This is a genomic window from Nocardia camponoti (genome assembly GCF_014646135.1).
GTDB classification, from domain to species: Bacteria; Actinomycetota; Actinomycetes; order Mycobacteriales; family Mycobacteriaceae; genus Nocardia; species Nocardia camponoti.
In genome coordinates, this window is the sequence record NZ_BMMW01000004.1 from 228,144 (window position 1) to 285,814 (window position 57,671).

At 62.2% G+C, this 57,671-nt stretch carries 49 protein-coding genes and 4 pseudogenes (2 of these 53 cut by a window edge); 21 read left to right on the plus strand and 32 right to left on the minus strand.

What is annotated here, in order from left to right; translation table 11 throughout:
- The 4 genes from IEX78_RS19625 to IEX78_RS19640 all read right to left on the minus strand — a co-directional run.
- Window positions 1-228: the 5' portion of a hypothetical protein gene (locus tag IEX78_RS19625; protein WP_188830493.1), read on the minus strand. It extends 24 nt beyond the left edge of the window; only the first 228 of its 252 coding nucleotides appear in the window; it begins with the start codon at window positions 226-228; its stop codon lies off the left edge, out of view.
- A 365-nt stretch (window positions 229-593) separates the two neighbouring features.
- A complete protein-coding gene (locus IEX78_RS19630) occupies window positions 594-1,025 on the minus strand; it encodes a hypothetical protein (protein WP_188830494.1) in 432 nt (143 codons plus the stop codon).
- Window positions 1,026-1,075: 50 nt separating this feature from the next.
- Window positions 1,076-1,876 (minus strand): UbiA family prenyltransferase, encoded by an 801-nt coding sequence (locus tag IEX78_RS19635; protein WP_188830495.1) that lies wholly within the window; start codon window positions 1,874-1,876, stop codon window positions 1,076-1,078.
- Complete coding sequence (locus tag IEX78_RS19640) at window positions 1,815-3,311, minus strand: cytochrome P450 (RefSeq protein WP_188830496.1); 1,497 nt, start codon at window positions 3,309-3,311, stop codon at window positions 1,815-1,817. The genes IEX78_RS19635 and IEX78_RS19640 overlap by 62 nt, the downstream gene beginning before the upstream one ends.
- A gap of 405 nt (window positions 3,312-3,716) precedes the next feature.
- On the opposite strand from IEX78_RS19640, the gene IEX78_RS19645 reads away from it, so the two are divergent.
- Window positions 3,717-4,820 carry a TetR/AcrR family transcriptional regulator gene (locus IEX78_RS19645; RefSeq protein WP_188830497.1) on the plus strand — a complete coding sequence of 368 codons (1,104 nt, stop codon included), beginning with the start codon at window positions 3,717-3,719 and terminating at the stop codon, window positions 4,818-4,820.
- A 620-nt stretch (window positions 4,821-5,440) separates the two neighbouring features.
- A pseudogene (locus IEX78_RS19650) lies at window positions 5,441-5,869 on the plus strand (ATP-binding protein); the annotation flags it as partial.
- 111 nt (window positions 5,870-5,980) lie between these two features.
- Here IEX78_RS19650 and IEX78_RS19655 read toward each other — a convergent pair.
- The 3 genes from IEX78_RS19655 to IEX78_RS19665 form a co-directional block, all read right to left on the minus strand.
- A complete protein-coding gene (locus IEX78_RS19655; protein WP_308426569.1) occupies window positions 5,981-7,495 on the minus strand; it encodes a tyrosine-type recombinase/integrase in 1,515 nt (504 codons plus the stop codon).
- A gap of 70 nt (window positions 7,496-7,565) precedes the next feature.
- Window positions 7,566-7,880, minus strand: a complete 315-nt coding sequence (locus IEX78_RS19660) for a helix-turn-helix domain-containing protein (protein WP_188830498.1) — start codon at window positions 7,878-7,880, stop codon at window positions 7,566-7,568.
- Window positions 7,877-8,938 carry a tyrosine-type recombinase/integrase gene (locus IEX78_RS19665; protein ID WP_188830499.1) on the minus strand — a complete coding sequence of 354 codons (1,062 nt, stop codon included), beginning with the start codon at window positions 8,936-8,938 and terminating at the stop codon, window positions 7,877-7,879. Before IEX78_RS19665 ends, IEX78_RS19660 begins: the two co-directional genes overlap by 4 nt.
- 148 nt (window positions 8,939-9,086) lie before the next feature.
- Here IEX78_RS19665 and IEX78_RS24380 point away from each other — a divergent pair.
- Window positions 9,087-9,284 (plus strand): annotated as a pseudogene (locus IEX78_RS24380) (ATP-binding protein); the annotation flags it as partial.
- On the opposite strand, the gene IEX78_RS19670 reads toward IEX78_RS24380, so the two are convergent.
- The 17 genes from IEX78_RS19670 to IEX78_RS19750 all read right to left on the minus strand — a co-directional run bounded on the left by IEX78_RS19670 (window position 9,236) and on the right by IEX78_RS19750 (window position 28,862).
- Window positions 9,236-9,580, minus strand: coding sequence for an IS110 family transposase (locus tag IEX78_RS19670; RefSeq protein ID WP_229684187.1), 345 nt, complete (start codon window positions 9,578-9,580; stop codon window positions 9,236-9,238). The pseudogene IEX78_RS24380 and the gene IEX78_RS19670 sit on opposite strands and share 49 nt — an antisense overlap.
- Window positions 9,581-10,021: 441 nt before the next feature.
- Entirely contained in the window at window positions 10,022-11,623 is a 1,602-nt protein-coding gene (locus tag IEX78_RS19675; RefSeq protein WP_188830500.1) for a GMC family oxidoreductase, read from the minus strand.
- Between the two features lie 5 nt (window positions 11,624-11,628).
- On the minus strand, window positions 11,629-11,991 hold the full coding sequence (locus IEX78_RS19680; protein ID WP_188830501.1) for a hypothetical protein: 363 nt from the start codon (window positions 11,989-11,991) through the stop codon (window positions 11,629-11,631).
- 65 nt (window positions 11,992-12,056) lie between these two features.
- A complete protein-coding gene (locus IEX78_RS19685; protein WP_188830502.1) occupies window positions 12,057-12,554 on the minus strand; it encodes a hypothetical protein in 498 nt (165 codons plus the stop codon).
- A gap of 440 nt (window positions 12,555-12,994) precedes the next feature.
- A complete protein-coding gene (locus IEX78_RS19690; protein WP_188830503.1) occupies window positions 12,995-13,876 on the minus strand; it encodes an alpha/beta fold hydrolase in 882 nt (293 codons plus the stop codon).
- A 5-nt stretch (window positions 13,877-13,881) separates the two neighbouring features.
- Entirely contained in the window at window positions 13,882-15,006 is a 1,125-nt protein-coding gene (locus tag IEX78_RS19695; protein ID WP_188830504.1) for an SDR family oxidoreductase, read from the minus strand.
- Window positions 15,003-15,575, minus strand: a complete 573-nt coding sequence (locus IEX78_RS19700; protein ID WP_188830505.1) for an acyl carrier protein — start codon at window positions 15,573-15,575, stop codon at window positions 15,003-15,005. Before IEX78_RS19700 ends, IEX78_RS19695 begins: the two co-directional genes overlap by 4 nt.
- Window positions 15,568-17,076, minus strand: coding sequence for an AMP-binding protein (locus tag IEX78_RS19705; protein WP_188830506.1), 1,509 nt, complete (start codon window positions 17,074-17,076; stop codon window positions 15,568-15,570). Before IEX78_RS19705 ends, IEX78_RS19700 begins: the two co-directional genes overlap by 8 nt.
- Window positions 17,076-18,782: an aldehyde dehydrogenase family protein gene (locus IEX78_RS19710; protein WP_188830507.1), complete on the minus strand. Its 1,707-nt coding sequence runs from the start codon at window positions 18,780-18,782 to the stop codon at window positions 17,076-17,078. Before IEX78_RS19710 ends, IEX78_RS19705 begins: the two co-directional genes overlap by 1 nt.
- Before the next feature lie 380 nt (window positions 18,783-19,162).
- Window positions 19,163-20,293, minus strand: coding sequence for a thioesterase domain-containing protein (locus IEX78_RS19715; protein WP_188830508.1), 1,131 nt, complete (start codon window positions 20,291-20,293; stop codon window positions 19,163-19,165).
- Window positions 20,286-21,266 (minus strand): aldo/keto reductase, encoded by a 981-nt coding sequence (locus tag IEX78_RS19720; protein ID WP_188830753.1) that lies wholly within the window; start codon window positions 21,264-21,266, stop codon window positions 20,286-20,288. The genes IEX78_RS19715 and IEX78_RS19720 overlap by 8 nt, the downstream gene beginning before the upstream one ends.
- 49 nt (window positions 21,267-21,315) lie before the next feature.
- Window positions 21,316-22,695 (minus strand): aspartate aminotransferase family protein, encoded by a 1,380-nt coding sequence (locus IEX78_RS19725; RefSeq protein WP_188830509.1) that lies wholly within the window; start codon window positions 22,693-22,695, stop codon window positions 21,316-21,318.
- A gap of 266 nt (window positions 22,696-22,961) precedes the next feature.
- Window positions 22,962-24,470, minus strand: a complete 1,509-nt coding sequence (locus tag IEX78_RS19730) for a fatty acyl-AMP ligase (RefSeq protein ID WP_229684178.1) — start codon at window positions 24,468-24,470, stop codon at window positions 22,962-22,964.
- A 1-nt stretch (window position 24,471) separates the two neighbouring features.
- Window positions 24,472-25,605, minus strand: coding sequence for a DUF2817 domain-containing protein (locus IEX78_RS19735; RefSeq protein ID WP_188830511.1), 1,134 nt, complete (start codon window positions 25,603-25,605; stop codon window positions 24,472-24,474).
- A 26-nt stretch (window positions 25,606-25,631) separates the two neighbouring features.
- Complete coding sequence (locus IEX78_RS19740) at window positions 25,632-26,423, minus strand: SDR family NAD(P)-dependent oxidoreductase (protein WP_188830754.1); 792 nt, start codon at window positions 26,421-26,423, stop codon at window positions 25,632-25,634.
- 37 nt (window positions 26,424-26,460) lie between these two features.
- A complete protein-coding gene (locus IEX78_RS19745; protein WP_188830512.1) occupies window positions 26,461-27,558 on the minus strand; it encodes a CgnE/CgnB domain-containing protein in 1,098 nt (365 codons plus the stop codon).
- A 224-nt stretch (window positions 27,559-27,782) separates the two neighbouring features.
- Complete coding sequence (locus tag IEX78_RS19750) at window positions 27,783-28,862, minus strand: hypothetical protein (protein ID WP_188830513.1); 1,080 nt, start codon at window positions 28,860-28,862, stop codon at window positions 27,783-27,785.
- A 536-nt stretch (window positions 28,863-29,398) separates the two neighbouring features.
- Here IEX78_RS19750 and IEX78_RS19755 point away from each other — a divergent pair.
- The 5 genes and pseudogenes from IEX78_RS19755 to IEX78_RS19775 all read left to right on the plus strand — a co-directional run.
- Window positions 29,399-30,208: a hypothetical protein gene (locus tag IEX78_RS19755; RefSeq protein WP_188830514.1), complete on the plus strand. Its 810-nt coding sequence runs from the start codon at window positions 29,399-29,401 to the stop codon at window positions 30,206-30,208.
- A gap of 53 nt (window positions 30,209-30,261) precedes the next feature.
- Window positions 30,262-30,951 carry a hypothetical protein gene (locus tag IEX78_RS19760; RefSeq protein WP_188830515.1) on the plus strand — a complete coding sequence of 230 codons (690 nt, stop codon included), beginning with the start codon at window positions 30,262-30,264 and terminating at the stop codon, window positions 30,949-30,951.
- Complete coding sequence (locus tag IEX78_RS19765) at window positions 30,948-31,826, plus strand: alpha/beta hydrolase family protein (protein ID WP_188830516.1); 879 nt, start codon at window positions 30,948-30,950, stop codon at window positions 31,824-31,826. The genes IEX78_RS19760 and IEX78_RS19765 overlap by 4 nt, the downstream gene beginning before the upstream one ends.
- Window positions 31,827-31,882: 56 nt before the next feature.
- Window positions 31,883-32,671, plus strand: a complete 789-nt coding sequence (locus IEX78_RS19770; protein ID WP_188830517.1) for a sigma 54 modulation/S30EA ribosomal C-terminal domain-containing protein — start codon at window positions 31,883-31,885, stop codon at window positions 32,669-32,671.
- Window positions 32,672-32,928: 257 nt separating this feature from the next.
- Window positions 32,929-33,324 (plus strand): annotated as a pseudogene (locus IEX78_RS19775) (VOC family protein); the annotation flags it as partial.
- A 109-nt stretch (window positions 33,325-33,433) separates the two neighbouring features.
- Here the strand turns inward: IEX78_RS19775 and IEX78_RS19780 are convergent.
- A complete protein-coding gene (locus tag IEX78_RS19780; RefSeq protein ID WP_188830519.1) occupies window positions 33,434-33,613 on the minus strand; it encodes a hypothetical protein in 180 nt (59 codons plus the stop codon).
- A 25-nt stretch (window positions 33,614-33,638) separates the two neighbouring features.
- Here IEX78_RS19780 and IEX78_RS24805 point away from each other — a divergent pair.
- The 3 genes and pseudogenes from IEX78_RS24805 to IEX78_RS19795 form a co-directional block, all read left to right on the plus strand.
- Window positions 33,639-33,926 (plus strand): annotated as a pseudogene (locus tag IEX78_RS24805) (hypothetical protein); the annotation flags it as partial.
- 77 nt (window positions 33,927-34,003) lie between these two features.
- The gene (locus tag IEX78_RS19790; RefSeq protein ID WP_188830520.1) at window positions 34,004-34,369 is read left to right on the plus strand and encodes a group II intron maturase-specific domain-containing protein; all 366 of its coding nucleotides are present in this window, start codon (window positions 34,004-34,006) and stop codon (window positions 34,367-34,369) included.
- Between the two features lie 49 nt (window positions 34,370-34,418).
- Complete coding sequence (locus IEX78_RS19795; RefSeq protein WP_188830521.1) at window positions 34,419-34,901, plus strand: transposase; 483 nt, start codon at window positions 34,419-34,421, stop codon at window positions 34,899-34,901.
- Here the strand turns inward: IEX78_RS19795 and IEX78_RS19800 are convergent.
- From IEX78_RS19800 to IEX78_RS19815, 4 genes are read right to left on the minus strand one after another with little or no spacing between them, the layout of a single operon-like run.
- Entirely contained in the window at window positions 34,879-37,674 is a 2,796-nt protein-coding gene (locus tag IEX78_RS19800; RefSeq protein WP_188830522.1) for an AAA domain-containing protein, read from the minus strand. The two genes, IEX78_RS19795 and IEX78_RS19800, sit on opposite strands and share 23 nt — an antisense overlap.
- Complete coding sequence (locus IEX78_RS19805) at window positions 37,675-39,654, minus strand: protein kinase family protein (RefSeq protein ID WP_188830523.1); 1,980 nt, start codon at window positions 39,652-39,654, stop codon at window positions 37,675-37,677.
- Between the two features lie 32 nt (window positions 39,655-39,686).
- Window positions 39,687-40,391, minus strand: a complete 705-nt coding sequence (locus IEX78_RS19810) for a hypothetical protein (protein WP_188830524.1) — start codon at window positions 40,389-40,391, stop codon at window positions 39,687-39,689.
- A 36-nt stretch (window positions 40,392-40,427) separates the two neighbouring features.
- On the minus strand, window positions 40,428-41,393 hold the full coding sequence (locus tag IEX78_RS19815) for a vWA domain-containing protein (RefSeq protein WP_229684119.1): 966 nt from the start codon (window positions 41,391-41,393) through the stop codon (window positions 40,428-40,430).
- A gap of 194 nt (window positions 41,394-41,587) precedes the next feature.
- Between IEX78_RS19815 and IEX78_RS19820 the strand changes: the two genes are divergently transcribed.
- The 3 genes from IEX78_RS19820 to IEX78_RS19830 all read left to right on the plus strand — a co-directional run bounded on the left by IEX78_RS19820 (window position 41,588) and on the right by IEX78_RS19830 (window position 44,956).
- Window positions 41,588-42,955 carry an SNIPE associated domain-containing protein gene (locus IEX78_RS19820; protein WP_188830525.1) on the plus strand — a complete coding sequence of 456 codons (1,368 nt, stop codon included), beginning with the start codon at window positions 41,588-41,590 and terminating at the stop codon, window positions 42,953-42,955.
- Window positions 42,956-43,037: 82 nt separating this feature from the next.
- The gene (locus IEX78_RS19825) at window positions 43,038-43,403 is read left to right on the plus strand and encodes an effector-associated constant component EACC1 (RefSeq protein WP_188830526.1); all 366 of its coding nucleotides are present in this window, start codon (window positions 43,038-43,040) and stop codon (window positions 43,401-43,403) included.
- On the plus strand, window positions 43,400-44,956 hold the full coding sequence (locus IEX78_RS19830; protein ID WP_188830527.1) for a caspase, EACC1-associated type: 1,557 nt from the start codon (window positions 43,400-43,402) through the stop codon (window positions 44,954-44,956). Before IEX78_RS19825 ends, IEX78_RS19830 begins: the two co-directional genes overlap by 4 nt.
- A gap of 188 nt (window positions 44,957-45,144) precedes the next feature.
- Here IEX78_RS19830 and IEX78_RS19835 read toward each other — a convergent pair whose 3' ends face one another.
- A complete protein-coding gene (locus tag IEX78_RS19835) occupies window positions 45,145-45,438 on the minus strand; it encodes a hypothetical protein (protein WP_229684188.1) in 294 nt (97 codons plus the stop codon).
- 25 nt (window positions 45,439-45,463) lie between these two features.
- Here IEX78_RS19835 and IEX78_RS19840 point away from each other — a divergent pair, with 25 nt between their 5' ends.
- Window positions 45,464-45,802 (plus strand): hypothetical protein, encoded by a 339-nt coding sequence (locus IEX78_RS19840; protein ID WP_188830786.1) that lies wholly within the window; start codon window positions 45,464-45,466, stop codon window positions 45,800-45,802.
- 164 nt (window positions 45,803-45,966) lie between these two features.
- Here the strand turns inward: IEX78_RS19840 and IEX78_RS19845 are convergent, their stop codons facing one another.
- Entirely contained in the window at window positions 45,967-50,841 is a 4,875-nt protein-coding gene (locus IEX78_RS19845) for a helicase-like domain-containing protein (protein ID WP_188830528.1), read from the minus strand.
- Window positions 50,842-51,579: 738 nt separating this feature from the next.
- Here IEX78_RS19845 and IEX78_RS19850 point away from each other — a divergent pair.
- Together IEX78_RS19850 and IEX78_RS19855 are read left to right on the plus strand one after the other, a co-directional pair.
- The gene (locus IEX78_RS19850) at window positions 51,580-51,831 is read left to right on the plus strand and encodes a hypothetical protein (protein ID WP_188830529.1); all 252 of its coding nucleotides are present in this window, start codon (window positions 51,580-51,582) and stop codon (window positions 51,829-51,831) included.
- Between the two features lie 75 nt (window positions 51,832-51,906).
- Entirely contained in the window at window positions 51,907-52,620 is a 714-nt protein-coding gene (locus IEX78_RS19855) for a hypothetical protein (protein WP_188830530.1), read from the plus strand.
- Here the strand turns inward: IEX78_RS19855 and IEX78_RS19860 are convergent.
- Window positions 52,554-53,066, minus strand: coding sequence for a hypothetical protein (locus IEX78_RS19860; protein WP_188830531.1), 513 nt, complete (start codon window positions 53,064-53,066; stop codon window positions 52,554-52,556). The genes IEX78_RS19855 and IEX78_RS19860 overlap by 67 nt on opposite strands.
- 412 nt (window positions 53,067-53,478) lie before the next feature.
- Here IEX78_RS19860 and IEX78_RS19865 point away from each other — a divergent pair, with 412 nt between their 5' ends.
- The 4 genes from IEX78_RS19865 to IEX78_RS19880 form a co-directional block, all read left to right on the plus strand.
- Window positions 53,479-53,928, plus strand: coding sequence for a hypothetical protein (locus tag IEX78_RS19865; protein ID WP_188830532.1), 450 nt, complete (start codon window positions 53,479-53,481; stop codon window positions 53,926-53,928).
- Between the two features lie 390 nt (window positions 53,929-54,318).
- The gene (locus tag IEX78_RS19870) at window positions 54,319-54,846 is read left to right on the plus strand and encodes a hypothetical protein (RefSeq protein ID WP_188830533.1); all 528 of its coding nucleotides are present in this window, start codon (window positions 54,319-54,321) and stop codon (window positions 54,844-54,846) included.
- Between the two features lie 1,322 nt (window positions 54,847-56,168).
- Entirely contained in the window at window positions 56,169-57,536 is a 1,368-nt protein-coding gene (locus IEX78_RS24665; RefSeq protein ID WP_308426570.1) for a glutaredoxin family protein, read from the plus strand.
- 17 nt (window positions 57,537-57,553) lie between these two features.
- Window positions 57,554-57,671, plus strand: partial view of a DUF8176 domain-containing protein gene (locus IEX78_RS19880; protein WP_188830534.1) — the 5' portion only. 659 nt of this gene lie beyond the right edge of the window; 118 of the gene's 777 nt are visible here — the first part of the coding sequence; it begins with the start codon at window positions 57,554-57,556; its stop codon lies beyond the right edge, outside the window.

Below are 57,671 nucleotides of genomic sequence, written 5' to 3' on the forward strand. Positions count from 1 at the left end.
GTCCTCGGTCTCCTCGGCGCCGAGCTCGCGACGGACACACTCGATGTGCTGCCGTACCGCTGCGCGCCATGCCGGGGCGAACTCAACGCCGAGAGTGCCCAAACCCAGATCTTCGGGCAACGTGTCGAGCAGGTTCTGCAAATGCGCGATTTCGGATTTCTGGTCAGCCAGAGGTCTGGCCCGGGAGTCGTCGCCGGATGGTGGCAGGGGTGCAGTGAGGTCAGACATCGAGTGTCCCTTCGGTTGTCGACGCGTAGCGGCCACGCATCCGATGATGCCATCATCAGCGATATTGGCTCATCGGCAGTGTAGCCACGGTGCGGCGCCATCGCATGGCTGGGATCGGTGCGAGTTAGCCTGCAGCGGAAGCTAGTTCGGTTTCATCGGCCTCGCCCACGCTGGCTCGCACTCGAGCGTGGAACGCTAGATGGTGCCTTCGGCGGGTGGCGCGGTGCGTGGAGCTCTCCCCGTCCCCGCGGCGTTTACATCTGCCGACTGACGGCGATGTCGGGCAACACATCGTGGAGCCGGACCGGCGTGCGGCAAGTTCAGTCGGTCCACTTCGTCAACGCCCGAGCAGGGTCGCGGCGCAGTCAAGACTGTCGTGGCCGTCGAGGCGCAGTCAGGATGCGGATGCGCATCAGCGCCTCCAGCGAATCCGCCAGCGAGCGAACAGAAGCCGAGAGGGCGCCGACCGACTGATACTCGGTTAGCTCGGGAACTGCGGCGGTGTGGGTCAGCCGATGATGCATCCAGCGCGCTTCGGTGAGGATCTGTGCCAATTGATCGCCGGAGCCGACACCGGTCAGAGCGGCTCGCCATCGGTCGGTGAGATGGTCAGCTGCGACATCGACTCCGATCGCTTGAGTCAACATCTTGCCAGTAGCGTGATGCAGCAATCCGGCCAACGCGGCCGGGTCGTGCCACGAATCGGTGGCAGCAGTATTGAGATCGATGAGCGCGGCTTCCGCGACGAATCCCAACGTAATGAGAGCGGATCGGATCGCGCCCGGTTCGATGTACATGGTCGGTGAGCTTCCAGTCGGTGGGGCGGTGTTTGAAGCGGCAGGCTTGCTCAGCCGCCGTGCCAGAGGGCAGGAATCGCGCTGGCGAGGATGACGCAGTAGCAAAGGGTGTACAGCACGTAGGTCCGGTTGTCGGCCCGACGGCCCGACAACCGCAGAATCCGGACAGCAATCGCCTCGGACAAAATAGCGACGACGATCGCACACAGTGTCGTGGCGAGATCAGCGTGGCGGTAGAGCACGACGTACAGCAGCGCGGGATACACAGCGAAACACGCGCACATCAACGCGCGCGAGGCCGGCTCGCCGAGGATCATGACCAGGGTGCGGCGTCGGTTGGCGTGATCGCCGTGCAAGTCGCGGAAGTCCTGCAGCGACACAAGAAGTGTCAAGGGCACGGCGATCACCAGGATCCACCGCCATGCCGTGCTGTCGAGTGGAGTGACAAGTTGCCAGGCCGCGGAGAGTTGAGCGATGGTCCCCGCGGTCATCGCAAGGTTCTTGCCCCATAGTCGGCGTGCACCGCCCATATGATTGTGGAAGTACCACGCGGCGGTCCACAACAGCGCCCACTCCAACACTCCGGTCGCGGCTCCGGTCACCAGGAACGCGACGGTGGCGACGATCAGCCGGGTTCGGGCGCCGGCGGGGGTGACCAGCCCGGTCACCAACGGGCGATGGGGCTTGTTGAGCCGGTCCTCTTCGATTCCGGTGAGCTGATTCGACAGGTCAAAGGTGTAGATGTAGAGGGCGAAGTAGACGACCGCAGCAGCGAGCAGAACCGGCAGCCTACTGACGTCTGCACCGTCGTATCCCCAGGCAGCGGTGGTGAACAGGGTTGCCGGTACCACGGTCGCAGTGAGATCTCCCCACGTGAAGGCCCACCACAGACGCAACTCGCGTGCCGGAGTAGCCGTCCAGTGCCGACCGGCGGCGAGTCTGGGCGAACGATGGCGATTTCGGGTCATCGACGGCGCGTAACCACAGCACGCACCCTGTGGGGGTGGGCAACTGCGAGATGGGCACATCGACGGGAATGATTCCGTGCATCTGCAGGTCGAAGCCGACGGTGATGGTCGCGACGATGAGCGCGGCTTCTGTCAGGCCGAGCAGATCGCCGATGCAGCGGCGAGCGCCCGCGCCGAACGGGATGTAGTGTCGCCGATCAGCGGTGGCCCCGACCCAACGATCGGGGTCGAAGTCATCCGCTCGCTCGAAATAGTCGTTGTTGCGATGGATCGTGTGCGGGCTGACCGCCACCGCGGTCCCGGCCGGCAAATGAACACCGCCCAGCATCGTGTCGACGGTGGTCAACCGGGTCAGCAGCCACCCTGCCGGATAGAGCCGCAAAGTTTCGGCGATCACACGTCGCAACAGAGGCAGATCGTCGAGGTCAGCGGCGCGAGGGGATCGCACGCCCAGGGTGGCGTCGAGTTCGGCCTGCACCGCTGCACGGATGTGGGGATGCTCGCCGAGCAACGCCAGCGCCCAGATCGCAGTACTGGCGGTCGTTTCGGTCCCTGCGAGGAAGAACGTGAAAACCTGATCGACGATCTCGGCGTCGTCGATGTCGCCACCGCCTGGTCCTTCACGAAATATCGCCGCGAGCAAATCGCCGTGATCGTGGTCGGCTGCACGTCTGTCGGTGATGACCGCGGCCGCCAGTTCTCGCACCTGACGATGCGCTCGCCGAAATCGCCGGTTGGCCGGTGTCGGCAAGGCGTTGATGATCGGCGGCAGGATCGTCCGACGGAACAGGCCTGCGGCCACAGTGTGCAGGTCGGTAGCGAGTGCAACGATCGCGTTCGGCGGCAGAGACGTCGAGAACATCGATTGCACCGCAGACGCGGCTGTGACCCGGGTGATCTCCGAGCTGAGGTCGACTGTGGACCCGGTGGACCATTGTTCGGTCATCGCCGCCAGGTGATCGGCGAGGGTATCGCTGTAGACGGCAATCCGGTCGGATCGAAAAGCTGGTTGGCATTGGCGGCGTTGGCGACGGTGGTCGGCGTGAGAGCAACTGCCGAGGCCGTTTCCTGCGATCTCGCGGGAGCGGTCGTAGAACGGCCCGCCCTTGTCGAAGACGCGGTCATCGAGTAGGACCTGTCGTGCCAGCTCCGGGTCGGCCACGACGATCAGTGCCGCGGAGCCGAGCATGACCCGACACATCTGCCCGTGGTGGGCCAACTGTCCGACAAACCGCAACGGGTGTCTAAACAACCGGGTGGTGTGGCCCAGAAACGGCTGTGCGCCCTCGGCAAGAGGGATCGAGTCGATGCTACTCATAACACGATCGCGGGAACTGCAGATGATGTAACGACGCGATCCGCGCGCGGATCTGGGTACGTCGGGCATTTCAGATCCTGGTGTGCCGCAGGGTTGCCCACGCATCCGGCCAGACCCCTCGTCCGGGCCGGATGCAGCTTCGTCGTCGTGGTGGTTCTGCTTGTCACTTCATTCCTTCGCTGACACAACGCCACTGCCGCTTCCGTTCCGGAGCGCCAACCAGGCGAGTCAGATGGTAGCAACATCGGGATGGTTACCGCATCTCAAGCGAATGTTTTTGCAGGTCAGTGGATTTCGTGCACGCGACGCATCCTGAGGTGTGCTGCCAGGGTGAAGCAATCAATTAGCGTCGATGACATAGCGACGTTCGCCACATCCGAGGCTCGTGGAAAGAGATAGGGACACATGGCTCGCCTAACCCGTGCAAAGCAGCAGGAGATCACCCGTACCAAGGTTCTCGACGCGGCCAAGGCCGAGTTCGCTGAGCACGGATTCCGGGGCACGGCCATCGACCGGATCGCCCATCGCGCCGACCTCACCCGCGGTGCGGTCTACAGCAACTTCCCCGGAAAGCTGGCCCTGTATTTGTCGGTTCTCGCCCGCGAAGCGGAATTCGCCCCTGCCCCACCTGCCGCCGCACCCGGCGCCAGCCCAGGCGAGGCGATGCGATTGATGGCAACAACATGGGCCGAACGCTTTCCCCGGCGACATGACTACGACCGCACCGGTGTCGACACACTGTCCTCACCCATGCTCAGTGTCGACTTCATGCCCGAAGTCCGCGCCAGCGCCCATCTGCGTCGTCCGTTCGCCCAATTGATCGAACTCGACGCGATACTGCTGGCCGCGTCGATGGGCAATCTCGCCGACGGATCCTCGTTCAGCCACTACCGCCCGATCGCGAGATCGGCATTGACGATGCTGCTGTGCGGCACCCAACTGTCGTTCGTCATTCCTGATTTCGTCGATCCCGACCTCTTGGTCGAAATGTGTCGGCAAGTCGTGGACATGAAGCTGTCACCGCAACGGCCACGGGATGCTGTGCCCGGGCCGGACCCGGTCCGTACATCACCGGATACACAGTGGAATCCGCGACGCGGCATCGTCGACCTTCTACATTCTCGACCCGCCGAACTCGAACGTGACGGGGTTGTGGCGATCCTGGGCCTCAACCGTCTCCGCGCTATCGAAGAACTCATCGAAGGCAGCCCCGACCTCGCAGACATTGCGGTCGTTCTCGTCTGCGACCCCGTCGCTGAAGTCGCCCCCTTGGCGCGGCTGGCGCTGGCCGACTTCAGTCGATCACTGCGCTACGCGTTCCCCGAATCTGCTGTGCCGACCATGCGATTCATCGTCGACAACGACGGCGCTCTGACCGAGGGACTGCAGTCCTCGGCCTCGGTTGCCGACACCGAAACCGCCCTGATCATCCGTAGCGGCAATGTGATCACCCGATACATCGGCAGAGGCAGCGTTCGCGCCGCAGCCGAATCCTGTTCCCGGCACTGAGTGCGTGCCGCACAGGTGGTCGAGGCCGATGGACTCGGGGGCTGAAGAAGCTCGCTGTGTCATCCCGACGGGAGGCTGCCGTCATCGGAATTCGAGCCGGGCTCATGGTGACCTTCGATTCAGTTCAATCGTGACCCCCGCGTCTATGGGCGCTGGACCGGTTCGGTCGCGACTGAGTTCGCCAACACCCAACACGTTCGGCCCGGCGAACGTGTCGCCGGGTCGAAACACCGTATTTGTTCCCGTCCCGTGTCGTGCCCGGTCTCGCTTCTCCATGAAACCGCGCGCCGTCAGCCCTCCGTGACCGTGAAGTCACTGATCCAACGCCGGATCACTGCCAAGTTCTAGCAGCAGACCGCACCAGCGACTCCCTCCACCACCAACTGCGCCACACCTACGCAACAGCCTTGGTCAACGCCGATGTCTCACTGCAGCCCGATTACAGCCCGGCTGAGTAGACAGGCAATTGTCGCTACTCTTCGAGGAATCGATCGTTCCGGGCTCGTGGAACCCGGCAGCCAGCCCGCTGCGCGGGCCGTCTGCCGCACCCATCGGGAAACTACGATCGAAATACCAATCCGAGGGCCGCTCAGGCCAGCACGTCAGCCCCGAGAAAGATCGAGGCTAACCTGCCGACCCCGGCGTCGGTGGAGAACTTCGATATCGATGCCGCGTCCGGGATCGATCGGCCGCTGCTCGACGACCTCGCTACCTGCCGTTACCTCGAAACCGCGATCAACGTGCTACTCATCGGCACGCCGGGCACCGGCAAGACACACCTCGCGACCGGGCTCGCCCGCGCGGCCGCGCACGCCGGCTACCGCACCTACTTCATCACCGCGGCGAACCTGGCCGCTCGTTGTCACCGCGCCGCGATCGAGGGCCGCTGGGCCACCACGATGCGCTACTACGCTGGCCCGACGCTGCTCGTGATCGATGAACTGGGATATCTGCCCTTGCCCGCGGAAGCGGCATCGGCGTTGTTTCAGGTTGTCTCGCAACGGTATTTGAAGACCTCGATCGTGATCACGACGAACCGGGGTGTCGGTAAAGCGCACATGTTCGCGCGAATCTGTGCGTAGTGGCGCCGAAGTTTCACGGGTTCGGCAGTCGGGTCGCGTCGACGAAGTCGGCCAGATAGATCATGGTCGCCTCGGCGGTCATTCCAAAGGCGGCGGCGACGAGCTTGGGTCCATTGTGTTGACCAGGTCGATCAGGCGAGTGCAGCGGATCATCCGCGGGCCGAACCCGCAATCATCGAGGACATGGCTCAGATAGGCGACCGACGCGGGTGATCTCCCGGCCTTGGTCCCTTTGGTGACGATGACGTGCGGGTTGGTGGTGCGCCAGGAGGCTCGATGGGCCAGACAGCGCTGCACGATCACCCAGCTGGCCGGATCCATCGGGACCGGATGTGGTCGATCGCCGAGCCGGACGGTCTGCAGGACCGGATCGACATCGTCGCAGGTCAGCAATCGGGCCTCACGACTGGAAGCGCCATGCAGCAAGGCGAGGATGCCGACCAACGCTTCATGCGGATGCACCACCGGATCGGTGGTCCACCGCCGGAACAACGACCGCTGTTGCTCAAGGGTGAGGGTCCGGCCACGAAACCCTTTGGCCTCCTTCCGATCCAGGCTCCTCGTCGGATCGACGAGCACCAGACGGCGACTGCGCGCGAACCGGAAGAACTGACGCAGCACAGTGATTCTCCGCTGACGCGATTTCGGCAGGGTGAGCAGGAACGCCTCGACATCTCCGATGTCGACGGTCGACCAATCCTGTTTCCCGCGTTCGCGGTTCAGGAACGAAGCGAAGTCTCGAACGACCGCCAGCGCGGCCTCGATGGTCGAATCGCTGCGCGGCAGTGTCCCGGCCCGGCGGGCACGGGCCCTGGCCGCGAGCATGAACTCGGCGAATCCCGCGACTGCCGGTCGGAGCGGTTCAGGGGCGGCGTCGATCCGCCGTTGCCGGCGGCCGGCGGCGAGTCGCTCGTTCTGGTCGGTCGGCATCGCCAGCCCGTGTTCGGTGAAGAAGTCCTGCATCGATCTGGCCAGCGAACCCATGGAACGGCCCGAGCGGCGGGCCCTGTCGAGCAGGGATTGCGGATGATTGGAGTGCTCGTCGTCGAGCAGCCGCCCGAGCTCGGTGACCGCCACGCAAGCGCGGCCGGGCGAATAGCCGTCGGCGAGACAGGCGATCAGGCCCGGCAGCCAGTCCGGCGGGTCGGCAAGACGTGCTATGAGGTGCTCGCCGACAACATGCGGCCGATCTGGATGACGCTGCCAGCACCGCGCGCACATGCCACGGCCGGAATGGCGGCGCAGCTCGCCGCAGGCGACGCAGACGCGAGGCGGCTTCTTCGACGGCCTTGGTCTCGAGCAGTGACCGCACCAGCCGGTTTCCGCGCGCAGATAGCCAGATTTGCCGCACCGCGGACAGTTCTGCTGCCGGGCGCGCTGGTCGACCTTTCGCTGGCAGTCGCGACACAACACGGCATCCGCGAGTCGGACCTTGTGATCGCACTCGCCGCACCGCCGGGAACACAGGATGCAGCGACCGGTCTCGACGTCCAGCACCCGGCTGCGGCCACAGTCGGGACACGGATGCTTGGCCGACGCCTGCTTGGCTCGAGCGGTGCACCGGCAGCACAGGTCGCGGCCGATGATGCCCACCGGACCACCACATCCGACACAATCACGCTGGCGTTTTCCCATGTCCTGCAACCACTTCCAGGACAGTGCGTCATATCGGCGGCAGCGAGCGGCCGCGGGCGTTGACGGCCTGGCGCGTCGGCACCGACCGGACCGGCGGCGCGGCCGGGTGCTCGACAGGGGTGGTGTCGATCTCGAACAAGTCGTCGGGAGTGCACTGAAGAGCAGTGCACAACGCGATCAGCGTCGTCATCTTGATCTGGGTGGGCTCCTTGGTGAACAGCGCCGACACCGACGCCGCCGACATCTCCAGTCCGGCCTTATCGGCCAGCAGCCTGCGCAGCTCAGTCCCGGTCCACACCTCACGCTGGGCTGCGGCCATCCGCAGCCGCCACTTGATCCTCACGCCCGCTCGTCCTCTCCGCTGAGCTCGGCCAATGTCGTGGTCACCGCGCGCCGATACGCATCCTCGATGAACGTCGCCGACGGCCGGACATATCGCATCGTCGAACCGACGGTCCAGTGGCCCAGAAGCTGTTGAATCGCAACCAGATCCACGCCACGCTCGTAGTTGTGAGTCGCGCACGCCCGCCGCAGCGCATGCGGGCTGAACCGCTCCGAACGCGGCCGGCCTTCCAGCTCCATCAGATACCGCAGCCGGTTGCGAATCGTTCCGCGATGCAGCGGCCCGCCCGATTCGTCGGCGAACAACACCGGCGAGTCCGGGAACTTCGGCCGGACATCGGTCAGGAACCAGCGCAGCACCAGATCCAGGCCGTCGAGCATCGGCACCCACCGCGGCCGGGGACCGGACATCTTGGCGCCCTTCCCGAAGCGGACATGGAGCTTCCCGAACGGTCCGCGATCGAAATGCACGTCCGGAAGTTCCAGCAGCGCAGCCTCTTCCGATCGCAGTCCAGCGTGATAGAGCGTCTGGAACAGCGCATAGTCCCGAGCGGCCGGCCCATACTTTCGAGCGGTGACGATGCGCGCTTTCATGAACTCGAAGAACTCCTGAACCCGGTCGGGAGTCGGCGGCGGCAACAGCGCCGGCGAATCGTCACCGACATGGCGGGCGGCGTTGAACTCATCCACGGGGCAGACCAGCTTCACCCCGAACACGGCCTCGATCTCGGCCGCCTTGCGGACCTGCAGGAACCGGTGGAATCCCTTGAAGATCTGCACATACTCCCGCCGCGTCGACGGAGCGCGGCCTGCGACTGCGAGGTTGCCGACAACCCGGTCGATGTCCTCGGCCGTGACCTCCCAGGCGGGCCGGCCCAACGCCGTCAGCGTCCGTTCGAGCAGGCCGATGTCGTTATCGATGGTGACCGGACTGAAGCCCCGAGCCCGCCACGACGCGACGAAGGCGTCCACGCAGTTGCGTTGGAACACAACAGGATCCGACTCAAGCGACTCGACTGGCACGACGTTACCCGGAATCAGCCGCAGACCCTCTGCCATCGGCACACCTTCTTCACACCTGAACGGTTAAGGCAGCACCTAACATAGACCGCTCATACCTTGAAGAAGGCAGGAACGAGAAAACAAGCCAAAGGCCCAGCCAGCTGCGGGTTTCCACGAAGACGAACAAGTGCCAGCCCCAGATCCCTGGGGCGAAATCCTCGGCGATAACACCGTCACGGCGGCCCTGTTGGACCGTTTGCTGCATCGATCGATGGTCATCAACCTCGACGGAGACTCCTACCGGCTGCGCGACCATCAGGCCACCGCAGAGAACCTGCGCCGAACCGGCAGCCCCTATGATCGACACCGCTCACGGGTGGGGACCCTCGGCGAGTGTAGGTAGGGAACTTCGGCGAGCGCCGTCACGGAGGGCTCCACCACCGTCATCCCCGCCCTGAGGAGGCGCTCGGCCAGGCCTGCGCCGTAGGAGCCGATACCCTCGATGACCACAAGGGCGGCCTGTTCAGCGGTCCGGCGCGTGACCCACGCTGCGGCCCGCTCCAGCCCGGCCGTGCTCGCTGGGAAGCTTGCCTGGTCGAGCGCGGCGCCGGTCGCGGCCGTGACAACCGAGAGTGTGTGATTGGCGGCGTGTGTGTCGACGCCGATGACGAGTTCGTACTGCTGTGAGACGATGGGCATTGACGGCGGTGTCCTTCCGATTGGCGACGGCGTTGGTCGGCGTCGGCCCGGAAGGAGAATTTCGAGGCAGGCCTGTAATGGGCCACGATCCCGCGGCAACGGGGTCGGGCATGCTTCTGATCAAGCCACCGAAGCAGACCGGGTCGGCGTCGCCGCTACAAACATTGGACAAATCCCGGGAAGCGCCCTCTGAAGAGGCAAAGCGATTCACGAGTCACACCGATCGTGGCGACGACACCGATCCTGTCAGCCAGCCCCGGGCCGGCCACCCCTAACACTTACAGACGGTTCAACCGGCAACTGGCCCGGCTGCGGGCACCCGTGGAATCGGCCGTGGCACAAGTGAAATGCTGGCTGGTGTTATCCTGGAAGGCGGGCGATATCGGCCACCCATCGACGGATTCGCTGGCACATTGCGGGTGGTGACCGGACTGATCTTCTTCACCGCTTCTGAATAACCCCCTCAGTCTGGGTAAGTAAAGCCGCTGCACGCTCCGCGAGCATCACGGTCGGGGCGTGCGTATTGCCACGAGTAATCGTCGGCATTACGGAAGCGTCGCAGATGCGCAGATTTTCGACGCCATACACGCGCAGTGAGCTATCCACAACGCCGCCAATCGCACAGGTTCCAACCGGGTGGTACATAGTCTCCGCCCGCTGCCGGATCCATTGCTTCGTGTCGGCAACAGGTTCGTTGTCCGGATACCATGTATCCCCGCGGACGCTAGCGAAGATGGGCTGCTCACCGATCTCGCGAGCGAGTGCCAAACCCTCGGCAAGCTTCGCCAGATCGGACGGGTCGCGAAGGTAACCCGGGTCTATGGTGGGCCGAGCACCTGCCGCTGGCAGCACAACCTCGCCTCGGCTTCCGGGAGTAAGTAGTGTCACGCCGATTGTGAATCCGCGGACAGGAGGGCGCTCGCGCCCATGATTCCAAAAAACGACCGGCGCAAAATGAAATTGGATGTCTGGAGCGCTACCACCCAGCGCCACGAATCCTCCGGCTTCGACGATATTCGAGCTAAGCGGACCAGTACGGCCAAACACGTAACGCGCCGCCGCGCCTGGCCTCAGCGCATCCTCCATTGTCGGCGTATCGCGGGCATTCCACGCCAACCCGATAGCGAGGTGGTCCTGGAGGTTCTTCCCGACCAGAGGCAGATCAACCTGAACTCGGATACCTGCGCGTTCGAGAGATGCCGCCGGTCCCACTCCCGACGACTGCAGCAATGCGGGAGAGCCGATGGCACCTGCACACAGGATGACCTCACGTCTTGCCCGGATCAAGCGTTGTTTAGCGCCCACGGCGACCTCCACCCCGATCGCGCGGCCGCGGTCGAGCACTACCCGCTGAACCTGTGCCCCCGCTAGCACCTGAAGTCGACGGCGAACGTCACGAGTCAGGAACGCCGACGCTGAACTAGCCCGCCGTCCGTCTCGCTGATTCACCTGGTAGTAGCCAACACCGTCCTGGGAAGCCCCGTTGAAATCATCGTTCGGGCGCAGCCCAGCAGCAATCGCTGACTCAACGAATTTCTGCGACAATGGATGTCGATACGAAAGATCCACCACGTCGAGCGGGCCACCGACTCCGTGGTAATTCGAGGCGCCGCGACTGTTGTTTTCCGACCGGAGAAAATAGGGCAAGACATCGCTCATGCCCCACTCGTGGGCACCAGCCGCGGACCAGCCGTCGAAATCCGCCTGGTTGCCGCGGATATAGACCATCGCGTTCATTGCCGAGGACCCACCCATCAGCTTGCCACGAGGCCAGAACAGGCTGCGACCGCCCAGCTCGCGCTGAGGGGTCGTGTAATAAGTCCAGTCGTACTTTGAGGCGAAGAGACTGGCATATGCGGCAGGCACCCTGCTGCGCAGTGGCATGCGATCCGCGCCTGCCTCAACGAGCGCCACCTCAACATCGGGGTGTGCACTGAGTCGGGCCGCGAGAGCGCAGCCAGCCGAACCGGCACCCACAACGACATAGTCGTAGACGTCGGGCTCAAGTTCTGCACCGCCGACGACATTTGACCGCCTCCCCATGACAATCAGCTCTCTCGCTCGAACGGCTGCCCTGCACGCGATTTGTCGCGGGACTCGATGTCCGAACCTGACTTCATGAAAAAACCTGGCATGATGGACAATGTGAAGTTCCGATTTCGCAGGAAGCCCACGGGAATCATTGGTTTTTGCCTGCGCCGATGACTGAAAAAGAACGTTGTTAGGGCGACCACGGCGATGGCAAGCAATCCAGCCAATCGGGCCGATCCCCATCCCCAACTGTTCAACTCGATCAGGCTGAACGTCAGAGTTCCGATACCGAGGCTGATCAGCAGCAGACCGACAACGCCGAGCAGCCAGCCCATCAGTTTCTCGCCCGTCACACGCCCTGAGGGCCCATCATCCATCATCGAACTCTCCTTGTCGGAAACACGATTCACTTGCTATTTCACACACCAGGCCCGCCTAGTGTGGGTCACGATAACCTCGCGGTTGCGACGGTACGACAGGAAAACTCGTTCACGCAGTCGACATGCTCGACGAGCGGTGAGTCGAGCGGACATTCGGAACGCAATAGCCGGTCGGGCTTGGAGCCAAGAAAGACATCGGATTTAACTTGATCCGGCAACAACAGCTGCGCCAGCACGTGGAAGGCGATATCGATCGACTTCCAGGCGCCGTCATCATCCTCAACCTCAAGCCACGCGTGCTCGGAGGCAACCGGACCGGCTAGCCAACCGACGCATTCCCGCACTCGATATCCCCGCGCCTCTATCATTCGACTGAGAGTGCGTGTGGCACTACGGCAGTCCACCAGATTGTGTTTCGCCATCCACGCCTCATCCAAGCTCAGTTCGATCGGAACGCGCGCATAGCGCGGGCCGGGCTGCAGAGTGTCGACCACAATCTCGCGCAGCGCCGGCGACCGGATCGTGTCAGCGGAACCGACTACATCCTGAATGGCGGAATACATACTTGTGGCGCCGCATTCAACGCGCGAACTCGGACCGGCCGAATGGGCAGATGGGGCAGCAAGCAACGGCCACACAAGCCAACTGCGGTTCGCGCTTGGGCATTCCAACTGCAGGTGCAGCGTCCAATGGCGACGGCGGCACCATGATGAGGGCCCGTCGATTGCGAACCTCAACGCATATGCCGCAGACACCTCGGCGAGCGTTCTGCTCGATCCTGAGTTGATTGCGAGGTTGAACACATCGCGGGCATCTGCCCGCAGACCGCCGTCAACCGCATATAACGGAAACCCAGCATCGAGCACACGTCCCACTTCGTCAACAGAGCACCGTAGCGCGTGCTGCACTTCAGTGATGGACAGGACCGGCCGTGTATAACTCGCCGGGATAGACACTAGTCGACCAACCGCCAGCTCCCAGAAGCCCTCCGAGTTGGGCGCGATCACCCGCTTGCCCCGAGCCTTTGATCGCCCTCATCGATCTGATCAAGGAATTCCAGGATGGCGTTTTCGAACGCATCCGTCGCATCGATCATCGGCATGTGGCCGCTGCGCGAAATGATCTTGCCGACAGCTCGCGGTACCAAAGCGCAGCCGTCCTCAAGTGCACTTGCAGACCACAGATAGTCGGCATCGCCAACCATCAACAAAGTGGGTGAGGTGATCTGTTGAAGCAGTTTCGGATCTCCGGACGACCGCATCGCAGCTGTCACACAGGCCCGCACCTGCGCCTCCGAGTTCAGGGCAAGAAAATGTTCCCGCATTCCAAGATAGCTGACTGCGCCACCTCGTTCGATCTCGGCATTAGTAAACACCAGCGGATATAGATACTCGAAAATCGAGCGCGCACCGCCTTTATCCAGGCGATGAAGCCAGTCTCGCAGAATAATTTGCAACTGCATCCCGCCATACGGCGAGAATGCTGGACCTACTAGGACTAGCGATTGGATGCGCTCCGGGTACCGCACCGCGAAGTCACGCGCTATCAGTGTCGATATCGAAGATCCGATCAACGTCACGCGGTCGAACTCAAGCAAGTCAATGAGATCCAGCAGATCTTCTGAATACTCAGAAAATTCGAAATCCAGTCCTCGCTGACTCGACACTCCTTGGTTCTGCAGGTCATACTTGACCACCGTGTATCGCTCGCTCAGGCGAGCAGTGAAATTTCTCCATGCTGGTGCAACAATAAAGAAGTTGTTCAGGCAAACAATTGGTGCTCCCGAACCGTCCGTTTCAAAATACAACTCGCCGCCGTTGCGTGTCGGACACCTTTTACCGCGCCGGTATCGAAGATCAACCGTCTCAGGTTTCGCAAAATCCATAGCGCCTACTCAGTTGCTGCCAGCTGAGATGGCGATTCCGTGCCGGCAGGGAAGAAGTGTCTCGCGTACGCGGCAAAGCGGTCGCGTGACATCTCGACGCTGACCACACTGCGATCAACGTAACGAAGCAAATTAGCGCAATCGTACAGCTTATCTTGCAGCATATAGGGTGCGTGAAAACGCATCTCATTGGTGAACTCTTGATCGACGGACGTCAACAACGCTACGTCATCGACGTAGCGCGGCTCGGCAATACCCAGCACGTCTGCGATCCCCGCCATGGCCGAACCAATATTCGCGGAAAGCATGTTAGCCAGCGTGTATATGCCCGATTCAGCGCGGGCGACGCTCAAAGTCACTGCGGCATTTGCGACGCGATCGACGGGGAGTACAGCATTTCGAACATCCGGGTCAGCAACGACCTGAACCCCGTAGTGCTCCAAATAGGATCCGAGTCGCTCCTCCACCTTCTCCTTGAACCTGATCATCTCGGTGGCAAGCGTATAGAAGCCACTGAACGTGGAAGCGGTGAGTTGGTAGGTCTCGCTATGCCCGACGACGATAGGAAGCCGCAAGATGCGAACCGCGTCAATTCCCGATGCCAGCACAAGCTGCTCGCCTATAACCTTGGATCGCTCGTAGGCATTATTCATCTCGGTATGCTTTTCGACCGGCTCTTCGTATAGAATTCCCGTCCGTGTGCCCGCAGTAGCGACTGTGCTGGCATAGTTCAGGACGCCGATTCCGAGCGACTGGGCAAGTGTGATGACGTTTCGCGTGCCGTCGACATTCACCGAGTTGATAGCGGCCTCATGTTTATCCAGATAACGCAAGGAGGCCGCCAAGTGCCAAAGCTCGGTCGCTTCGAGATCTACAGCATCACTCAGACCGCACCGCGGCTCCGTTACGTCGCCTCGTATACCCCGGCAACGAGACTGGACCGCGCCAGCAAGTTCACGACAATCATAGGCCTCTATCGTCTCGAGCAACACACGCTGCAGTCGCTCATGAGCCTCCTCGTCATCGCGGGATCTCACGATACAGACGATATCTTGAGAAGTTTGGCGCAGCAGTTCGAGGACAATACCTGCGCCCACGCAACCCGTCGCCCCAGTCACCAGCGCAGTCATTTTTCCTCCATAGAAGCGACAGCGGCCGACGACATTTTGTCGGAGCGCAGATACTCCGCCATGCGAGCGATGCTTTCGAAACAGCTCGGTGGCGTGTCCAGATCAAACTTCACCGCGAACACTCGTTCGACATGAACGAACAGCGCTACGATCGTTTGGGAGTCGAGTCCGAGATCGGCGAGCGGCATCTGGGAATCGATTGGGCCGCTCAGCTTGTCGCCAGCAACATCGCGCACCAGCTCCGAAAGCTTCGCTTCGACGGACCGCTGGGACTCGTCGACGGAGCCGAGGCTCGGATCCGAACTGGACCCGTTCCGGGACGCTGCCGCATTCGCAAGGCAGTGCGTTACGATGCGTTCGACATCCCCCACTGTTCGAACCACGTAGTCGACGGGCGTGACGGATGTCTCCTCCGCTATTCTTGAGAACAAGAAGACCAGCCCCACGGAGTCAATTCCCAATTCGGCGCCCAACCGTGCTGTGCTCTGATATTCGGTTTCCGGCGGCGCGCCTGTCAGTTCTGTGAGTAGTTGCTGGACTACCTTCTGTACTGTGGGACTGTCAGCCACCATTCAACTCCGATCCGGTAGATTCTTGATTTGCAAGCATCGCCGCGACGGCTCCACGATCGACCTTCAGAGTCCGCGTGAGTAACCCGTTCTGGGTGGTGAAGGGCTGCCGCGTGACGACCAGCCGCACGACTCGGGCAGGCGGCGGCAGCTCACCGTTGCGCTCGTCTAGGATTTGGTTGAGCCGTTCGGAGATCTGTTCGCAGACGCCGTTGGGATGCACCGACACGACAGCCGTCACAACCGGGGCATGTTCGCCCCCCAGTACGACAGCGTGCGCCACAGACGTTTCGGCGCACAGCGCCTGCTCGATCGGCTCCGGCTGCAATTTATAGCCCGCTCTCGTAATTATCACAGACTTCTTTCTGCCCGTGATATACAAATAATCGCCGTCGAACCGTCCGATGTCACCGGTTGCGATCCAGCCGTCTGCGAGATACGTCGAGGCATTGGCGGAAGGTTCGCCATAGTAACCGTGGCTGCGCGGTGGGACCATACGCACGAGTATTTCGCCGTCAGACTCCAACTTGACGATTCCGGGCCGCAAAAGTCTGCCTACGGATCCTGGCCGGTGCGCAGCCGGAGTGTTCCACGAGATGGCACTAGTCTCAGTCAACCCATAGAACTCATACAGAGGAAATCCCACTTCATTGAGGAACTCGATAGATTCCTTGCGGGCGGGTGCTGCACCAGTCAACGCCAAGCGCACGTTGCCGCCGAATGCCTCGGGACCGAGGGTGATCGTCGCACCGTCACGATGCTCGTCCCGATACCGCATCACCAGCGCCTCGAAGAACGCCGGCGGGCCGACGACGATCGTCGGACGCAAAGCGCGCGACGCCGCGAACAGGTCGGGGATGGACGCGAGATGTATGTCGAAGCCGCACCAGATCGCTATGTAGACCATGAGTCGCTGAGGAAAGGCTGACAGCGGCAACACGACGAAGATGGAATCACTGGCACGAAAACTCAGCTGACGATGACACTCTTCGATCGCATCAATGGTGCCCGCGGTGCTCATCATAATGGCCTTCGGAGTACCACTGGTTCCAGACGAAAAGGCCAAGCTAAAGGTGTCTAACGGCACCGAGGACGGCCCGATTGGTACCGCAGTCACCTTGTCGAGATCGCCGAACGTGGTGACAGCCGATGTTTCGGGGAGTCGCCGGTTGTACTCATCGGCCGAAAGCAGGAGCAGGCTGAGATCGAACTGGGCGACTAGATCATCGGTCGACAGCTGGGCAGCGTGCTCGGGTGCGAACGCAACTGACACGGCGCCAATCTCGATCGCGGCCAGATCGGATACCACCCATTCATAGGAATTTTGACCACAAATTCCGATATGCTGTCGCTCGCTTACACCGGCTACACGGAGCGCACTCGCCATTGCCATTACATCGTTATATAGATCCGCAAACGTGCGCCGGTTAACCAACCCCGCCGAGAAGCAGTTGATCTCACGGTCCGGGCACGATTTTAAGCGATCGATCAACTCTCGCACTACAGCCTCCTAAGCTGATCACGTCGGCGCCTTATGACCCTCGGCAGAATCGTGCGGGGTCGGGCTACACCGCTCCTTGAAAATAATACGGCGCCAATCACAGCAAGCATGACTGCGCCCAGCCCTCGTAATGAGGGCCGTGCCTGAAAGGCTGTCAGCCGACGTCCGATCTCGTACGCATCGCCGTGCCCGGGAAACCAAATAGGTTTGGGGTGCGACCGGAACGGCCCTCTCAGAACAACTTTTTCTATATCGGAGAACATTTGACTGTTGTGCACAAACCCGACACCGGACTGAGACAGACTACCGGCGCCACCCCAAGCCCCCCATGGTGCCGAACCGAGAGCGTAGGTGATGGCCGGCCAATGATTGACCGCGACAGTCCCGTAACGCAGTTCACTAACCGCAGATTCGAGCGCGTTCCGCACGGGGCGGCGCCTGGTCGACTTCGCATCGATGATGATTGCGGCGCAGAGGTCGCCCCAAAGTTGCCCGTTTACCCACTCCACCGACGTATACAAATGATGCTCAGCCGACTCGGTACCGAGGACGACTTCGGCGAGTACCGGCCCGAAGAACTCCTCGCGAAACAGGGGCTCATCGGTATCTGTCGCGTCGAGCCCGGTTATGAGGATCCACGGCGAAGAGTCCGATGCGCCGGCACCGAGCCGCTGCGCCGCAGGATGACGATCAAGGACGTCAGCCATCCGCCGCTCGGCGCCGGGATAGTATAGGTGCCGCGCATCCCTCTCGCGAAGCGTGTCCGCGAGATACCCGAGAAACTCCTCACGCTGAGGCCAGTTGCGACTCGTGACCAGTATTCGTGCCGCAGCACAGTTGAGCCCGACATTGTTGACTGCCATCGCGGCGATATGCTCCGCCTGATAGCGCAGCTGCGATCTGGACCACGAGCCGGGCACGATGATCACGGGAGTTATGTTGCCTAACTCGGCTGTCGATCCATCCATGCTGATTCCCGCGCCCACACGTGCCTCAGTAACCGCGTTCCACGTCGCCGAGGAGCCCGTCACATGGATACGTCGAGCTCGCGGATCGCTGACCAGCCGCGCCCCTGTCTCCGCGTCACCTCGCTGCACAACTAGCACACCGTGGCGAATGAAAGGTGCCAGCGCACGCGCGAATACCGGCTCAAGATAATCATTGACCGGGCTGAGTTTGAGGACGACGGTGCGTCGCTGTACCACGAGCAGCTCCAGCGCGTCGGTAATCGCGATCGCGGACACGTTGCCCGCACCAAGCACGACAGTTGTACCAAGATCGCCGGATGGGGAAAAATAGGCGACCGCCTGGCTTGACGTGATGTCATCGATACTTTGGCAGCCGCGTAGCCACACTTCGGCGGAGAGATCCGGAAAAAGCAGACGGTCGTATACGTCGCTATGAAGTACAGGTACGCGAATGGACGATCCCGGGCCCGAACGAGGAGGGCCGAAAAGGCGAGGCCGAAATCCGCGTGATATGTCGCACAATGACCGCTCAAGTAGCCGCAAAAATCGGACCGTCGGGAGGGGGCCAAGGGCCCATTCTTCCACAGCTGCTGGGCTGTTCCCGATCCGCTTGGCTTCCACGCACAATTCGGTCCACTCCGCAGCGACAGATGCTGTTGCCGTCAGGGACTCGCGCACCAGTGCAAGGACCGTCTGAACTGACGTCGCATCCCAATCGGACGCGCGCAATGACAGCATGCCCAACACGCTGTCCGAGTCACTAGCAATTTGCGGCCCTCTCATTGCACCCACATCTCGCACCTAAGACTCCCTGATTATACTCCGGTCGAAACAATTCGGCTATTTCTCAATTATGGACGGTAGCAGAATACGCAGAGAACGTCTATTCCTTACGGACAAACGGCTGAAGGCTCCAATGAGATACATCGAAGATTTGCACACCGGTCTCCGTTACTTGTTGTGCCGCGTTCGAAGGGTGGCGACTTCCATGCCGAGGCGACGTAGAAGGCCTAACGCCGCCAAGACACATACAACAAGATCGCGATAGAGACTGCGCATAAATCATCGACCGGACTCGCCGGGGCTGCCTTGTCGCTCGGAGCCGATCGTCGCCCGGATTAGTCGCCGGCTATCGCATGACGAAGCTGCACCGCGAGTGCATCAACATTGTCACTAAGAATTGTCCAATGATCGGACTCGATGGGTACGACGTGCAAACGGTCTGCCCAACTTGCATTAGCCCAGCCGGTGAGCTGAAGTATTTCTCTGCGCTCTTGCGCTGCTTCATGCGGACCAAGGGTAGAATAGAAAAGATATACCTCTCCATCGTACAGCTGCCGAATTTGGTAGCTGGAGATTGCTGACTGGTTGTGAACGTACGCGTACGCGAATCGGCGAATTTGATCGACAGAAAGGTGTGTAGGTCGTCCGATCTGTTCGGAAAGGCGTCGTCGAATCAATTCGGCAGCGTCCTCGATGTCCTCAATGGGCATCGATACAGGCGGAGAAACGCCTAGCGCCCGGCTAACGAAATCAACCGCACGTGGGTGAACCGGTGTTCGAATCTGCACTAAATCGGTATCAATCAGCGCCACGAGTCCGACTTGCTCACCGCTTCGTCGTAGTCGATGCGCCATTTCCAACGCCACTAGGCCTCCCATCGAGTAGCCGCCGAGGTGATAGGGTCCGCGCGGCTGGATACGCCGCACTTCCCTCAGGTAACGCTCGGCCATATCCTCGACGCTCAGTAGCTGCTCATCGATGTAACGATTCATCGACTCGAAAGCATAGAAACTCATCTCATCGGCTAATGTTCGCGCCAATCTCGCGAAGACGAGTGCGTGGCCTCCCAAACCGTGCACGCAGAAGAAGTTCCGCCGCGACGTCATTGACGAGAGCCGGACGAGACCGAGTGCGCCGTCGGTGATTCTACCGCTCGCACGTAGTCGATTCGCGAGTTCGGTGATAGTACCGGCCTCGGCGACGACGTTCATGGGTAGCGAGCACGAGAAGTGCTTCTCCAGCAACGACAACATCTCCGCAGCCGCTCTCGAAGTGCCGCCGAGGTCGAAGAAGTTGTCGTTCACGCCAACCTGCTGCAGGCCGAGCACCTCGGTCCAGATATCGATAAGCGACTGTTCCAAAGCTGACGTCGGAACGGTTGCCACTTTTGGCGGCGTCGGTGCGTCAGCTAACGTGACCGTCACGGTTTGTACGAGCTGGCAAGGCTCCGGCCGCAACTCATCCATTGAGCTCACCCATGCGCTCGGGAACATAGGGATCACCCGCAGCAGTCCCACCCGGAACGGCGTCAGCCAGCCGTTTGTCGTCGGACGCGCTTAAATTCACGCCGGCCGCCTGCAGATTGTGTAGGAGGTGCTCAGGACACTTCGTCCCCGGAATCGCGACGATGTCCGGGCCACGATTCAGCAGCCAGGCCAGCGCCACCTGCGCCGACGAACATCCAACCTCCGCCGCAATCTCGCTGATCCGCGCCACGGTGACAAGATTCTGCACCATGTTTGTCTTGCTGAATCGTGGCGTCCCGCTTCTGTAGTCGTCCTCGGAAATATCAGTGGAAGAGCGAATGCTGCCGGTCAGCAGGCCACGCCCAAGAGGGCTGTACGCGACAAAACCTACACCGAGTTCTCGCAGTGCTGGCAACAAATCAGCCTCAGGAGCCCGATGCCACACCGAGTACTCGGCCTGCACCGCAGAGATCGGCGCTATTGCGTGGGCTCGGCGTACGGTATCCGGCGCGGCCTCGCACAATCCGATATAGCGGATTTTGCCCTCGTTGACGAGTTCGGCCATCATGCCGACCGTCTCCTCAATGGGTACGATTGGATCTACCCGATGCAGGTAGTACAGATCAAGGTGATCCACACGGAGGTTCCGCAACGAATCGTGACAGGCATTCCGGATATGAGCGGGGCTGCCATCAATGCCGGACCACGCTCCCGCACTGTCTCGTCGCAGTCCGACTTTAGTCGCGACAAGCGCATTATCACGTCGACCAGCGAGTGCCTGGCCGAGAACACGCTCGCCAGCCCCCTGCCCGTACACGTCGGCCGTGTCGAACATCGTCACACCGTTGTCCAGCGCGACCTGGACTGTCCTGATTGCCGACGCCGGATCTGGCCGTCCATAGAACTCCATGTGTCCCATGCAGCCGAGACCGAGCGCCGACGTGATTAGGTCGCCGAGATTGCGTGTCGGCACGTCGACCGCCGCCGGTTGTGATCCCGCTGCCGAGTTCTCGAAAAGTGTGTCATTCGCTCCGTGTGGCACCGCTGACCACCTCAAGCTCACGGGCGAAGATCTCCATCGCCTGATCGATCTGATCGAGAGTGGTGGACGACGGCGGAACGAACCTGATGACGCTGCCATCGCGACGCACGCTGAAGATCAGTCCAGCTTTAAGGCAAGCATCACCCAGCGCCTTGCCTGCCTCATTCGCAGGCTCCCGAGTATCACGGTTTGTCACCAACTCGACCCCGGTAAGTTGGCCGCGGCCACGAATGTCTCCAATGAGTTCGTATCGCTCGGCGAGTTCGTGCAGGTGCTGCAGCATTCGCTCACCGAGCGCACGCGCAACTTCCGGCACATTTTCCTCAGCCACAATGTCCAGGCTGGCGATACCCGCCGCGCAGATGAGTGGATCGTTACTATGCGAGTGCGTGACTGTCATGCCGGCTTCCACAACAACCTCCTCGATAATCGGACTCGTCGTCATCGCACTGACGCCAACTCCACCGCCGAAGTGCTTCGCCAGGGTGACGATGTCTGGCACCACGCCTTCATCTTCGAAGCCGAACATCGAGCCGAGCTTGCCCAGGCCTGTCTGCTCTTCGTCCACAATGAGCAGCATGTCTCGGGCAGCACACAGTTCGGCCAGGCGACGAAGCCAACCCGGAGGCGGGTCGATTACTCCACCTGCGCTGAACAGCGGCTCGGTAATCACCGCGGCAGGCTGTTCGGCCGACTGCCCGTCGATCAACTCGAAGCTGGCATCAAGACACGCCAGCTTGCAGGACGGGAACGTCTTACTCAGCGGACAGCGGTAGCAATAGGGCGCGAACATCGCCTTGCCATCGCTCGGCAAGCCCCCATGACCACGGCGCCAGCCAGCGAATGTGACAGAGCGGGTGCCCACCGAGACACCATGAAAACTGGTGAGGGGGGCATAAATATCTCGACCGCCGGTGTACAGGCGGGCGACAGACATTGCGAATTCGTTTGCGTCTGCGCCAGATTCACCGAACAGTGTCTTGGACAGCGGGTCCGGCAGCAGTTCAGCAATGCGCGTGGCGAGTTCAACTTCCTTGACGTTGTAAAAGCTGCTGTGCCCGTGGATGAGAGTTTCACAAGCTTCGTGGATGGCCTGTACTATGCGCGGATGGTTGTGACCTAGCGCCGCACACATCTGACCTGAATTGAAGTCGAGGTAGGTCTTGTCTTGCATGTCGACAACTTCGGTGCCACGACCGCGAACGAATATCGGTCCTACTCCAACCTTCCTGTCAATACGACCACGAAAGCTGTACTTGTCACCGAGCTCGAGCAGACGCTGTTCGTTCATCTGCGCCGTATTGGCGTTGTTCGTGTCAAGTGTCGAAGTATCAACACTGCCCTCGATTTGTGAAGTCAATTTTTGTCCTAGTAAGTTTTGTCGATTTGCTAGTCAGTCACTGAATGGGATCTGTTCGCTGGCTCCAGATGCCACAGCAGCGCACGCACGGTCGAAAACCCCGGCCTCGTAATGCTGCCGCGCCGTCGATCGGCGAACCTTGCCACTTGTCGTTCTAGGTACACTTCGAGGCTGGACGAGGACGATGTCGTCGACCTCGACTCCGACGAGCGCCTGCACCGACCGCTGGATAGCGGACCTAAGGGCTGGCGTCGCAGCTGCTAGATCTATCGAATCGCGATATTCCTGGACCAGCACGATCCGTGGATCGGCGAGGCTGCCTGTGGTAAAAGCCGCTGCCCCCCGGGGCGTAAGCGCTCATCTGCCGACCACGCTGCCGTCTCGATATCCTGGGGATAGACGTTCCGTCCGTTGACGATGAGAAGGTCTTTGATCCGGCCGGCAATGCACAAACGCTCGTCGGTGAGAAATCCGAGATCACCGGTGCGCATGAACGGCCCTCTGCCGTCATCCGGCCGTGCGATCGCACGGAAGACAACCTGCGTCTCTTCCGGACTGTGCCAATATCCTGCGGCAATCCCTGGCCCACGCACCCACACCTCGCCGAGAAGGCCGTCATTGAGCCGCACACCGGAATCCGGGTTGACGATGCATACTTCCGTATCACGAATCGGGCGACCAAGTGCCACCGTGGTGGACTGGACTGCCATCTGCTGTCCGTAGAATTTGGCATCGGTTGTGGCGGGAATAAGTACGGATCGCACGCCGTCCCCTTGCGTCCCTGAAACGATGAGGGTCGCCTCAGCCAGCCCGTAGGCCGGCAGGAATGCCCCTGCGTCGAAGCCAGTAGAAGCGAAACGCGCGCCGAATCCATCCAGCACGCCCGCCGAAACCGGCTCTGCGCCACAGAAGGCCAACCGTAGTCTCCGCAGATCCATCCCAATGAGCCGTTCATCGCACGCGTGCCGTGTGCACTGCGCGTATCCGAAGTTGGGCGCGCCGGTGTAGGTCGCCTGAAAGTGACTGATGACGTCGAGCCAACCAAGCGAGTCGCGCAGAAACTCAAAAGGAGACATCAGAGTTGTCGTGATGCCGTCATACAGCGGTTGAAGGATCCCCGCGATCAGCCCCATGTCATGATATGGCGGAAGCCAAGATGCCTGATGATCTTCGGGACCGATGCCGAACCGCTCGCTAAGCGCGACAAGGTTTGCAGCTAGGTTCTGCTGAGTCACCATCACACCACGTGGTGTTCCGGTTGAACCCGACGTGTATTGCAAGAAGGCAAGCTCGCCAGAGAGTTCTAGCGAGGGCAACTCCTCATCATGCTCCGCGAGGATCTCGATGGGAAAGACCGGTGCCGCAACCTCGGCGTCGGACAAAGCGTCCGCACATCGCTGCGCCCATGTCGCCGTGGTCAGTACAGCTCCGGCCGAACAGTTTCTCGCGACATCCACGAACCTCTGCATGTTCGCCTGGCTCGACGGCGGATAAAGTGGCACCGCCACAATCCTGGCCATCTGGCAGGCAACGAACGCGCAGACGTAGTCGAGTCCCGGAGAGAACGTAAGTAGTGCACGATCCCCGACGGCAAGGCTTGTTCTCAAGCCCGCCGCAATCCGGCATGACCGCCGATACAGCTCAGCGTAGGAGATAGAGTCGACGGCGTCCCTATGGGTAAGCGCGCGCGGCTCACTCACGTAACGGACGGCTACGACTTCCGGACGCAGCTCGGCCCATCGTTCCAGTCTATGCACCAACAGTTCTTCCGCCATCTCAGCCCGCCCGAACAGCTGAATCGATGCCAGCCGCCATGCGCAGGCCGGCACACGCTTGCTCAAGTACCTGGCCTCCACGCTGAAGAACCTTCTCGCGCCATTCCACGTCGCTGGGGGCAAACGCATCGAACATCTTGCCGCGAACTTCTTCATAGCGTGCGTCGCCGCGTCGGCCTTCAAGAGCGAACCAGTTGTCACCCTGAAGGGCAGCCAGCACGGTGGCACCGTCCTGAGTACCAAACTCTAGCGTTATCGCGGTAATCAGCACATCGTCTGAGAGTTCGCCGATAACAGCACGGGCACTGTTGCCTTCTATTGGTGTCGAACTGGAAGTCTTATCATCAGAGCTTGTCACCTCAGAGCCGTACCAAGTCACCGCTCTCGCGAAGGCGTCACTGTCGTCTCCACCGCGAAAGATCGTTTCTCCCGCCGCGCGATCCCCCAGGCCGGTGTGTAGGTCGATATAGCCGACATGTCGCGCCCCAGCTACGTGCTCCCGCACAATCTGACGCAAGGTCTCATTCGACCAGGTTGGCGTCATCCCGCCGAAGAACAGTCCGTCTGTATATTCATGCTGTCCTCGCGTAATGGCAGTCTGAATCCACTCAAGGCCGTGTTCAGAGAGAGCGGTGATCAGCTTCTGTTGGGCCCGCTCGTGCTCAGGACCGCTCCAGTCGAGCGGGACGAGCAGGTCGTGCAACTCGCGATATTCGACGTTCGCAGGGAGGTCCGTGAACGTCTGAAAATTGCGGTTGATGTCGACATTATCCTCGTTAACTCGCCGATCGTATTCGAATCCGTATGGATTAAGCGCGTGCACGAGTACGACACCGATATTCGCATCAGCAAATTGGTGCATATACTTGCGCTGGATAGCCGAGCCCGCATGTCCTTCTATACCGTGCGTGCCGCTGACAACGAACAAAACGGCCGATGTATTCTCAGGGCCAAGGACGGCGATATCCGTAGATAGGTCCGGAAACTCAGGGTGATGATAGCTGTGCAGCCGGGCTCCGAGGTCCGATGCGCGAACTTTGAAGTCCGCACGAGCCTCACCGTAACTGCCGAATGCCCTAAACACATCGTCGTCCGTCACCTCGCTCAGAGCAGCTAACTCCGCAGAGCTTCCCATCTTTTGAGGCTCCTTTCGAGCCGTTGTCACGGCTCAACGCCGTCCAGGACCGGACCTCCCTGGTACCGACGGTCAATGTCGATCCAACCGCCGTCCACGTAAAGAAGCTGGCCGTTGACATAGCTCGCGGCGTCCGAGCACAAGAACACAGCAGGCCCTGCCAGCTCAGCAGGATCGGCCCATCTTCCAACCGCCGTCCGATCGGCGTAGGCATCGTGCCATCCTTTATCGGAACGGATCGGAAGTGTTAGTTCGGTGGCTGTTGGGCCGGGCCCGATCGCGTTGACCCGGACGCCATATGGACCAAGCTCAGCTGCAAATACTCTTACCATTTGCGCAAGCGCAGCCTTTGTGCCGGCATAAATCACCTGTCCCGGCTCAACCACACGCGAGCTGATCGACGAGAACACCACGATGCTCCCCGTCCGCTGCGGGACCATGATCTGCCCAGCGGCGCGCATCGTGTTGAAGGATCCACGCAGATTGACATCCATAACGGCGTCATAGTCATCATCGCTGTAGCGAAGCAGCGGCTTGCGGATGTTGATGCCAGGAGTGCAAATTACGATGTCGAGCTGACCGTGTTCGTCAGTTACGGCGGCGAGTGAGGAATTCACTGATTCCGAGAGTCGAACGTCGACGTGATCGCCCTTGGCAATGCCTCCGGAAGCTTTGATCGACTTGGCGGTGCTGCGTGCATTGTCCGCGTCGATGTCCAAGCAGTGTACGATTGCACCGGCTGCTGCCAGGCCGGAGGCAACCGATCTGCCGATCCCAGCCCCAGCGCCGACTACCACCGCGACTTTCCCAGTCAACATGAACAAGTTAGATCTCCAATTCAGTTCTGATTGCAATTCACCAAACACCTCGCGCCCCCTCGTCACAGCCGCAGGCCGGACCCCGACGGCGGGTCATGCTCCGCCTTAGCGGCTCAGCGAGCACTGCCTCTCCGACTTGCACTAAGCTATCGGCACAGTGGAACGTCAAGGCAAACTTCGTCCATGGAGTCAGGCCGATGCCAATGTGTAGTTGCGCGCCACGGCCGCCACATACTTCGTTCAAACCGCAGTTGCCGCCGACAGGCTTTATCCCGTCGTTCAGACCCAGCCCGAACTCCCAAACAATCTGGTAACGCGAATCCGCTTGGAACAGTTCTTCGAGTGCCTCAACCGCCGGCTTTGCCTCTGGGCCGTGGGGACGAACGCCAACGATCCGTCCGTGGTCGATATCCAGGACGACGGCGTCACCGTGTGTGGCGGCAGCAAGCCGGGCGTACAGGCGAGCTTGCTCATCTTCGTCGGACTCGTTACCGCCCCTGTGGACAATCACGGTGCCACTCATCGCAATCTGCCCGCATAGGTCGAGTCGTCGCTCTGCGTCGAAATGCATGATGTCAAGGGGAACTGCACTCAGTTCGCCATTCGGAGCGATTTGTTGTTCTCCGCCGGACAACACACCGGCCTGAACATTCCAATCGTAATCTCCAAGTGATCCAAACGATGCGCTGGTGCCTCGTCGAGCATCAACAATCCGCACCGATTCGGCCAGGTTTAGCGCCTCAAGAATCGCGTCGCTGCGTGCAGCCACGGAATCGTGGTCAATCGACTCGCAGATCTCCAGGAAGTACGACAGCTGCGCAGCGGTGACCGGTGTCGATGCGCAGGGCACAACAGACAGCTTCCGATCCTCACCGATCACGCTCGCTCCTGGCGAACTCAAGAACGTACCTGGAGTGACCACAAGGATGTCGGCCTCTCGCGGTGCTCGAGTAGCCAGGAATGTCTCAAGCGACTCTCCAGGATGCAGCGCGATCTGGGACGTCCGGTGATAAAGAGACGACTGCCCATCCATACCAATGCCGTACTTGTTCGCCGAGTCTACAACAAGACAAAATTGCGGATTTCGAGCTCCGAACTGGTGGTGCAGGTCGGGCCGAACAAGGATTGCAGACATTTAGATGGCCTCACTTCGCTTACGGTCGATACCGTGGGGGCCAGCCGCAACCGCGACTGGCCCGCACGATGTGACTACTTAGCCCAGGAGCGTGCCCAGGTAGCGGTCGTTCTTCTTAACCTGGATCTTCCGATCCTTCTGGTCGTTGCTGTCCTTCTTGTCCGACATTCAATTCACCTCCTCTCATCTCTATCTTTCATCTCAGCTGATGCTGGAGACGTGGCTCAGTAGCTCGGTATCGCGGGCTTTAGCCGCACAGGAGCTATCGCTCCGGCAACACCGAGAAGCATTTCACCTTTATTATTCATCACGGTGGTTCCAGGGGAAATGATGTCGAGGTGATACTGGGTGAATGGAGTCAAGCCAATCCCCCAATGCAGGCACCCATCGGTACCGCCGTACACCTCATTCATCGCGTGATTGCCCGCCAGTAGTTCGTGTGTGGTGTTCACCGCGTGGCCAATCTCCCAGATAACCCGGTATCGCGAGTCCGTGGCGAACATCGATTCAAGCATGTCAACCACTGGCGTGGCTGCTGGCCCGAGCGCTTCCAGGTGCGTCATCACGCCGTTCGTAACGGTCGCCTTGACCGCGGACTCAGTAAGGCCCATGAGCTGCTCATGGATTCTGGCTTGGTCACGCCGTGTGTAAGAAGGAGTTCCGTTGTGCAGGATGGGAAAGCCCTGGATAACGATCTCGCCGTCGAGAGGTAGGTGCAGGTCCTCATCGAATTCAATGATTTCGATCGGCAAGACACTTATCTCTCCGGCTGGAACAATCTGCTGCTCACCCCAGTCAACGCGGCCGGCCTGCTGGTTCCATACCAACTCCTGATCAAAATGTCGCAGGATGGCAACCGTCCCGTACCGCGCATCACGATATTCAAGATGGTCACCGTTCTCGGCTGCCTCAAAAAAGCGTTGGGCGAAATCTTCTTGAGCATCCGGATCAGTAGCCTCGATGCATTGCATGAAATGTTCCAGCGACGAAAAATCGGTCGGTGTCGAGTTGCAGGCCATAGCGATTAGCTTTCGCCGCGGTCCAATGTCCTCTTGGCGCGGTGACTGAAAGAACAGGCCGGGAGCCATGACAAGAACATGGGCGTGTTCGGGAACCTCCGCCGCCAAGAATGCCGCGAAGTCACCGCCAGAGTAGGTCTTGGTCAAATATTGACCGTAGTCGCCCTCCTCCACGATACGCACAAATTCACTGAACTCGGGATTGGTGACCAAAACAAATGAGGCACCTTCTGCGGCCCCGAGCTGTCGCAACTTCTTCGGATTGACGCCGATAATCTCTGCCATTACCGTCCTCGGCCTTTCTTTCGATTCCCCACTGTCATCAAGCAGCACTTTTGGCCGACACACAGAAGCGACTGCGTCCACAATGAACGATTGATGTTAATCCCCGTTTCCCCGTGACTGCTCAAACGCGTCCATTTCAGGATTCATGTGCTCCACACCCATGTCAAGCGCTGCCAGAAGTTTGCTGTCCGAGGCTCCACGGTGCCGGATCGAGCCCCCGATCTCGACGGTTAACAAAATGAAACAGACATCACGAACCTTTTGACCAAGTCCACTGGAACTCAGTTGGTACAGACAGCGCCACTCCTTGACGCGAGCAACCGCATCGTGTACATATGATCTGGAACCGATTCCACCAGCAGTTAGTGGACATCAATCTGACCGGCTCATTAGGGGAAAGTGACAGTGGGGGGCTGTACAGCAATGCAGATGTCCTTTGTATACAGCTGAAATCTGTTCCATTTGCTATGTAAACATTCATCTGCGACTGCCGGAATCGATCTCCGGCACGTCGCTTCACAGGAGAGCAGCGACAAGTGCTAGATAATGTTGATTCGTGGTATGGCGATCCTACCGAGGCAGCCAAGCGGAATATCGATTCGTATACCGAGCTCCGGGCTGACGTAGATGCGCTGCTGGATGAATTGATCGAGAAGTTCTACGCCCAGGTTCCGTATGCAGACCATCAGCGGTCGTCAAATGATTTGAACCTTGAGTACTACAAACGACACAATATCGAGACGATCCTTCGACTCCGCCGGAAGCGAACGATCGATGCACTCGCCATTCAATACTTCACAAAGCGTGACCCGGTGCGCGGAGCCCAGTGGGCTCACTATGTCGAAGACGAGATGCTACATGACGGATGGTTTGCTGCCGACCTTGAGAAGGTCGGTGTCACGAAAGAGCAGATCTACGCAACCGAGCCAATGTTCACCACGAAGTTGCTTACCGGCTACCTCCAGTATGGTATGGAGTTCGAGGGCAGTCCGCTTGCGCTCCTCTGTAGCGTCTACTTCGTCGAGTACGTGACGACTCAAACGCAACCAAGCTGGGTCGAGAATCTAGGCAATGTGCTCGGCAAAGAGAAAGTCGAGGGAGCTCGGCGCCACGTCGGTACAGACCTGGAGGATGCACATGCAGACTTTGTCTGGGGTGTACTGACATCCCTAATTGAGAATGAGCAAACTCGGTCCAAAGTTATCCCGCACATGCGGGATGTTGCGAATTTGTGGGTTGCGTACTTTTTGGAGATCTTTTCGTCAGTCGTGAAGAACGACGAGGGTGACAGTTCCCCAGTGGATGAATTCTCCGGGGCCAAGGCGTTGGGTTCACAGTTCGCGTGAAGAATACGGCTGTCGACAACGTTCGCATTGAGCGATGGTCCGGCGGAGAACAGTTGACTGAACTTCAGGACAACTGGTTGAAGAATGGTCTGACGAAGGTCATGCCGGATCTACGCATGCATGATCTTCTGACGGCTCGTCCGCAACTCTTTCAGGAACCCGAGTTTTTGGTCGTTGCGAGAGATACTGTGGCCGATGTTCCATTGGCTGTTCTAGGCTCCACGTGGAATTTCACTTCAACCGGAGAAAGATTCCTAAACATCGGAGTACAGTTTGTTGCGGCACATCTCCGAGGTACCGACGTCTTTCGTCATAGTTGGTTGGCACACCTGGAATCAGTGACATCAAGCGGGCATTTCCCAGCATTATCAGCTCTCAAAACCTTTAATCCGATCGCCTACTGCGCTATGCGGGATTACGGTCGACTTCCGGGCTCAGTGATGTTTCCGGAGTTGCAGGCTGAATTGACCCACTCCGACGAAGCACTGATCGCAAGCGTACAGCGAATCGCTAACGTGATCAGACCGACGCAAGATTTCGATATGGGAGCGGGAGTATTCCGCGACATCGGGGTACCTCGCGATCTTTATCGCAAGCGTCCCCGTTCCCGTGACGATCAGGTAAACGCATACTTCGAAGATAACGTGGCCGAAGGCGACCGCCTTCTCTGCGTGGTGCACGTTCGTAACAAGCAGACGGAGGACGCAATCATGAGCCACTTCGCGGACGGCGGGCGAGCGTGACAGAAAATGCAATAAACCCATTTGGCTCCAGCATCCGGTTCATGGTGGAGGCCGCCGAAGGCGTAAATGTTGCTGTAGAGGGAGTCGAAAGTGCGACAGACGATGCCGCGATTCTCGTATTCTGGCCGGCAATGGGAGTACCGGCACGGTTCTATCATCCATTCGCTGAGGCCCTTGCCAAGGAAGGGATCGTTGCGCTCGTACCGGATATTCGCGGACAAGGAGCGAGTAGTCCAGTAGTAGATCGACGCGCAAAGTTCGGATATCATGTGGTCGCATCGATCGACTTCCCAGCAGTGCTGACTGCAGTTCGCGAGCGGTATCCTAGCCGCCGAGTTTACGTCGGCGGCCATAGCTTGGGTGGGCAGCTGGCCGTGACATTTGCTAGTCGGCATTCCCCTATGGTGGATGGCATAGTTCTGGTCGCGGCAAGCAATCCCTATTTCAGGGTGCAACCAGTCGTGACTGCCGCGAAGGTCTTATTTGCCACCCACCTGATCATGGTTGTGGCGAATACTTATGGGTTCTGGCCCGGCAACAGACTCGGCTTCATGGGCCGCCAGTCGCGCGTAATGATGCGCGACTGGGCCCACCTCGCCCGAACGGGCCAGCTGAATTTTGTAGGATCCGACCACGCCGTTGAGGATGAACTGAAAAAGACCGATATTCCGGTGCTCTCGATATCGGTGGCTGGCGACAATCTTGCCCCAGCGAAGGCAGTCGATAGACTGGTCGCCCCGTTCCCATCTGAGCAAGTCACGCGACTGCACCATCGTCCGCTAACCAAGGTAGATCATATTCGCTGGGTAAAGGATTCAGTCGGTATTGCACAATCAGTCGCGAAATGGATGAGAGCATTCAATAGGAGCGGCTAACCGCGATTCGTCATAAACGTGACAGTTTCAAATGCAAAGAAGGGAATAGTCCCGTCGTGCTCATTCCGGAATGCTCGCCGAAAACGCCGTTCCCTCAGCTCGTCGTGACCTGCCGCGGTCGGATTCTGGAAGCCGAGGCGGATCTGGCAGTCAGTGCTATCGGACACGTACTTGCGCGGTATACGGGCGTGGCTGCTGCACACCTGCGACTTACTGAAGCTATGCGTGAAGATGGATCGACTCTATTGCAGGTAAATCTGCGGGTCGGGGACATCCCCGCTCGTATCCAGATTTCCGGACCCAATGGAGAAAGCGTCGTTTCGGACGCTGCGGAGAGGCTGGATCGGACGCTCCTTCGATTGACGGCAACCCAATGCGTTCCTCGGCCGTGGCCCGACCTGACCCGACCCGCCTTGGCACAGGTCCGCGACGGCGTTGTTTGTCGGCGCAAAGTCTATGGATTGCCGCGGCTCGCTGAACCGTCACTAGCTGTGTCATTGATGGACGCGATGGACTATGACGTGTATCTATTCACCGACGCGCCGACAGGCGAGGACGCCATTGTCTATCGGGCCGGCCCGATAGGGCTACGACTGGCCCGCCAACATAGAATGCATCCACCGGACCTGTCGGCACACCTGCCAGTCACGATCAATCCGCATGCCACCCCCAGTTTGTACGAGAAGCAGGCCGTGCACAGGTTGTGCCATCACGGCTTGCCGTTTCTGTTCTTCACCGATTCAGACACTGGTCGTGGACATCTGCTGTATCGCCGTTATGACGGCGATCTGACCCTCATTATCCCTCTGGAATCAGCCGACCATGAAACTGCCGCCTCGAAATAAGCGGCGGGGTCGGTTCGCACTAGATTTTACTACCTAACTGCTGCCCCGATTGATCCTGGGACGACCTCGTTAGGCCAGATCACATATGGTACGGTCCTCCACATGTCCGCTCCGCCGCACTCTCGCCAGTGATAGCATAGCCGATCCGCGCCGAAACATGCAGAGGACGGACTACGGTACCGTGAATCTCGTTAAACCAGACTATCGGATTTACAGTATCGCCAAAAGAACACAAACAGGAGAGGAGCGGTACAGGCATGCTCGGGCATCTCGGCGTCAATGTCCCGGATCTGCAGACTGCAAAATCCTATTACGACAAGATTATGCCGATCCTCGGCTTCTGTGAGTATCTCAGTGCCGACGATCAAGTCGCGTACAGGCCGGATGGGGGCAAGCCCGGGACCTACCTATTCCTGTACCCAAGTGTCGAGACTGGCGGATACTCCCGCCATCGGACCGGACTGCAGCACCTCGCCTTCATGGTCAAGACCTGGTCAGCAGTCCACGAAGTACATCAATTCGTCGCACGCCTCGGATCCACGGTGGTTCATGAGCCGCAAGAGTTTCCGCAGTATCCACAACCGTACTTTGCGACGTTCTGGATCGATCCGTTCGGGCTGATGCTTGAGGCTGTTTGCCATTACACGGACGACACCAAGGGGACTGTCTGTTCGGTTGACCCGAAGCGGGTAACGAACCATGAGGCAGGTCAACAAGTCAACCGAACTCAAGGCAGTCCCTAACTGGTCGGTGATCTCGCCTTCAAGGGCGGACTCGACGACCAGCTTTGCTCAACTGCGCCAGCAGCCCGCATTCGCCGGTGAGTTGCAGCCCGCTATCGCGGGCTTGGGCCACCAGCTGCCCGACCAGGTCGGCATCGACTACCGAGTCGCGTTCCTTGCGTTTCGCCACCTCGCCAGTATCGGCCAGGTCGGCCAACATCACATCAGTCTTGAAGTGCTACCCCTTGTTCGGAGTTACACCCCTGTTCTTACAGTCCCGCTCGACGAATGAGCACTTCGCGGCGCAGTGGGACTGGTGGACTCAGCGGGAGCGGGATCGGCGGCGGCGCCGCAACCTCGGTACATGGCGGCTGGTTCGGTATGCAGACGATTTCCTGATCGTGGTATCCGGTGATCGCAGCCATGCCGAGGCTGTGAGAGAAGAAGCCGCGCGTGTCTTGGCTCCTCTGGGGATGCGCTTGTCGATGGCCAAGACGAAGATCACCCATCTCTACGAGGGTGTCGATTTCCTGGGGTTGCACATCCGGCGCCATCTCAAGAAAGGCACTCGCGACCGACGTTCGTCTACATCTATCCGGCAAAGAAGTCCGTGGCTTCGATCATGGGGAAGATCAAGGCGATATGCCGGTCGAACAAGAATCTGCCGTTGGACGTCGTGCTGCAACACCTCAATCGGGTGTTGCGCGGCTGGACCGCCTATTTCCGGTTCGGGGTGTCGTTCGCGACATTCAGCTATCTGCGGGCCTATGTCTGGCAACGGGTTACGGCCTGTATCAGACGCAAGCACCCGAAGATGAACTGTAAGCAACTGCGCCGCCGATACTTCGGCGGTCGCTGGTGGCCCGTCACGGCCACGGGGACAACTCTGTTCAACCCCACTGATGCGGGCACCGCCCGTTATTACTATCGGAGAGCGCAGGTATCGTCGCCGTGGCCTGAAGCAGCGGCAGCATGAACAATAGTCCGCCGTGACCCCATGGAGAGCCGGCTGCGCGGAGACGCGCATGTTCGGGAGGGGGCTCGCAGAAACGGACCGGCCGCAAGACCGGCACCGCGCCGCGGGCCTACCTCACACCAGGCGCCCTATCTACGTACTCACCGACCGCACTGCCGCCACCCTGGCGTCATGGCTGCAAGCACATCCCGGCATCGAGATCATCTGCCGCGGCCAGGCCGGTGCCTACGCCGAAGGCGCCACAAAAGGCGCACCTGACACGATCCAGGTCGCTGATCGGTGGCAAATTTGGCACAACCTCGGCGATGCCGTCGAACGCACTGTCACACGACATCGCACTGCCCTGACTGCCACAAACCCACAGGTCAGCGGACTCCGACGACTCACGGAAATTGGGCCAGATCCCGAGAACCGACACTCCCTCACTCGACGGCTTCTTCGTCATGGCCGAAAATTACTGTCTATATGTGCGGTGAGACCAATCAACAGTCCCAACGCACAATCTGACATCATAGCAACCCACCAATGTTGAACCCGGGCGTGAGCACCCTGTCGAGAGAGGCTCGAATGCGAGGTATTTCGGCGCTACCGGTGGTGGGTAGGCGCAGCAGCGGGATGCGGTACTTGACGCAGACCTTGTTCTTCAGCGCGTCACGGGCCAGCTGGTCCGGGTTGTTCTCGTGGTATTCGTATCCGTCGACCTCGACCGCGCAGACCCATCGACGGGTGACACGGTTGAATACCACGAAGTCGAAGCTCGCGCGGTTGTTCACGAACCGTGCCTCATCGACTGTCAGCTTGGTTATGTCGGGCAGCAGGTTTCGAACCAGTACCTCAGCCCGGATGCCGAGACCCAGGTAATTCTGTTCCTGCACAACCTCTTCCAGCACCGTGGCGATGATGTCCTGGGACAGGAATCGGGAACGTCGCCGGATTCGCGACATGAGCGGTCGCAGCCGCGCGGAGTAGTCGCGGTAGAGCAGGTCGAATACCGAGACGATCGAGCTGTCGAAAACGGTGCTGCCCGGGTTCCGGTAGCCGATGTAGCCGATGAGGTCGCGCAGATTGCTGCTGCGCGGCAGCATGTCGTGGTTGGTGACGAGCACGAAGCGCTTCTTCGCCCGCGAGACGGCGACATTGATCTTCTGTGGGTCGTCGAGGAACCCGAGCCCGCCCTTCTCTTCGGGGTCCGATGTCTCATCGAGGACCGTGGTCATCACGATCACGTCCTTCTCCCGACCCTGGAATCGGTGGATCGTGTCGGCTTCGACCGCGCCGAGGAGCGCGTCTGTGACCTTGCTGACCTGCTTGCGGTAGGGCGTGGTGACACCGATGTCCGTCGCCGCGAAGTCGGCACAGTACGTCGGGAGGATCTCGCGTTCGATCACGTCGATCTCTCGCTGGTTGGACCGACTCTTGCTGTGGCGACGCATGTGATTGCCTTCGACGGTCCGCGCGACGATCATCGATTCCCAGCCGGGGGTGCTGGTGGTGAAGGTGATCAGCTCGTCGTTGTAGAACTTGCTGTTGCAGAATCCGATGATGTCGGGATGGCATCGATAGTGCTCGCGGAGCATGGTGCGCGGCAGCGCGTCCCCGTACTGCTCGATCAACGCGGACAAGATGCTGTGCCGGTGGAAGTCGTACACCGGGTGCGGTGGGGGCGGGCAATCCTTCGACTCGAGACCCGGAATGTGGGCCAGCTGTTTCAAATCCCCCACGACAATCACGTTCTTGCAGCAGGCGAGCACGTTCGCGGCCTCGAGCAGATTCACCTGCGAGGCTTCGTCGATGATGAGGTAGTCGAGCATCCTGCCGCGCCCGATGCTGCGCTGCAGGGAATGGCACGTGCTGAGGATCACCGGATAGTCGCGGCTGAACCGCTGCCAATCGTGCACGTAGTTGTGGTCGTAGGTACCCGGCCGCCGCTGGGCGTAGCGGTGACGCAAGCGGTCGGTGAGCCAAAGCAGCGAGCGCTCGCGGTGTCGATCGGTCAGCTCGTCGAAGTTCGCCGAGCTCAATGTGCTGGTGAGCCGGTCGATCTCGCCATCGAGATCGGCGATCCGCTTATCGAAGTAGAGTCGTTGCAGCCGCAGGACGACCTCGACGTCCCCCGCGTCGACCGCCCGCATCGACCGGTATCTGATCCACTGGGCGATCCGGTCGATGACCTCGGGTAGCGCGCCCGGCTGGGCCAGCTCGGGATCGGTGTCGGCGATGTAGTCCAGGATCTTGGCCGCGGGCCAGCGCAGCACCGGCAACAACCGCTCATCCGGCAGCGATCGCCGATCGAAGTGGGTCATGAAGTGTTCGCGTTCGAGCAGGTAGCCGTCGCGTTCGGATCGCCGTTTGGCGAGTTCGCGCTGCGTGGTTTGGAGTCGGCGTAATCGCCGATCCAGGGTGGCGATCGCCTTGGCCGAGCCGATCTCGCCCCCTTCGGTCGCGACAAGGCGCGCGACGAGCCTGTTCCGGTTGTCCTGGGCCCCTCTGCCGAGAAATTCCCGCCGCTTTTCCGACCGACCCAAATCGGCTACGACATAGCTGATTTCGACGTCGATGAGCTTGTCGCGCACGTTCTCGACCGCGGCGTTGTTCGAGGACACGACCGCCACGGTCTTGGACTCGTCGAGCAGGATGTTGGCGATCAGGTTGAGGATGGTCTGGGTCTTGCCGGTGCCGGGCGGGCCGTCCACCGCCGAGATCGGAAATCGCAGCGCGTTGTCGATCGCCTCCCGCTGGCTCGGATTGGTGTGGAACGGGTAGATACGCGGCTCGGTCGCGCCGTCGCGCTGTTCCCAGCGGGCACCGGTGAGAAACCGATGCAGCACGCTATCCGGGTGGAGGAAGGTGAGGTGGTCGAGCCCTTCCCGCAGGAGGCGACCCGTCTCGGGCAGCAGACCCGCGAGTTCACGCCAATACCGCAGTACCGCAGCCGAGTCGGGAATCACGGCGCCGTTGCGAACGATCTCGACCTCGCTCGCGGGGTACGCGCGCCAGGTCCCGTCCTGGGCGAAGATGTGCCACCAGCCACCATCCGGAGTGTGGAAAAGGTAAGCGCCGCCGGAACTGTCACACAGCACACCGTCGGCGAGGATCTCAGCCCCCGGGTCCGGTGGTAGTTGTCGTGGGCGGTCAGCGAGGTAGACCCGGTCCCGGCCGTAGCGATAGGTGCCGCCGCGTGCGTAGCTGATGTGGATCAGACGGCCGTCGATCTGATAGCCCGTTATCTCGGCTGTTTTGTTCTCGACGGAACTACCGTCCCGCTCGCGGACGACCACGGCGAATTCACGTGCGTTGATCGTCACCTAGACCACCCAGATCAGCAGGGTAAGCAAACCCAGGATCGCCAGCCCGAACACCACCAAACCCCAACTCACAGACGACCGCAGGTGTCCCGTGTGGTTGACCGGTGGGCGCCATGTGGCGGGTGGGGGTGGCTGTGGTGGCCGAGGAGGGGGCGGCGGAGCGGCCGGACGGTGCGATGACGGAGGGAGATGCGGGGCCCACCACGGTTCGGCCGTAGTTGCGGGTGTCGACCGTGCTGCCGGGATGGCCTGCGATGGGCGCGCGGCAGGAGTGCCAGGCACCGGCCGGGCGGCAGGATTGGGAGGAGCCGGGCGTGCTGCCGGATCAGCAGGCGATGGGCGCGCAGCCCGGTGGGGAGGCGCCGATCGTACGGCCGAATTGGTAGGCGCCGGGCGTGCGGACCGCGACGTCCGCGGCTGCTGGGGTGGTGTGTCCGGTGTGGGCGTACTCGGCGGAGCAGTGGACAGCGAGCTCGTTCGCACCGGAGCCGCCGGGGGACGCGCCCTCTTTGCAGGGCTTTCGTACAACCTGCTCAGCTCGGCCTGTCTGCGCGCCTGTGCCGCGGAACGATCTGTGGGCGGCACAACCGTTGCGGCTCGTGCCGATGACGGAAGCGGCGGCGCACCCGCGGTCTTCGGTGTCCGGGTAGGTCTGGGTGGTGCTGGTGCGACGCGCGGTGGCGGGGATTTCAGCGCGGCGATCTGTTGATCCGTGAGATTGCGTAGCAGACCGACCCGCACGAGTTCGATCTGTGGGACGGGCACGCCCTTGTTCACGTAGGTCACGACGGTACCGGTGATCGCGATCTGCCAGCCGATCAGCTTCGGCAGCAGTCGCTTCCCGTTCCTGCTGAGGCGGCCGTACTTGGCGAAGAGCTGACCGGCGACGTCGTCGTGAGCGACGATGGTGAAATCTCCCTGCTCGTAATCACCGAGGTTGAGCAACGCCACGTCGCGGCCCTGGAATCCCTTGTTGACAATGCCGAACTGTATTTGCCCGTAGACGGTGATGGTCTCACCCGCACGGTTCAGCAGCTCGTCACGTTCGCTGCCTGCGACGAACTGACCGAGCGCCAGTTCGAAACCGCCCGCAGTCGGTGCGCCTGCCCCGGTCCCCGCCAAGACGGCTTCGACGTGGTCATAGTCGGTTCGACAGGCCCGCTTCAACGCAGCGGCAGCGTCGGCGACTCCGCCGATGCGGGCGAGCGCGGCGAACAACGGCGAGTTCTCTGGGTCGACGAAATCCCGTGCGGTGAAGATCAGGTTCTCGCCGGTGCCGCCGAAGTCGTCCCACAGCGATGGCTGGTGCCGCAGCGCGCGCAGTGAGACATCGATGACCGCGGCCGCGAAAGTGTCGATGCCGCTGTCGAAACGGGTACCGCGACCGGGATGTTGATAGTTGCGGTGACCTTGTTCGATCGCGGGCAACGTGGTACCCGCGAACGTATCGACATACATGCCGTCGTAGTCGATCAGGGTGATTGAAAGGTCCCGGCCGACAAGGATGTTCCCGTGCTGGAGATCGCCGTGCGCGGCGCCTGCGGCGCGCAACGCGACGACCGCGTCCGCGATCGCGACCCGCACCGTCTCGATGGCGACCGGATCCTGGTCGCCCTCGATCCAGTCCTCCACCCACACACCGAGCATTTCGCCGGTCGACCACCGCATGCGCACGGTCGGAAAACCCGTGCCGTTCACCATGATCCCGTCGGCTTGGTACACCGCATCGATCAGGAACGTCAGATTCGGATGGCCGGCGACGAACCGGTAAATGTGCTCGTAGCGTTCGCGCAGTCGGCGCTCATCATGGCCTTGCTTGTGAAAGCAGCGCACCGCGAAGCGCTGTTTCGAAGCGCTGTCGATGGCGAACGTCGCCGCGAACCCGCCAGAGGCGACTGACGGCATGCCCTGCGCGTTGCGCACGGGCTCACCGGTTCGAAGCAGGTCGACGTTACGGAAAGCGATCGGTGGATTAGCCACCGCGCCTTGGTAATTCAGTAGGCTCGGCAATCTCATAGTCGCACCGCGCAGATCGTCGTGTCGTCGTTGTCCATGCCCGCTCGGCGCGCGTGCGCCACCCATGTCCGGAACTCGTCGTCGTCACCGGGGATCGTGGCCACGTCGATGCGCGCGCCACCGCGATGCAGCTCCAGCAGGTACTTCGCCAGGCCGTCGGAGGCGAGCACGAGGTGATCACCATCGGTGTAGTCGTCGCCGTGCTCCCAAAGCGCCGCCCGATGGGAGACGTCCCCGGCGTGGGTGGTGATCAGGGCCGGGGTGCGACCGAACTGGCGCGGATCATCCAGCGGACCCGCTGCAATCAGCTCCCCGTCACGCAGGTGCAGCAGACACGCGTCGCCGATCCCGATGGCCCGGTACCGCTGATGCGCGACATCGATATCCACCCCGACGAATGTCGCAGCGCCACCGAGCCGCAGCTTCTCCCGCGCGTACCAGGGAAGGCCCGCCGTCTCGACCCGTTCCCGCCAGTGCGACCTGAGCTCGTCCAGCACACCGAGTTCCAGAATGTCCACGCCATCGATCGCGTAGGCGGCGACCAGCAGCTCCGCCCACTCCTCGGCGCGCGCGGTGGTCGACGCGCCGTCGGCGAGCGCGAAACGCGACCCGGTGCCCCCGACCGCGCGATCATCGTTCTCATCCTGGTCACGCCCTTCCTTATGCCGGGTGGCCAGGCGCGCCGCTGGAGCGTTTGTCAACGTATCCCCCTGTGCCCGAACGAATTCTCGAGTCGATCACCAGGTCGGCTCGTCGCCGTCGGCGCGCACGCTCCCGTCTTGGTCGTCATCGGCCACATCGCCATCGTCATCCGAAACCGCGTCATCGACGGTCGCGCCCATGAGCTCCTTCAGCCCGGTCGGGGTGACCGCGCGAGTACCGATGTCGAGGAAGTCGATCACCATCGTGACGTCCGCGTTGTAGAGGAACCCGCGGGATCCCGCACGCACCGGATAACCCAGTGACGCGGACGCTTCCAGCATCGACGGCGGCAGAATGCTCGAAGCCTCAAACAGCCGCTGCGCGTTCGGGTCGCTCAAACCCGCCGCGGTGTCCGGGAAGGTCACCGCCTGCCCGCCGAAGGCCGACAAGTGGAGGTTGAACACCAGGGCCGCGCCGTCGTCGGTGGACAGGGCACGGATCCGGTCGGCCGCGTCGCGCGGGTCGCCATCGGTACTGGCGCCGTCGGTCACATTGATCACGATCGGCGGGAAACTCGACGGATGCTCCGCGCACCACGACGCGATCACCGGTTCGGCATAGGCCAGTGCCGACACCATGGGTGTAGCGCCATCCGAGAGCGGATCCACCCACACCGGCATCTGCTGGTTCACCGAGACGACACCACCCGCGCCGTCGGGCACGCGCCGGGTCACCGCGTCGACGCGGCGCGGATTCTCGGCGAGTTCGGAGACCGGCAACACCCGCCGGTCGGCATCGGCACCATGCAAGATCGGCCCGATCTTCGCGCCATATCCCACCACCCCGACCTCGAAGTAGTTGTAGATCCGCTCGCCGCCACGACTGCACAACAGCACGGCGTTGCCGAGCAAGTTGTTCACCGCCTGCGCCAGCACATCAGCCTTCGTGCCCTGCCCCTGCCCGGCGGGCTCCGACATCGAGAACGACTGATCCACCAGCAACATCAACAACGCCGGCTGCTTACGGTTGATCTCCGCTGAGTACACGACTCCCCATTCCATGAACACAGATCACTGATAGCGCCATCCCACACGCATCTCGGACTCGAAAGGTAGTGTAGCCCTTACTGTTCCATCGCGACGGCAGCTCGTCGCCGGGGCTGCACACCTCGTCGTCCGAATCGAGGACAAGCCGTCGACGACGAAGGCTCGTTCTGGCATCCTCGTCAGAGCCGACAAAGCCAGGGGGAAATCCGATGAGCAACACACCACCGAACTGGTACCCGGACCCCTCCGACGCCGACTTCCTCAGGTACTGGAACGGCATCGAATGGACCGATGACAGGATGGCCGCCGCATCTGCCGCGCCGAATCCGGGCGCATCGACCGCGAAAGTACCGTTGTTCGGCGCACGCGCGCTGGCGAAGCGCCAGTCCGCCGAACTTGCCGACGCGATGGCCGAAAATCAACGACTCCGAGCGCAATTGACGGCGCTCGGCGGGCTCGAAGCAGCGCAACTGCAGCAGCTGCGCGACCAGCTCGCCACCCAGGTCACCGACGATCAGGCCATGCTGGACGCCCTGCGCGCCGAGGTGATCAGCACCCGCGACGAGCAGGTGCTGCAGGAGATCGGGATCTACGAGTACCGCCATCCCCTCTCGGACTCGATGGCCTACCGCACGGCGCTGGAGCTGTTGCAAGGCGAGATCAAGGCGATGGCGCGTCGCGACGGTGGTGCGATCGAGGCATCGACCACGTGGACCGTCAACGGTTCGGTCACCGAGGGACGGAAGATGGTCCGCGAGTACTCGAAGTTGATGTTGCGGGCATACAACGCCGAAGCCGACAACCTCGTCCGCAGTCTCAAGCCGTACAAGTTGCCCAGCGCGCTGACCCGACTGACAAAGATCGCCACCACGATCGAACGCCTCGGCAAGACCATGCAGCTGCGGGTGTCCGTCCATTACCACACGCTGCGCTGCCGCGAACTCGAGATGACGGCCGACTACCTGGAGTTTCTCGCGCGGCAGAAGGAGCACGAGCGCGAGGAACGCGATCGGCTGCGCGAGGAACGGCGAGCGCACACTGAATTGTCCAGGGAGCGGGAACGATTGGAGAAGGACCAACGGCGCTACCGTGAATCCCTCGCCGCGCTGGAGGCGATCGGCAAGGCACGGTCCGCCGACGCCGATCAGCTACGCGGTCTGTTGGCGAAGCTCGAGAGCGACATCGCGACGATCCAGGATCGTGCCGACAACTACCGGGCCGGATTCGTCTACGTGCTATCGAATATCGGGGCGTTCAAGGACATGGTGATGATCGGCCTCACCCGGCGGTTCGACCCGGAGGACCGGATCCGCGAACTCGGCAACACCTCGGTGCCGTTCAAGTACGACATGCACACGATGTTCTACGACAAGGACGCGGTCGGCATCAGAGACCAGTTGCATCAGCGACTCGCCGACCGGCGGGTGAACCTCGTCAACCAGCGCCGCGAGTTCTTCTACGCCACTCCCGCCGAGGTGCGCGAACATCTTCAGGCGGTGGTAGGCCAGGTCGGCAGTTTCGATGACCTGGCCAAAGCTGTGGAGTACCACCAGAGCCGATCCACCAGGTCGCGCTGATCACACGGAAGTTGCTGGGCAACAACGTAATCAGGGCACCGATCCGGTTTCGACGGCGTCGCGCCCGTGGCAATATGGTGCGGTGGTTGATACGCAGAGCGAGCTCACGCTCCACACCAGCGGCGGTGCCGACGATTTGTTCGACCTGCACGAGTGGTTGAACGACGACCGGGCGTTGCGCGGTCGGGTGACATTGGTGGAGACGCCTATTCGAGAAGGAGAGATGGGTGGGGTCACCGATTGCCTCCTCATCCTCACCTCAGCAGGCACCGTGGGCGCGCTGGCGAAATCGCTCTCGACTTGGCTCACGGTGCGCAGCTCCCATATCAAAGTCACGGTCACCCGAGGTGACGAGGAGATCGCCGTCGAAGGAAAAGGCGTCGAGGCGGGCAACGACGTCGAGAAGCTCCTACGTCCGCTCATCGACCGTCCTACGGACCCGCGGTGACCGGTGCCGCGGACCGCAGCGGCTGGCGCACAGTATTGGTCGGCGCGAGCCGCTTCTCACACCCCGACTTCCATGACCTGCCCGCCGTCGCCAACAACATCACCGACCTCGCCGAACGCCTCACCGCGCCCTCCGGTGGTGCAGTGGCCGAGCCACACTGCACCGTCCTGCACAACCCGAGCCAGTCCGTGCAGGTGGGAACCGCGATCGCCCGGGCGGCGGCCGAGGCCGAAGATGTTCTGCTGTTCTACTTCTCGGGGCATGGAAAACGAGATCCACGGGGAAACCTGCATTTGATTCTGACCGACAGCGACCCCGACCAGGTCGTGTTGAGTTCGATGCCGTACAGCTTCATTCGCGAAACGATCAGCAGGAGCCGTGCTCGCGCGCGCATCGTCATCCTGGATTGTTGCTTCTCGGGCAACGCTTTCGAAACGATGGGCGCGTCATCGGACATCATCGAAGACGCCGAAATCGAGGGCACATACATCCTCACCTCGTCCCCCAAGAACCAGAACTCACTGGCACCGGTGGGCGACCGCCACACCGCGTTCACCGCTGCCCTGCTGGCCGCCGCGACGGACACCGATCTCACCCTCGATCAGCTCTACGCCAGCACGGCCAAGATACTCAGGGGCCGCAGCCAGCCGGAACCACAATGCCGAGTTCACAATTCGGCGCACGCGCTGCGGCTGTTCGCTCCACCCACCGCACTGGCAGCACCCGCGGTGGCCGATCATGTCGATGGCGATGTGGTCGCCGTGCTCACCGCCGCACAGCAGGGCGATGTCGACGCAATGATCGAGCTGGCGCAACGATTCCACCGCGCGAAAGATCTCGAGCACGCCGAACAGTGGTGGCGCCTCGCCGCTGAGGCCGGGAATCCCGGTGCGATGTACAACGTCGCGGTGGTCAGCGAAATTCAGCGCAGATTCGAAGACGGCAAATACTGGTATCAGCGTGCCGCCGAAACCGGCGACACCAACGCCATGCACAACCTCGCGATCCGGCTTCGGCTCAGCGGGCGCGAGGCCGAAGCCGCCCGATGGTGGCAGGCAGCGGGCCATACCACGCCACAGCGCAACGGCGAGAAGCTGCGAAAAGTGGTGCTGCGAAAAGACTCGCCGGTCGACCCGCACATGCGGACCGACGATGAGGCACCGCAGTACTCGTTGCCGACGACCCGTCGACTGATGCTCATAACACTGGGGAAATGGGCCAACCGCCCGGCTACCTGGAACGAAACTCCCTGGGGCGGAGGTGTGCACACCCGCACCGGCAGCGGCTACTACCACGGCATGTCCGACGATGAGTTACTCGGCTCCGCACGGGTCTTCTGGAAATTCAGACCGGCGAACTGGCACGGCGTCGACTTCGCGGTAGTCGCCCATGCGGGAATCACCCGCGCGGTGATTCGGATCCACGACTTCATCGGGCCTTTCGGTGACCGTTACGGCATCCAGGGTCAACTGGTCGACGACCCGGACATTCTCGCCGAACTCGTCGACAAGACCGTTCCCCGACGGCAGAACCCCATCACGCTCTGGGCCTGATGACCTCACATCTCGACATCGGCACGCGCCACGACGCCGATACCGGCGGTGCATAGTTCAGCTGACGTGCCAGGGCCTGCGTTCCGCATAGGCCATAGCGCCTGGAGTCCCAATTTATGCCCTGACCAGCATGGACATAGAGAAACCCGCCGAGAGACCGTGTCTCTAGGCAGATAGATTCCCGCTGGTCAGGGCGTCGGGGTCAGTTCGACGATCGGCTTCGGAACCGGGATACCGAGCTTGGCGAACAAGTCCCGCTGAGCCTTCGTCGGCTCGGTCGCCCGCCGGAACGTGCCCGCCGGGCCGGTGAACGTCCCGACATGCAACCGGTCCAACTCCCGCTGGGTGGTGAACCACGTTGCGATAGTAGTCGTTTCGATGGTCCGGATCATCAACAAGGCCAGCCAACACAACACGACGTGCGCGCGGATGCGTTCCTCGAGTCGGTGATAGACCGGCCGCAGGTCCAGGAACTGTTTCATGTCCCGCCCGCCATGTTCGAACGACATGCGGGACTGGACGCTGTCGAAGATCGTGTGGGTCACCGACCGAGGCTTCTCTTCGGCCGAGAACCGCCGCTACCTGCGGCAGCGCGACCACCAGTACGTCATCGGCGAGAAGATGCGCTCCGGCAGCGAGGAAGCGGACGGCCATCCCGATCACGATCTGCGGCAAGGTCATCTCGGGAGTCCTTCGACTAGCCGTAAGCCCCGAACCCGCCGGGCTTCGCGCTGCCGCCGGATTCGTGCGCGGCAGTGGCAGTTTCGTCGACGCCACCCTCATCGGCGGGACCGGGTGGTCACGCTCGTCGCGGGCGACGGTTCGTCGGCGGCGGTCTCGAAATAGGTGGAGGTCGTGTCGAAGAACAACATATCCACTTCAAGGTTCAACAGGGTCGCGACCTGGTCGAACACCTGCCGTTCCAGGTCGTTAGTGACCGCGTGCACCAGTCCATCGCCAGATAACAGGCGTCGTCGCTGGTCTCGGCCCCGCCCTACGAAAAACCGGGTTTACCGACCGCGTCTCCGACTGGTGAGGGGAGGGGTCGTGCTGCCTCCATTGCCTACGGCACCGGCGAACTGACCCACGTCGTGTGGGGATTTCTGGACGACCTCGATCTTCGTCGTTGGCGCTGGCGCATCGGCAGGTGCGGACTCGGGCTGTGGCGCCTTGGTTCCCAACAGTTCCTGATTGATCGCCTTCTGCCGTTCCCGCAACCCGTCGAGGCGGTCGGCGTGCTCGAATGGCTTGCCCAGACGTTGTTCGGAGCGTTCACGTTCCTCGCGTTCGGTGGCAAGGCGGCTCATTGCGACATCGAGTCGTTTGTCCAAGCCGTTGACCGCGTTCTCCAGCCTGAGCATCAGTCCTGGCCCGCCCCTTTCCAAGGTCTTCTTGTCAAGGGTGACGTAGAGGTCTGTGCTGACATCGGAGAACACAACTTCGACGTGGACTTCTCGGCCGGTGGATACGGTGCGGGCGTCGAGGACGAGGCCCGCGATCTCCGCTACGCCCTGGTCGGAGAAGACCTTCCAGACCGAGCGGGGGTCCTGAGTCAGCTTGGCCAGTCGTGCGGCGAGCGCGTCGCCGGCGTCGCCGCGGTGGTCGAAGAATCGACCGTTGACCTTGGCGGCGAACGCGTCGCCCTTGGTCGGTTTCCGGTGCGCGATTGCTCGGGTGTAGGCGTCGATCTCAGTTTCGAGGGCAGGGATGGCGTTGTCAGCGTCGCGAATACGGATATGCAGCATCGACTGGCTCCGTTGGTGGGCTCGGCGCAAGCGATCGAGTTTGGTGACCTCGATGTCGACTTCGGCCTTTTCCAGCACCAGCGGATTGCCACTGGCGATAGCGAGGGCCTCGTTGGCGTTGAGCGCCGCATCGCCGATATCGTCGATCTCCCTGGCGGTGAGCGACCCCTTCAGAAACTGGTTGACCATGGCCGCTTTTCGCGACTGAGCTGCCCACATGCGAGCATCGAATGTGCCCTCGGTGACGGCGCGAGCAACAGCGATCTCAGCGTTTTGATTGCCCTGGCGGATACCACGTCCATCACGCTGATCGATGTCAGCTGGCCTCCAGGGGCAGTCGACATGCAGCATGGCGACCATCCGGTCCTGAATATTCACGCCGACGCCCATCTTGGAGGTGGAGCCGAAAAGGAACTGGATACTGCCGTTGCGTGCCTTGGTGAACAGCGCCGCTTTGCCCTTGTCGTTCTTCGCGTCGTGGATGTAGGCGAACAGGTCCGCCGGTGCGCCCCGGGCGATGAGCTTGGTCTTGAGTTCGTCGTAGGCATTCCAGTCCTCGCCTGGTGTTCCCAGGTCACAGAACGCCAAGACAAGGCCGCCGCGGCGAGGGTGTGGCTGTCCGTCGCGACCGAGGAAGACCTGGTCCTTGGCGGCTTGCCATTTGTCGAACATCCAGTCCGCCGCCGCTTCGAGCTTGAGGCCGAACTGATCGTCACCGACCTGTTCGTCCGGCTGATGGCGCGACATCGCCGAGTAGAGCGCGACATACCTCGCCGTGGCGGGACTCGGAGACTTAGCGTGGAGGTGTCTGGCGATGGCGCCTCCCTCCGCAATGTCCAACATCGGGCGATCCTCGTGCGCCGATACGGTACGAGAGCCGAGTCCGAGCGACTTGACAAGGCGCAGGTCAAGAGCTGCGGCACGACCGTCGGACGAGATCTTGAGCATGTTGTCCACGGTGGGATCAACCGCGCGCGACTTCACCTTCTGGGCCCGATGACCGAGGTCCCGGACGTATTCGAGCTGGGTGTCGGTAGCCGGGACGGAGATGACCTCCGGCGCACGCTGCCCGTCGGCCCGACGCGCGAGTTTGGGGACCGGGAGCTTCAGGTCCTCCGGCAATTTCACGTCGGCGGCGACATGGAACATGCGTTGCAGCTCGATGACGTTGCGGAACCCCACGAGTCGGGTCTTGAGACTCCACGAATTGCCGTCGACCGACATCTCCAGCTCGGTCTTCGTCTTGCCGAAGGTGGCCGCCCACTCGTCGAAATTGCGGATTCCGGCGTCTTCGAGCAAGTCCGGGCGGAGGTAGCGCTGCACGACGTACGCCTCGGTGATGCTGTTCGCGAGCGGGGTCGCCGTGGCGCCGGTGATGGCGCGCCCGTTGTGCTTGTCGCGCAGGTACTCCACGACCATGTGCAGTTTCTGCGCCCGCTGGCTTCCGGCGATGGCGGCGGACTCGATCTGGGTGTCGGTGGCCAGATTCTTGAAGTCGTGCAGCTCATCAACTACGAGGTAGTCGATGCCGGTCTGCTCGAACGTGATGCCCGGATCGGTCGGGGCGCCGACCTTCTTTTTCAGCTTCTCCTCGGACTTAAGGATCGCGTCCTCGATACGTTTGACGGTCGTGCGTTTGGCCCCGCCGGCCATGAGTTCGGCCAGATACTCGCGGCGCGGTTGGATCTCGCGGTCGAAGTACCAGTGCGCTGTGTCGCGTGCGACCTCGAGGCGTTGGAATGACCCGCGAGTCAAGATGATCGCGTCCCAATCGCCGGTCGCTGCGCGGGCGACGAACTGTCGTCGTTTCTCCCCCGCCAGGTCCTCGGTGCCGGCGGCGAGGATGCGCGCCTGCGGATACGCCTGCAAGAACTCCCTGGCGAATTGATCGAGCATCGAGTTCGGCACCATGATCGCTGGTTTGCTGACCAGCCCAAGGCGTTTGAGTTCCATGACGCCCATCGCCACCCCCAACGTCTTGCCCGCGCCGACGGCGTGGAAAAGACCCACATTCGGCTCGGCGATCATCCTGGCGACCGCGGCCCGCTGGTGCGGGCGCGGGGTGTAGACCCGGGATAGGCCGGGCAGGCTGAGCACCTTCCCGTCGGTCTCGTAGTTACGCAAGACGAGGTTGTTGAAACGTCGGTTGTACTCCTCGCTCAGCCGCGCTGCGCGGACCGGGTTCTCCCACACCCATTCGCTGAACCGTTCGTTGACCTGTTCGGCCTTCTCGTTGGCGGCTTCGGTTTCGGTCGGGTTGGGGATGCGTGACTCACCGTTCTCGTCCGGATCGAAGACGCGGATCGGAGCCTGGCGCAGCAGGGCTTGGGCGATTTTGGGTGCCGGGACGCGGGCGGTGCCGAACTCCTGGGTCGCCAGAACGCCGCGACGGCCACCGGTAACCTTCCACTCCCCCGCCTTGGTGTGCTCGACGGTGATCGTGTCGTCGTTGAGGACCTCGTTCAGGAATGTCTGCACGTCGGGCGCGTCGATCCAGACCGCGCCGAGTCGGGCGTCGATCTCGGCTGGTCCGAGATCGACGGGGATGACCCCGGTCAGCGCGGTGACGTTGTCGCTGTAGGTCTCCGGGTTCGCGGCGGCGGCGTTGCGGGCTTGATCGAGCTTGAGACGGACATTGCCCGACAGATATTCCGCCGCAGGAACGAAGCGGCCGTCCTCGGCGGGGTCGGGGTAGATCAGACCTCGGCATTGCGCGCGAGCGTGGTCGTCGTCGATGCCGAGCAGGCCCGCGATGACCGGCAGGTCGATGCGGCCGTGCGTATCCAGGCAGATCGCCACCGCGTCCTCGGCGGTGTCCGCTCCGGTGCGCGGGGTGCGCGGCGCGACGACGCGCTGGCGCATGATCGCCATCTTCACCGCGGTGTCGGTGGTGGCGTCGTAGTCTTCGAGCGCCAGCACGATCGGGGCGTGCGGGTCGTCGCGGAATACCCTCATGACCAGGGGACGACGGACCGACATGACCGGCTCACCCGCATCATCGACGCGTCCGGTCGGATGCCATGTGCAGCGGTTGATCGGTCCGAATCGCTCGGTGTAGCGGTCGTAGCGGTGGTTGAGTCGCGTGCGCAGGGCTTCGATCTCGTCGGAGTCTTCGGCGTTGGCGGCCTCGTTCTCCAGCAGAGCGACCGCGGTGTCGCGCAACCCCAGTAATGCCCGCAGTTCCTCGGCCTGGGTTTTCGGGATCGTCAGCTCGCTGTAGGTGCCGTCGACGTGCAGTGCCTCGAAGCCTTGTGCTGTGGCGCGCAGGTGGCCAGGGAATTCGTTCGCGTCGCCGGGTGCGCTGGCCGCAGCACGTCGTTCGCCGGCGACCAGTGCACGGGACTGATGGGCGATGCCCTCGCTCAGGGCTTGCCGCGCGATGCGATCGAGCGCCTCACGGAGTTGCTGTTCCAGGTCGCCGCGCCCGTGCACCTCGACTGCCAATCCGCCGTACATGCTGGTTCCGGCTCGTAGCTCACCGAGAACCATGTCGGGGTTGTTGAGGAAATACTCGTTGACGACGACTTCCGCATCACCGGCATCTTGAGCCAAGGGCACTTCGGTGCTGGTGGCCAGCTCGAACGGTCCACCGAGCTGGCGTGGCGCGCCATCTCGACGGCGCAGGATCAGAATGTCGGTGACCACGTCCGTGCCCGCGACTCGCCGATGTGCGCCATTGGGCAGGCGGACCGCACCGAGGAAGTCGGCGTGAGCGGCGATGTCGCGACGGGCGGATGGATTCTTCTTGTCCAGGGTGAAGGAGCTGGTCACCACCGCCACCACACCGCCCGGCTTGGTCAGTGCGATCGACTTGAGGATGAAGTGGTCGTGCATGCTGTGCTCGCCGGTGTTGTGCACCGGATCGTGGAGCCGTGTCGAGGAGAACGGCACGTTGCCGATCGTGGCGTCGAAGTGTCCTTCGGGCAGACGGGTGTCGGCGAAGGATTCGACCCGGATGTCGGCGTGCGGGTAGAGCGCCTGTGCGATCCGAGCGGTGGTGGAGTCCAGTTCCACACCGGTCACGCGCGCCGATTCCGGGGCACGTCCGATGAATGCGCCTGCACCGCAACCTGGTTCGAGGACTCGTCCGTCGACGAACCCGAGGGATTGGAGGTGATCCCACATCGTCCGCACGATCATCGGATCGGTGTAGTGGGCGTTGAGGACGGTGCGGTTGGCCTGCTTCCATCCGGTTTCGCCGATCAGGGTTCGTAGCGATTCGGCGTCGGCGCGGAACTCTTCACGCTCGGCGTCGAAGATCGCGGCGGCGGCGCCCCACGAGGTCCATTTCGCCAACGTTTCTCGCTCGGCCGGCGTCGGGGTGCGGTCGTCGCGTTCGAGGACCTGAATGGTCTGGATCGCCGCGAGGTTCGCCTCGATGCGCCGCTGTGGCGACCGGGGGATCTCCACTTCGGGCGCCGGAAGCCGTTCGGCGCGACGGAATCCCGCGTTCACGGGACCGGTCGCATTGGCCCTCGCTGTTGTGAGCGGCCCGGTGGCCGCCTCGGTCCGAGGTGGTGTCGCTGGTGACTGGTCGGTGGTAACAGGCACCGCCGTCGGTGCCTGCGCCTCGGACGGCATAGGGGCAGGGGTCGCACCATTGGAGGCCGCTGGCGGCGATGCCAGGGCGGTCGAATCCTGTTGAACCTCCGACGATTCGATGGGTGTTGCGTGTTCGGTCTGCGGTGTTGTGTCCGCGTGGCCGGAGGCGAGGGGCGCAGTGTCGGCGGTGGTCGCGGCGCCGGTCTCGGTGAAGGGCAGGCCGAGCCTGGTGAGCGAGGCTCGCAGGTACCCGACGCGGCGGGTGCGCACGGCGAAGTCGGTCGCCCGCCGCTGATACCAGAATTTCTGGGGGCGTGACCACTGGAATTTGGCGTCGTGCAGGGCTTGGCGGAGTTGCAGGTTCGCTTTGTCGGTGTTGCGGACCAGCGTGCCTTCGGTGGTGTGCTCGATGAGGATCGGCAACGGAGTCGTCGCGTCCTCGACCAGGGGTGCGGGTTCTGGCGGATCAGTTCGGGATGTAGCGAGATTCGTTTCGGTGCCGACGATTTCAGCTGCGGCGGGAATCCTCGGCTCTGGGTGCTCGGCCAGATGGGCACGAATCCGAGGCATGACTTCGCGCACGGGTAGCGCTTCGGTGATCGGCGCCGCGTCGGCGGCGGGGTGGACGATCCACTGGCCGCGTTTGGGTTCGAGGAGGAAAGTGTGTCCATCGACAACGACGTGCGCCCGTTGTCCGTGCACTCCATCGAACTGTTCGCGGGCCGCCAGCCCGAGTTTGTCGACGAACCCCGCCAGCCGCTCGATGCGCGAGCGCATCTCGACGTAGTCGGTGGCGTCGGCGGGGTTGATGAGCTGAGCCTGGTCGAGCAGCGTGCGCGCTTGCTCGAAGCGTCCAGCCCGAAGGTGTTCACCGGCCGCATTAACCATCGGCCCTGTGGCGTGTGCGCGCTCGTACTGGCGGGCTTGGACCGAGGCGGGTGTCTCGTCGTAGAGGTCTGGGCGGGCCCGCAGGTAGCACTCGACCCACAACCAGGTCGGCCCGAATCGCTCCCCCGCCGACAGCGCCTTCAGCGGCCCCTCGGTGAGGTATCGCGGCGCGGTGGAGGGGTTGAAGATCTCGGGTGGCCGGTTGTAGCCACCGTAGGCGTAGGCCTCGTCCTCGATCGTGCACCGCAGCGTTGCCAGTTCGACCGGGCTGAACATCGCATCGGCCCGCGCCAGACGTTCGGCTTCGGCACCGCTGGTCGCCGTGCCGACCTCGCGGCCGACTTCCCACGTCTGCACACCGTCGATGAGGTAGTCCCGTCCACCGACGGTGACGATGGTGTCCTGCGTGCTGGAGCCGAGTTCTATCGCGCCGGCCGCGCGGCGTCCTGCCTCTCCAAGATCAGCGCCAGCTGTTCGCGCTTCTGCTGAGCGGTCAACTCGTCGTGATCGCTCAGCATCCAGTGGACCTCCTCGACCAGATGCGGATACCGGCGATCCCACTCGCTCGCCTCCGGGCTGCCCGGCTCCATCTCCAGGCGCTGCTCCACCGCTCGCTCCTCCTGCTGCATCACCAGCAGGTCGCGCTCGGTCCGGCTCGGTTGCGGGTCGTCCTGGTTCTCCGGGGGCATCGAGTACAGCAGCTCGGCCAAGGCCATCTCCGTCGCCTGGGCGCGCACCGTGTTCAGCGTTCCCACCCGTTGCAGGTAGTCCTGTCCGGGGGTAATCGCGTCGGTTTCCAGCTGGGTTGAGATCTGCTCGATTCGCTGACTGATCTGATCTGCCAGCTGTTGGAAGTGCGTCTGCGGGTCCTCCAGCAGTTGCGTTGTTCGTGGCAGGTACGTCGTGTAGTAGGTCCTGACCTGGTCGATGATCATCGCGTTCGTTGTCCTTTCGGTGGTCGACGGTCGAGGGTGCCGGGTTCGGGTCGCCCCATAGTGCCTCCAGGCTCAGCTGGTCTTCGCTGATCTGTATTCTTCGCGGTCGCCGCGCCATAGTCGCCTCCGTGTTCGACGGCGGGGCGGCGCATCGCACCAGCCCCAATGGTTCCGTTGTTGCTGATGTGTCGAGAACATCCACCTGCGACGATTGCCGCAGGTGAACTCGATGCACTCTAATATATCGAAAGGCTCGATAGTATCGATAGCACCTAAAGCGGCCCGGCAGTGGCGGGCGCTCAGTGCTTTAGCAGCGATCGGGCCATTGGATACACTGGAACCATCGGGGATGCGGCGGGAAGCCGACCGCGGACCGGGATGCGCGTTCTGCCGTCGAGAGGGAAGGAAACCCGTGGCCGACACACAGTCCGACAAGGCGGAGATGCCGACAAAGGGCAGGACGAACTTCTCCTGTAGCAACGAGGTCTGGTCCGACGCGAAGAAGCAGTGGCAGAAGCAGATTCGCCAGTTCCCGACCTGGGCAGGATGGCTGGACGCAGCCTTCGCCTCGAAGACTGCGCGCAAGCGCGCGGAGTTGGGGTTGACCGAGTACGAACCCGCTCCTGACCGACTCCCTCCCGGTCGACGCGTTCCACCCGAGCAGGCGGGCACCCGACCGCGCCGCTCGTACAGCGGCGACACGAAGATCATGGCCGACGCACGAGCCACCTGGTGGGCCGAGGCCGAGCTCTACCCGGCGTGGTCGGACTGGGCCGAGGAGGCCCTCGCTGACCAACTCCCCCGACCGGCGACAACACCCGCCACCCCGATCGAGTCCGCCGACACGGTCGCGGCACCGTAGCCGCGGAATCCGCAACCCACCCCACGGGCGCTCCAAGTTCTTATAAGAACTTGGAGCGCCCGTGGCATTTCTAACCGGTTGCACCATCGGATCGACACCCCCGATAAGACCGCCCGCACCGGCGAGCCGGGCACGAGCGACGCATCGCCGACGGTCGACGCATCTGCGCGCCCCACTCGCGCATCCGAGCCCACCGGTGGCCCGACTCGCGCGACCAACTGCGAAAACTGACTTTCAGGCCGCTGACCTGGAAAAACCTGGCGAATATCGATCGACTCGACCAACCTTTAGATCCTTTCGATACAATCGAGTCTCTAGCATCAATAGATGCTTCGGAAACTGGGCGCGAGCCCAGCAACCGGCCAACCCTCGACAAAGGACAGAGATCCGATGCCCGATCCACTCATCTCCCCCGACCGCAAGACCCCGGAATCGGTCATCATGACCGCCCGCTACCTCGAGGCAGTGCTCGAGCAGGCACACACCGCCGCGAACGCCACCTCCTACATCGACATCGACGAACACGGTGCGCTCGTGCGAATCAATCCCGATGACGACTCCGCCGAAGCCGTGGCCCGCGCGGACAACGCGCTCACGCACTACCTGCGCGAGCATCGTGGCGAGCTCGGCGCCGACCCACGGTGGCGTACCCACTACGCCGATTTCGATCGTGCCGACGCCCCAAGCGCACAGTTGGACGCCGGAGCTAGGCGAGATAGCTTGCCCGAGGATCGAACTCGCCACCGCGGCGATCACGAATCGACTACCCGACGCCATGCCCGCCATGTCGAGCAACTGATCGCCGACAGTGCGCGAGGGGGCGACGCGCACGCGGTCGCGTGCGGCTCGTTCGCCTTCCGCACGGCCCCGGTCACCGCAGCTGGGGCACCGGCCGCCCTCGCGCGGCGCAGCCGATGAACGTGCGGTCGCGCAATGCCCGATTCTTTGGCCGGGTCCTCACCACTGCGGCATGGGCTATCCGCGCGGAACTGAGCTACTGCCGTGCGATCAGGCTGGCGCTGCTCGTCAGGGCGCACGGTGGAGGTTGGTGGCAGACCCTTCGAACCCTGGCGAGTACCTACGATGTCAGTGCGCTCCACATCGGGGACCACTGGTTCCTCATCGGTCCACAGAGCCCCCGAACGCTGGACCAACGGCCCGACCAGGGACGCTGGGCGTGGTACATCTGCGGCCCCAGCCTGCTCCACCAGACGCCCGACCGCTCGCTGGGCCGGAAGAATGCGCCCCGGCTTCCCCCCGACCGCGGCGTTGACCTTCTGCCAGGAGTGGTCCGATGCGGCTCGCCAGGCCCAGCAGCGCGACGGCGCATGGTCTCGACCGATCAGCGAACCCACAGCAACGACTTCGGATGCTTTCGATACATTAGAACCATGACCCCGGCGATCGGCCGGACGATGAACCAAGAAAGAGGTGGTCGGCAATGTCGATCCTGTTGATATACCCGGCCGTTGCCATCCTGATCACGGTCGTCGTGCTCGCCGTGAAGTACCGACGCCCGAACCCGGGTCCACCCCAGGCACGCAGGCGGACGGGTCGCGTGGCGCGGGGAGTCGCAGGCGGCCTGGCGGGCGCGGCGGCAGGGATGACCCTGGCGAGCCTGCTGGGTCGGACCAAGCGCCGCTGAGCCGACCGCCCGGTAGGGCCCAGCCCTACATGACCAGCTTTAGCTGTTTTAGATACTTTCGATACTTGAGGAATTGTGGAGGTGGCGTGCCGTGGCCGATACATCCGCCTCGCGTGCTTCGTTCGCCCGAATCACGCGCGCTCTCGACGAGTGGGCGTTCGAGCACGACCGCCTGCCCGGCCCGTCGTCTCAGCGCGGGCAGTGGACGATGTATTGCTGCCCTGCGCACGAGGACGCAGACCCGAGCTTGGGGTTGATCCACAACAAGGACAAAGCCAAGACGGTCGTGCGGTGCTTCACCGGCTGTCCCGACACGCAGGTCCTAGCGGCCATCGGACTGTCCGGTAACGCGATCTGGGACAGGCAATGGGTCCGGGAGCCTGGCACTTCACCTCGACCCCGGCCCCCTCGACCCGAGTCGCAACAGGATCAGCGGAGTGCTCGTGATCCGGCGAGACCGTCGAAGAAGCGACGCCTCGGCAGAGTCGTCGGCCCCCGCTACCGGGTCGCGACCTATCTCTACACCGACCAGCGTGGCCTTCCGCTCGGCGAAGTCGTGCGGATACATGTCCCACACGAACGGGGCATCGACAAGATGTTCTTCCAGCGCAGGGTCGACGCCGGTGGCCGGTGGCACAAGGGCGGTTTCGCCCCGGCGCTCTACCGCCTGCCCGAAGTGGCACGGGCCATCGCCGACGGTGAGGAGATCTTCCTCGTCGAGGGCGAAAAGGACGTGGAACGGGCGCGTAGAGCGGGACTGGTCGCCACCTGCAACGCGATGGGAGCGGGTGCCTTTCGGCGCGCCCACGCCCGCCAACTCGCCGGTGCGGCGCGGGTGGTAATCGTGGCCGACCGCGACGAGGCCGGCTACCGCCACGCCGCCGAGGTCCAACGGCTCTTGATCGGCCTGGTGCGGGAAGTGGTGGTCGTGGAGGCCGCCACCGGCAAGGACCTCAGCGACCATTTCGACCTCGGTCACGCCATCGATGAACTCGTGCCGGTCACCGATACCCAGCTCGACCAGGGCTTCCCGACCGCCCAGGCAATCCTCGCCGAGGCCGAGAACACCCTGGAAGGTGCGTTTCGGCGTTCGTTCGATCCCGAGACCGGGTGGCGGTGGGTGTGGGCCCCAGAGATCGGGGCCGACTACGCGATCGAAACCACGGCGACGCACGCGACAGACAACCAACAGATTTCGGAGCCAGCCATGCCACCGACCGAAACGCCACCACACGAGGGCGTAGAGATCACCGTTTACACCAAACCCCACTGCCCGCAGTGCGATGCCACCAAACGCACGCTCGACAACCTCGGGTTCGCCTATCGGGTCGTCGATGTCGCCCAGGACCCCGATGCGCGAGAGCGTCTGTTGAGCATGGGATTTCGTGGTGCCCCCGTGGTCGAAGCCGGAAACGTTCGATCCACCGGATTTCGCCCCGACAAGCTCAAATCGCTGTCCGGTGTGCTGCGCACCGACGTGGTGGCAGAACAGGAGGCGGCTGCTGTGCAGCCGGGGTTTCGTCACCCCGGCGAGGCGGATCGCCTGAGCGTAGACGCGGTGCAGAAATGGGCCGCCCCGTACTTGAGGAGCGCCCAGCGGCGAGGCGAGATCCCCGAACTGGGCTCGCCGCAATGGACTTCGCTTCCCAACGGAGATCCCCGCAAAACCGGAGCGGTGGTAGAGGCGGCCATGCGCTACGTACGCCAAGCCAGCGCACCCGAACCGGCAGCCTCGCCATCTCGCAGTCAGGGCGCCGATGTTGCCGCAGCGCGCGGTGATGGCCGGCGGCCGACCTTTGCCGCACTACAAGAGGCCCGCCGTGGTGAACAGTCGCTGCGGGCCGCCAGCGGACCGTTGACCCCGATCGCCACGACAACGGCTTTCGCCGGCACCGCGCTGCCCCCGGCAGCTTCAACCACAACCACCCCCGCACCGCACCGCAGTCTCGGTCGCGGGCGCTGAACAAGGAGAAGATCAAAATGAACGCCACCACCGACCGGTCCGCCCCTCCCTCGGGGCCCTGGACACCGGTGCTCTCGCCTGTGCATGTCCCCGAAGCCGCGCCGGAACCCGAACCCGACCAGCCCGTCGAGGCGG

Bases quoted from the DNA above. Each gene is read 5' to 3' on its own strand.
- IEX78_RS19630 (WP_188830494.1), bottom strand. From the start codon at position 1,025: ATGTACATCGAACCGGGCGCGATCCGATCCGCTCTCATTACGTTGGGA.
- IEX78_RS19640 (WP_188830496.1), bottom strand. From the start codon at position 3,311: ATGAGTAGCATCGACTCGATCCCTCTTGCCGAGGGCGCACAGCCGTTT.
- IEX78_RS19645 (WP_188830497.1), top strand. From the start codon at position 3,717: ATGGCTCGCCTAACCCGTGCAAAGCAGCAGGAGATCACCCGTACCAAG.
- IEX78_RS19665 (WP_188830499.1), bottom strand. From the start codon at position 8,938: ATGGCAGAGGGTCTGCGGCTGATTCCGGGTAACGTCGTGCCAGTCGAG.
- IEX78_RS19670 (WP_229684187.1), bottom strand. From the start codon at position 9,580: ATGCCCATCGTCTCACAGCAGTACGAACTCGTCATCGGCGTCGACACA.
- IEX78_RS19675 (WP_188830500.1), bottom strand. From the start codon at position 11,623: ATGGGGAGGCGGTCAAATGTCGTCGGCGGTGCAGAACTTGAGCCCGAC.
- IEX78_RS19680 (WP_188830501.1), bottom strand. From the start codon at position 11,991: ATGATGGATGATGGGCCCTCAGGGCGTGTGACGGGCGAGAAACTGATG.
- IEX78_RS19685 (WP_188830502.1), bottom strand. From the start codon at position 12,554: ATGTATTCCGCCATTCAGGATGTAGTCGGTTCCGCTGACACGATCCGG.
- IEX78_RS19690 (WP_188830503.1), bottom strand. From the start codon at position 13,876: ATGGATTTTGCGAAACCTGAGACGGTTGATCTTCGATACCGGCGCGGT.
- IEX78_RS19695 (WP_188830504.1), bottom strand. From the start codon at position 15,006: ATGACTGCGCTGGTGACTGGGGCGACGGGTTGCGTGGGCGCAGGTATT.
- IEX78_RS19710 (WP_188830507.1), bottom strand. From the start codon at position 18,782: ATGCTGTCATTGCGCGCGTCCGATTGGGATGCGACGTCAGTTCAGACG.
- IEX78_RS19715 (WP_188830508.1), bottom strand. From the start codon at position 20,293: ATGGATGAGTTGCGGCCGGAGCCTTGCCAGCTCGTACAAACCGTGACG.
- IEX78_RS19730 (WP_229684178.1), bottom strand. From the start codon at position 24,470: ATGGCGGAAGAACTGTTGGTGCATAGACTGGAACGATGGGCCGAGCTG.
- IEX78_RS19735 (WP_188830511.1), bottom strand. From the start codon at position 25,605: ATGGGAAGCTCTGCGGAGTTAGCTGCTCTGAGCGAGGTGACGGACGAC.
- IEX78_RS19740 (WP_188830754.1), bottom strand. From the start codon at position 26,423: ATGTTGACTGGGAAAGTCGCGGTGGTAGTCGGCGCTGGGGCTGGGATC.
- IEX78_RS19745 (WP_188830512.1), bottom strand. From the start codon at position 27,558: ATGTCTGCAATCCTTGTTCGGCCCGACCTGCACCACCAGTTCGGAGCT.
- IEX78_RS19750 (WP_188830513.1), bottom strand. From the start codon at position 28,862: ATGGCAGAGATTATCGGCGTCAATCCGAAGAAGTTGCGACAGCTCGGG.
- IEX78_RS19780 (WP_188830519.1), bottom strand. From the start codon at position 33,613: ATGTTGGCCGACCTGGCCGATACTGGCGAGGTGGCGAAACGCAAGGAA.
- IEX78_RS19795 (WP_188830521.1), top strand. From the start codon at position 34,419: ATGTTCGGGAGGGGGCTCGCAGAAACGGACCGGCCGCAAGACCGGCAC.
- IEX78_RS19815 (WP_229684119.1), bottom strand. From the start codon at position 41,393: ATGGAATGGGGAGTCGTGTACTCAGCGGAGATCAACCGTAAGCAGCCG.
- IEX78_RS19820 (WP_188830525.1), top strand. From the start codon at position 41,588: ATGAGCAACACACCACCGAACTGGTACCCGGACCCCTCCGACGCCGAC.
- IEX78_RS19835 (WP_229684188.1), bottom strand. From the start codon at position 45,438: ATGAAACAGTTCCTGGACCTGCGGCCGGTCTATCACCGACTCGAGGAA.
- IEX78_RS19840 (WP_188830786.1), top strand. From the start codon at position 45,464: ATGCGGGACTGGACGCTGTCGAAGATCGTGTGGGTCACCGACCGAGGC.
- IEX78_RS19845 (WP_188830528.1), bottom strand. From the start codon at position 50,841: ATGATCGTGCGGACGATGTGGGATCACCTCCAATCCCTCGGGTTCGTC.
- IEX78_RS19860 (WP_188830531.1), bottom strand. From the start codon at position 53,066: ATGATCATCGACCAGGTCAGGACCTACTACACGACGTACCTGCCACGA.
- IEX78_RS19870 (WP_188830533.1), top strand. From the start codon at position 54,319: ATGCCCGATCCACTCATCTCCCCCGACCGCAAGACCCCGGAATCGGTC.
- IEX78_RS24665 (WP_308426570.1), top strand. From the start codon at position 56,169: ATGTTCTTCCAGCGCAGGGTCGACGCCGGTGGCCGGTGGCACAAGGGC.